Below are 57,671 nucleotides of genomic sequence, written 5' to 3' on the forward strand. Positions count from 1 at the left end.
TTCGCGCGGTGCCGATGTTCGCCCTGCTGGACACGCCGCGTCTCAAGCTGATCGCCATCACCAGCGAGCGCGTGCGATTTTCCGACGGCCAGACGCTGTTCCACCAGGACGACGAGAGCGATGCCGCCTACATCATCCTGTCCGGGGGGGTCGAAGTCTTCGCGGAACTCCCCGAAGGCCGCGAGCATCTCGCCAGCAGCGGGGCAAACTCCATTATCGGCGAGATGGGCCTGATCAGCGATGCACCGCGCTCGGCCACCGTCGTCGCGGTGGGCGATGTCGTGGCCCTGCGCCTCGCCCGCGATGTCTTCCTCAACCTCGTTGCCGAAATCCCTATGCTCGCTCTGGAGATCATGCGCAAGCAGATCGCCCGCCTCAACAAGGCCGAGCAACGCTTCCGCCATTAGAGCGTCTCACTTTCGAGTCGAGTCACCAAGAACCGCAAAATGCATTCGGTGCCAACGAGTTAATCTGGAAATCCGCTCCTGCCGGAATGCATCTTGCTCTGAGGCGTTTTGCGATTTGCCGGAATCGGCAAGGATCGCAAGGACGCGTCGAAACAAAGAGTGAGAGCAAAGCAGCGTTCACGCTTAAACGCGCCTTGCTCCAGGAAAGGCCGTCCCATGCGCGTAGTCACGGTCACGCCCGCCACGATAGGCGCCGTCATTGCAGGGGTGAAGCCTGGCGACATCGTCGAACTGGAACCCGGCCTTTACAGCAGGCCGTTTTCGCTCACGAACCTGCGGGGAGAACCAGGCAGGCCGATCACCCTGCGCGGGACCAGCTGGGCTGTCATCGATGGCGGGCGCATGGCGGAGGAATACCGGATCGAGGCAAACTATCGCGCCCGCCAGGTGCAGCTCGAGGGAAAATATCCCGGTCTGTGGCCGTATATGGGCGAGGCGATGATCGCCTTACAGGGGTGTTCGCATATCGTCCTGGAAGACCTGACGATCCGCCGCTGCTGGCCCACCGCGATCCATCTCGGCGACAGCCAGGATATCATCATCCGGCGCACGGATATCACTGACGGCACCTTCGCCATTGCGGCGAGCGGGGCCTCGACGCAGGGCATTGTCATCGACAGCGTGCGCTGGTGCCAGGATGTCACGCGCAACCGCATCTGGCGCAGTGCGGCCTGGATGTCCGTGCATGGCGATCAGGATGTCGACATCGCCAATGACTGGCGGCTCTATGATGGCGATTTCTTCCGGTCGGAAAGCATCAGGGGCGGGGTCACCATCAGCCATTGCCAGGTCGAGCATGCCTTCAACGCCGTGCATGGCTTCAACCCCGGCAAGGACGCCAGCCTCAACACGAATTTCTGCGTGCGCGACTGCAGCTTTTCCTATGTCCGCGACAATGTCTTCGAACCGGAGGACTGTGCGATCAATTGGTGGTTCCACCGCAACCGGCTCTACAATGTACACAAGTGGTGTTCCATCGAAGCCCAGTTCTCCGCCTATATCTATATCTTCGCCAATCTCTCCTGGTTCGACGAGATTCCGGGGCGGCATGGACAGGGCAACCGTACCGGCGGCATGTTCAAGCTCGGCCCCAAGCAGGACAAGGGCGCCGGCCCGCATTACATCTTCAACAATTCCTTCGCTGCCCGCAGCGACTATGCCCCGGCGGGCGTGCTGCGTGGGCTGCGCCACTGGGCCAATGCGGTGCGTTTCTGCCAGGCCGGCGAAGGAGTGTGCGACGGCAAGACAACGTTCTTCGGGGACCTGAAGAAGAAGGCCTCTGAGACCGGTGATCGCTTCACCAACAACTGGAAAGGCAATGACATCGACTTCGCCGACGACGTTATTGCCCATCCCCAGTATACGGCGGTTCTCAAAAGGAACCACTATGGTCCCTTCCGCGACTCGCTGGCCGCCGATCCCGGCTTCCGCGATGCGGGGTGGCCCGGCCAGGGGGGCGCGGGCCTGATGCTGGCCGCCGGCAGCCCCTGCCGGGGACGTGCGCCTGAACAGACCGTCATGCTGCCTGACGGCGGCATGGCGCTCCTTCCGGCCGGCCGCGATGTCGGTGCCTTCCAGGGCGAAGAGCTCATGCGCTGGCGTGAATTCGTGCCCTATGCGCCGCCGACCGTGTGAGGGCGGCTGGACCGGGCTTTGTTCTACGCTGCCCGGCACGCCACCGTTACAGCCTCGCGCATCACGATGCTGCGCGCCCGGCGTGCGGTCTTTTCGCGCAACTTTGTGGCGGTTTGATTTCCCTCGCGCCTGTCCTGCGCGCAGGATGGCGCTGTCTCGCGGAGGGAGTTTCGATGAAGTCCTTGATGAATGCCCTGTTCAACGGTCCGGCCTGGCGGACCTTCCTGCTGATGGGGATGTTCGCGGGTCTCTTCGCGATCACTTCCTACGATCTTCTGATGCTGTTCAGCGCCAATTTCAACTTCATCACGGCCTATGGCGTGATGGCGCTGATGGAAGGCGGCCTGCGCCAGTTCGTCGAACTGGTGATCTCGGGCTATCTCAGCCTCGCCTTCTACATCCTGTTCAAGGGCTGCCTGTACGGACTGCTGGCGCGGGTGGCGCCGCATTGAGGAGGGCATCGGGCTCGACACGGGAATCGGCCCGATGCCATGGAAGAGGCCGGCGGTGGGCCAGCCTCTCCCTACTTTTCAGCGCCATGCCGGGGCTCAGAGCTTGGCGAGCATGCGGCAGAGCTTGATCAGGTCGGCGTCGTAATCGTCGGAGGCGCCGAGGACCAGCGAACAGCGCTTCTTCAGCGCGATGCGCTCGCTGCGGCTCATATTGGCGAGTTGCGATGAGACATTGCCGACGTTCACGCCTGTGTTCGGCGGGCTGCCAGGGGTGCCCGGCGTCGATGGATCCGTCCCGGGGACGTTGACGCCGACATTGGCGTTGACGCCGCTCTGGTTGTTCAGGGAGGCTTTGACGTTGGCATCCGCCGCCGGTGTGTTGACATTGATGTTGGCATTGACGCCCGTCGCGCCCGTCGCCGAAGCATCCACATTGGCGTTGACGTTGCCGACATTGGCCGTGGTGTTCGAGTTCAGGCCGTTGCCGTTCAGGCTGGTGTTGCTGTTCACCCCGACCGAACCGACATTGGCGCCAATATGGGCGCCAAGGCCGCCCACGCCGCCGGTACTCTGGGCAAGAGCCGGTGCTGACATTACCAAAATACCGACGACACCAGCCGCAACGGCCAGCTTGTAGCAATCCTTGCAGGTGATCTCAAACATCTAGGGCCTCCGCCAGTTGTCGACTCCAACGACCAGATCAAAGTCCCGGCGCGGGAGTTCGTGAGCTTGCGGAACGCGCCGGATGCTGCGTGGTTCCAAAAAAATACGCATATATTTGCAAATCAGCAATAAAATTAGATAAATATTTTCTTGAATGCTTTTGAATTATTAGTTTTCATTTTAATTTTGATTTAATTTATCGAAAATTTAAAAAATAAGTCTTAAACTTATTAAGAATAGATAGATCAAACATACCAGAATATCTTGAAATTGACGCAGCGCGTTATCCGCCACGAAAGGGTTTGTTAGCACGGCAGGAGAAGTCAAACGCAAGGGCCGGGCGAAGCGAAATCCGCCTTTGCGTGCACGAATTGCAGTTTCGAAGGAGCCATATACTACCTCCGTCAATCACAATATTCCTACCTAATAAGGAGTATAATAAAGAGGTAGATTAATACTAATTTGGCCAGAAAAGCCTCCCGCACCTTGAGGTGGGGAGGCTCCGTGTCGATCGCGCCGGTCAGAACGGGGAGTCGGGGTAGTAGAAGTCCTTGGCGTTGTCCTTCGTCACCAGCGTGGCGTCGAGGATGTAATTGCCGTTCACCGGCAGCTTGTCGTAGAGGTGAGCGGCCGTGAGGTCCATGGCGATCGCCACCATCGCCGGCGGGTAGAGCACGTCCACCGGGACCATGCTGTCGCCGTCCATCACCTTCTTGACCATGTCCTTCATGCCGGCCCCGCCGACGACGAACTTGATGTCGGTGCGGTTGGCCTGCTTGATGGCTTCGAGCACGCCCACAGCCATGTCGTCATCCTGGCACCAGACGGCGTCGATCTTGGGGTGCTTGGTCAGGAAGTCCTGCATCACCTTGAAGGCGTCGTCGCGGCTCCAATTGCCGAACTGGCTGTCGATCACCTTGATGTCGGAACCCTTCAGCCCCTCGTTGAAGGCGTTGACGCGCTGTTCGTCGATGACGATGGGCAGGCCGCGGATGACCACGATATCGCCCTTGCCGCCGAGCTTGTCCTTGACATAGGCAGCCGAGACGGCGCCGAGATTGGGATTGTTGCCGGCGACATAGAGGTCCTGGATCGGCTCGCGCAAGGCGCGGTCGACCACGGTGACGAAGATGCCCTTGGCCTTCACGGCCTTGAGCGGATCGGTGAGCTCGTCGGAATTATGCGGTAGCGTGACGAGCGCGTCGATGCCCTGGGTGGTCAGGTCTTCCAGGGCGTTGGCCTGCGCGGCGCCATCGGGCGAAGTCTTGACGATGACCTTGAGGCCGGGATAGCGCGCCTCCAGGGCCTTGGCTTCCTCCTGGGCGTGATAGACGACACCGCCGGTCCAGCCATGGTCGGCGGCCGGGATCGAGACGGCGATGGTCTTGGTGTCGGCGGCCTGGGCCGCCAGGCCCGCAGCGGCGATGAAGCCCGCTGCCAGCAGGCCGGTGAGCAGTTTGCGCATATGTTCCTCCCTTGCGCCGAAGCCTTGACGTCAGGGGGCCCCATCCCTGTTCCCTGGGAGCGCGGACGTCCCGTCCGCTCTTCCTTTTTTCAACGAGCGTGACGTTTCCAAGAGGCGGACGAGACGTCCGTGCTCCCAGGGTTCAACGCCTCCTCGACAGCGAGCGCTGCACCAGCATGGCGAGGATGATGATCGCGCCCTGCACCACGCCGATCAGCTTCTCGTCGATCAGGTTGGAGAGCAGCATGATGTTGCCGATGGTCTCCAGGATCACCGCGCCGCAGATCGAGCCCCAGATGCGCCCGACGCCACCACGCAGCGCCGTGCCGCCCACCACCACGGCCGTGATCGCTTGCAACTCGTAGGTGATGCCGGTGGTGGCGGTCGAGGAGCGCAGGCGCGGCACGTAGATCGCCACCGCGATGGCGACGCAGATGCCCTGAATGATGTAGGTGAGAAGCCTGACGCGGTTGACCGAGATGCCCGAATAGCGCGCCACATCCTCGTTGGAGCCGACGGCCATCACATGCCGGCCAAACGTGGTGCGGTAGAGCAGGAAGGCGCCGATCAGCGCCACCGCGGCCACCACGATGACGGGTATGGGTATGCCCAGGAGCTTGCCGGCATAGACGGGCGCGTAGGTGCTGGAAAGCGCGCTCGAGCGCATCGAGATGGTGCCGCCGCCCGCCAGCCAGGTCTGCAGCGAGCGGAAGATCGTCATGGTGCCGAGCGTGACGATGAAGGGCTCGATGCCGCCCATGGTGACGCCGATGCCGTTGGCGGCGCCGCAGACGATGCCGAGCATCAGCGCGACGGCGATGCCGGCGGTGAGCAGGGCGTAGGTGTCCTGGAAATAGCCGCCGTTGAAGAACAGGATCATCACGCCTGAGATCAGCGCCAGCATCGAGCCGACCGAGAGATCGAGCCCGCCCGCGGTGATCACGAAGGTGGCGCCCACGGCGATGACGGCCACGAAGGAGCAGCGCGCCAGCACATTGGCGAGGTTGTCGAAGGTCAGGAATACCGGGTTGACGAGATAGCCGAGCACCATCAGCACGGCCAGCGCGGCAAAGGGCGCCGCGGCGCGCATGTCGAGCTCGCGCCACCAGTTCGCCGAACGGGTCGGGGCTGCGGAGTCACTCATGGCATCCACTCGTGGTTCGGTGCGGGTGTGAGAGAGGAGAGTCGGCGGGACCATCTCCGTCATTGCGAGCGCAGCGAAGCAACCCAGGGGTGGTAGGCGCTACCCTCTGGCCCCTGGATTGCTTCGCTGCGCTCGCAATGACGGTGTGCCAGCGTGGGAGAACAAGCCCTCTCATTGCGCGATCCTCGCCTCCTTCTCGGCGACCCCAGTGGCGTGAACCACGATCTCGGATTCCGTCATCGCATCGCCGCTGACCTCGCCGGCGATGCGGCCGTTGCGCATAACCAGGATGCGATGGCACACGCCGATCAGTTCCTGCATCTCCGAGGAGATCACGATCACCGCCTTGCCATTGGCGGCGAGGGTGGCGATGAAGCGGTAGATCTGCTCCCTGGTGCCGATGTCGATGCCGCGCGTCGGCTCGTCGATGATGACGATGCTGGGCTCCAGCAGCATCATTTTCGCCAGCAGGAGCTTTTGCTGGTTGCCGCCCGAGAGCTGGCCGGCCAGCAGCGTCTTGGCGCGGGCACGGATGTCGAATTCGGTGAAGGCCCGGTTCAGCGCCGTCCACTCCCTGACCTTGTCGATCAGCGGGCCGCGGGTGAAGCGCTCCAGCGCCGCCAGAGTGAGGTTGGTGCGCAGGTCCTTGGCAAGCAGCAGGCCCTTGCCCTTGCGATCCTCGCTCAGATAGACGATCCCGGCGTCCATGGCCTGGCGGGCATTGCGGAAATTGAGGAGCGTACCACGCACACGCACCGCACCCGAGCCCGGGCGCAGGCCGAGCAGGCCCTCGAACAGCTCCGTACGCCCGGCACCGATCAGCCCGGCAAACCCGAGGATCTCGCCTTCATGCAGCCGGAAGCTCGCGCCGGCGGCATAGCCGGGCACATCGAAATTCTCGGCCTCGAAGACGAGGCGGTCCTGCTTCGGCGCCGTCTTGGGCGGGTAGAGATGCGCCATGTCGCGGCCCACCATCAGCTGGGCCATGTCGAGCGGTTCCAGCGACGAAGCCTCGCGCGTGGCGATCCACTTGCCGTCGCGCAGCACGGTGACGCGATCGGCGATCGCCTTCACCTCGTTGAGACGGTGGGAGATGTAAAGCACGCCGATGCCCTTGGCGCGGATCACAGCGATCACCTTGAGCAGGGCCTGCGTCTCCACCGGCGTGAGGGAGGCGGTGGGCTCGTCGAAGACCACGACGCGGTGTGGCACCAGCAGGGCCCTGGCGATCTGCACGAGCTGGCGCCTTGCAATGGAAAGGCGCTCGACCACGCGGGTCGGATCGATATCGGCGCCGAGATCGTGCACCGCCCTGGCCGCGGCTTCGTTCATGGCGCGGTCGTCGACCACGAGGCCGCGGCGGATCTCGCGGCCGAGGAAGATGTTCTGGGCGACGGTGAGATGCGGCGCGAGCAGGATCTCCTGATGCACCAGCACGATGCCGCGGTGTTCGGCATCGACGGGGCCGGTGAAATGCACCTCCTGGCCGTCGATGGCAAGGCGCCCCTTGCTCGGCTGCAGATGGCCGGCCAGGATCTTCATGAGCGTGGTCTTGCCCGCACCGTTCTCGCCGATGATGGCATGGACTTCGCCAGCCTTGAGGTCGAGCGAGATATTGCTCAGCACCTCGATGGAGCCGAAGCTCTTGGACAAAGCGCTGGCGGACAGGATCGGCACGGTCCCGTCCTCTCGCGCGGCCCTGTTCTCCTCATGCTGAGACAAGATGCGTTCCCGGCTGCGTTTCCCGTCCGAGGTCTTCCCGCCTTCTCTCGCGCGGAATGAGTTACGTACCTCGAAACGCCGCCAGATTAGTCGGACCTGTGGCGCTGTCAATCCGGGCGAGCGCAACCTGTCGAAACTGTAACCCTATCTCTCGGATGGGGAGGCGGCGCCAATTGCCTCCATTCTCGACGAGCCGGTTGAGGACATTCCGGCGCTTGCCTGCCCCGGGGATTCAGCAGCGTTCCGGAACCAAGGCTTGCTGCAGGCTGGATCATCACCGGGCCAAATCCTGCGAGGACAAGCCCGGTGATGAAGACCGATACGCCAAGCCTCACCTGGCTGTCTTATCGATCCGCGTTCTTGATCAGATATTTGTTGGCGATGGCCTTGAACGAAATCTCGCCGTCAAGCCGCTTGAACACCACACCTTCCCGGTCACGCTGCGGATTGAGGGACGATCCCTCGGCATAAGCGAGGATCGTTTTCATATCCCCGCCGAACCTGTCGAGCGTGGTGACTTCCAGGAAGGGCACCTCCTCGATCGAAGCACCCCGTTCCCTGAGACCGGCGATCGCCTGGGAACGCGCCTCCCGACCGAGATAGGCCTGCCGATCGATATCGAAGATATCGTAGAGGTAGATGTGCTGCCCCTTGAGCTTCTCATTGTTGCCCTGGATGCCTTCGCCGACCAATTCGCCCTGGAGCGCCAGGTTGCGGCCATAGGCTTCCAATGCTTCGAGAACGCGATCCCGCCGCGCCACCCGCCAGAGCGTGTTGCTCGCAGTCTCGCGCAGCCACCAATTGCGTCCGCACACGCCAAGCGACTGGTCCTGTCGGAACAGCGTGATGCTAGAGCCGTCGAGCTTGACCGTTACCTCGAAGGCCTGGTCGCGCTGCTCGTGCAGGAGATGCGCCAGGTTCTGGATGCGCTCCTGGTCGGTCTTGCGGATGAAGGAAGGCATTGCGCCTTCTACCTCGCCCGCAAGCGAGGCCGGAATGGGCGCTTCCCATTTGAGAATCCCCAGCCTGTCGCTGAGATCAACCTGACGATCGCGAGGGTGCTCGAATTCCCGCAACTCCGGGAAGATCTCCCTGGAGAGCGCGAGGCCCTGCGAGATCTGGCCACGCAGTTTCACCGTCCTGAGCCGAACGCCTTCGCGTCCTTCCCAGTTGGTCTTGTTCTTCATCAGGAAGTCGTAGCGGGGATCTTCGGCGGGCAGGAAGCTGTCGATCTCGAAATAGATGCAAGCTTCGCCCGGCTGGAACTCGCCCTTCTTAATGACGATCTCCCAGCCCTCGGTGGTTGCGCATTCGATGGCGTCGGCATCGGGAATTGGCCGGATCGTGTCGATCCTGCGGATCGTAACTAGATTTCTCATGACACATGCTCGAGCTGTCTGGTGTGAAAGTGTTTGCGGCCAGACAAACGTTCGAGCAGCAAGATGCAGGATGCCGTAAGGGCATCATCTGCGGCGGCTTCCTTAATCCGACGCGGCCGTTCATGCAACGGTCAGTCCCGGCGTCGGTGCGAGTCAGGGTACCTTCACGCGGTAGCCATCGAGGAAGAGCCGCACGGCGGCCTCGGTGCGCCGGCGCATCTCGGCCGGCGTCTCGGGAATGCCGACCAGCGCGCGTCCGCGGGCGCCCTGCACCACCAGGGTGACGAAGAGCTCGGTCGCCATCACCGGATCGTCGAAATGGACCTCGCCGCGGGTCTGGTAGGTGGTCAGTACACGCGTGACGCTGCCCAGCACATTGAGTCGCATCTTGTCGACGAACAGACTGCTCAAGGCCGGAAAGCGGTGGAGTTCGGTGATGACGAGGCGATAGAGCGCCAGAGCTTCGGGCTGCGTGGCGGCGACCTCCAGCATTTCGGCGAAGGCTTGCAGGCCCTGGTCGACTGGCGCCGGGCCGACCTCGTAACTGCCGATGAAGGAGAGCCGCTCCTGGATCAGGCGCCTCAGCGTGTCGGCGAAAAGGTCGCCCTTGTCGCGGTAGCGGGCATAGACGAAGCGCTTGGCGACTCCGGCCTCTTCGGCGATCGCCTCCAGCGAAACGCCGTCAAGGCCGCGGGTGATGAAGAGCCGGGCGGCGGTATCGAGCAGCGCCCGGTGCCGCCGCTCCGCTTCCGCACGCGTCGGCCGCCCGCCGGGCCCGCGGCGGAAGGCGTTCTGCGTGGCGATGAGAGTCGAGTCGGACATGTCTAATTTATTTTATGGGGCCTAGGGGCGCAGAGACAAAACGCAAGTCGCTGACTGGAGGGCGCGAGGTGAGCCTCCCCCACGAAGCTGGGGGAGGTGGCCCGACGAAGTCGGGTCGGAGGGGGTGTGGTCCGACGATCTCGACCTCACATGGAAAGGCTCGAGTCCTATTCCAAACCAGAGCCTCGTTCTGTTGATCAGGAGCCCGTAGGGCCACACCCCCTCCGTCATTGCTTCGCAATGCCACCTCCCCCAGCTTCGTGGGGGAGGCTCTCGTGTAGCGCCCTTCCCCACACACTCTTCCCCTCTTCCGCCTTGATCTTGCCCTTAATCAGCGCATAATGCAACGAGAACGTTGCGTTGCATTTGGTGCCCCTGTGAATCGCTCCCTGGTCTTTGTCATCATTGCCCTGCTGGTGGCGGGTGCGGCCCTGTTCCGGAAGTTCGAGGCTGGCGAGGGCAGCCCCGGCTGGCAGGGCTATGCCGAAGCCGATTACGTCAAGGTCGGGCCGACGCAGCAGGGCACGCTGGTCTCGCTGTCGGTCGGGCGGGGCGACGAGGTGAAGGAAGGCCAGCCGCTGTTCTCGCAGGACGACACGCAGGACGAGGCCGCCGTCGACCAGGCGCGCCAGCAGCTTGCCCAGGTGAAGGCGCAGGTCGCCAATCTCCAGGCCGGCGGCAAGGATACCGAGATCCGCCAGGCCGAGGCCAATCTTGCCGATGCCATCGCCACGCGTGACCGTTCGCAATCGGATCTCCAGCGCGCCGAGACGCTGCTGAAGAGCGGCAACACCACTTTCCAGAACATCGACCTATTGCGTGCGGCCGCAACTTCCGCAGTGGCGCGTGTCGCGGTCGCCGAGGCGGCGCTTGCCCAGATCAAGGCGCCAATGGGACGCCCGGGCGAGATCGAGGCTGAGCAGGCGGCCGTAAGCGCTGCCGAAGCCGCGCTCGCACAGGCCCAATGGCGGTTGGACCAGCGCCATGTCGCCGCCCCGGTCGGCGGGCGCGTCGCCGACACGCTGGCGCTGCCGGGCGAAACGATGGCCGCCGGCGCGCCGGTCGTCTCGCTGCTGCCGCCTGCCAACATCTTCGTGCGCTTCTTCGTGCCGGAACCCGATCTCGCCAGGCTGCATCGCGGCGACCAGGTGAGAATCCGCTGCGACAATTGTGCGGCCGGCCTCACCGGCACCATCTCCTTCGTGGCGCCGCAGCCGCAATATACGCCGCCGATCATCTACAGCGACACGACGCGGGCCAAGCTCGTCTACCTCATCGAGGCCAGGCCGCCGCCTGAGCAGGCGATACTGCTGAAGCCCGGCCAGCCCGTCGACGTGCATCCCTCGAACGAGGCGCCGGCCAAGGCGGCTGCGCCATGAGCATGAACGGCAACACCCCGCTCGCCATCGATGTCCGCCACCTGCGCAAGAGCTTCGGCGAGCGCAAGGTGGTGGAAGACCTCACCTTGCAGGTGCCGGAAGGCGAGATCTGCGGCTTTCTCGGCGCGAACGGCTCGGGCAAGACCACCACCATCCGCATGCTCTGCGGCCTGCTCACGCCCGATGGCGGCGAGGGGACGTGCCTGGGCTTCGACGTGCTCAAGGAGCCGCTGAAGATCCGCCGCCAGGTCGGCTACATGACGCAGCGCTTCAGCTTCTACGAAGACCTCACGGTGCGGGAGAATCTCGACTTCGTCGCCAGGCTCTACGAGATCCCCAGGCGCGAAGCGGCCATCGACGACGTGATGCAGCGCATGGGCATCGCCGACCGCGCCACCCAGCTTGCCGGCCAGCTCTCGGGGGGCTGGAAGCAGCGCCTGGCGCTGTCGGCCTGCATCCTGCACCAGCCCCGGCTCCTGCTCCTCGACGAGCCGACAGCCGGCGTCGACGCCAAGGCGCGCCGCGAGTTCTGGGACATGATCCATGACCTCGCCGGCAAGGGCCTCACCGTGCTGGTCTCCACCCATTACATGGACGAGGCCGAGCGCTGCCAGCGCATCCTCTATCTTTCCAATGGCCGCATCGTGGTGCAGGGCACGGCGCCGGAGGTGGTTGAGAATGCCCATCTCGTCACCTTCGAAGGCACGGGCGAGAATATCGACGATGCCTCGCGCATCCTGCGCCAGACACCCGGCGTCGAAGCCGCCGCCGTGTTCGGCCGGTCGCTCCACGTCGCCGGATCCGACCGCGAGGCGCTGAAGAAGGCCATCGCCTCGCTGCCGGACGCTTTCACCTTGACCTGGGAGGAAGTCGAGCCGCGGCTGGAAGATGTCTTCATCCACCTCCTCAGCCAGTCGGGAGGGTGATCATGGGCTTCTCCTTCTGGCGTTTCATGGCGGTGCTGCGCAAGGAATGGACGCAGATGCGGCGCGATCCGATGACGCTGCGCCTCATCATCGTGCTGCCGCTGATGCAGCTCTTCCTGTTCGGCTACGCCATCAATTCCGACCCCAAGAATCTGCCCACCGGCCTGCTCTCGGCCGACCATTCGCAATATGAGCGCACCCTTGTGGAGGCGCTGCGCAACACCGGCTATTACGATTTCATCGAAATGAAATCGGAGCAGCAGGCCGAACAGGCGATCGCGCGGGGCGATGTGATCTTTGTGCTCAACATCCCGCCCAATTTCGGCCGCTCGATCGATCGCGGCGAAAGCCCTTCCGTATTGCTCGATGCCGATGCCACCGATCCCACCGCCATCGGCAACGCCACCGCGGCCCTTGCCTCGCTCGGCTCGATCTTCGACCGCGACCTGCCGCCGACCATGCGCTCGACCATGGGTACGCAGCCCTTCCAGTTCCAGGTGCACGCCCGCTACAATCCCGAGCAGCTCACCGTGCTCAACATCGTGCCCGGCCTGATCGGCACGGTGCTGGTGTTCTCGACGCTGATCATCACCACGCTCTCCATCACCAAGGAGCGCGAGCGCGGCACCATGGAGAACCTGCTCGCCATGCCGGTGCGGCCGGTGGAGGTGATGCTCGGCAAGATCGTGCCCTATATCGGCATCGGCTATCTGCAGATCATCCTGATCATCTCGATCTCGATCTTCGCCTTCCATCTGCCGGTGCGCGGCTCGATCTCGCTGCTCTTCCTGGCGCTCGGCCTGTTCATCGCCTGCAACCTGGCGCTCGGCTTCACCTTCTCCACCGTCTCGGCCACGCAGATGCAGGCCCAGCAGATGGCGCAGTTCACGCTGCTGCCCTCGATGATGCTGTCGGGCTTCATGTTCCCCTTCAAGGGCATGCCGGTGTGGGCGCAGTGGCTCGGCGAGATCCTGCCGCTCACCCACGCCCTGAGGATCATCCGCGGCGTGCTGCTGAAGGGTAATGGCCTTACGGAGATCTGGCCGGAACTCTGGCCGATCGCGCTGTTTGCGCTGTTTACGGGGTTTATCGCGGTGTATTTCTATCGAGAGACGCTGGATTGACCTGGAAGCGCGGACGTCCCAACGACACTCAAGAGGGGGTCGGGCGATCCGCTCTTGGGAACGATGCGGATGCCGAAAGGCGCGACGGTGGGAGCGTTCCTGGGACCGCAGGCGTCTCGCCTGCATCTTCCTTTCCTGCAGGCGACCCGGTTCCAAGAGCAGGCGAGACGCCTGCGATCCCAGGAACGCCTCGGCCGTATATGCTTTAAGCCGCGAACCTCTCCCGATACGCCTGCGGCGTCGTTGCGAGCTGCCGCGCGAAGCTCCTGCGCATCGTCTCCTCCGAGCCAAAGCCACATTGCCGCACGATCTTCTTCAGCGGCAGATCCGTATCCGTCAGCAGCAGCCGCGCCTGCTCGACGCGCAGCCGCTCCACCGCCTGGGCCGGCGGCAGGCCGGTCGCCTGGCGATAATGGCGCTGGAAGCTGCGCTCGCTCATGGCGCAGCGCGCGGCGAGGGCGGGGATGGAGAGATCCCTGGCGAGGTTCTCGCGCATCCAGCCATGCAGGGTTTCGAAGCGTTCCTCGCCATGCTGCAGCGCCAGGGCGGCGCTGTATTGCGACTGGCCGCCGGGACGCTTGAGGAAGACCACGAGGTCGCGCGCCACCGCCATCGCCACGGCGCGGCCGAGATCGCGCTCCACCAGAGCGAGCGCGAGGTCGATGCCGGCGGTGACGCCCGCCGAGGTCCAGAGCTTGCCGTCCTCGATGAAGATCGGATCGGGCTCGATCTTGGCGGCCGGGAAGGTCCGAGCCAGCAGATCGCAGGAATCCCAATGCGTAACGGCCCGGCGGCCATCGAGCAGGCCGGCCGCGCCGGCGAGAAAGGCGCCCGTGCAGATCGAGGCGATGCGGCGGGTGTTCAGCGCCTTGCGGGCGATCCACGCCACCAGGTTGGGATCCCTGAGCGCCTCATGCACCGCATCGCCGCCCGCGATCACCAGCGTGTCGCAGGGCTCGTCCGCGTCGGGCAAGGGCTCGCTCAGCAGAGTGAGGCCGGCCCAGGCCATGGTCTGACCCTGCCGGGCAATGATGCGCAGGCGGTAGACCGGAGCCTGCCCCGCATCCTCGAGGACGCGATTGGCCGTGGCGAAGACCTGCATCGGACCGGCGATATCAAGAAGCTGGAAGTTTTGAAAAGCGAGCAGGTCGACCCTGCGCTCGATCTGGTCAGGCATGGTGGTTTGGCGCAATCTGTGGGTTCAATGTCATTTGTGCCAGAGCATGAGGATGTAGAACGGGCCTGTCAACAGCATCGGAGAAAACGCCATGACCCTGCAGATCGGCTTCCTGATCTTCCCCCGCTTCCAGCTCATCGACCTTGCCGGGCCTTTCGATCTCTTTGCACAGGTTCCCGACTGCCGCCTGCATCTGATCTGGAAGGACCTCGAGCCCCTGCGTGCCACCGCAGGCTGCGATCTCAGGCCGACTGTCACGCTCGGCGCGTGCCCGGCGCTTGACCTGATCTGCATTCCCGGCGGTACGGGCGTGAACGCCCTGATGCAGGATGCCGAGATCCTCGATTTCGTGCGTACCCAGGCGGCATCGGCGCGTTTCGTCACCTCGGTCTGCACGGGAGCCCTCGTGCTGGGTGCGGCCGGATTATTGCGCGGCAAGCGCGCGACGACCCATTGGGCCTCCCATCACCTGCTGAAGGAGCTTGGCGCCATTCCGGTGGAGGAGCGCATCGTTACCGACGACAAGCTGATCACCGGTGGCGGCGCCACGGCAGGCATCGATTTCGCTTTGGCGGCCATCGCGCAACTGGTCGGGCGGGAAGCGGCAGAGGTGGCTCAGCTCGAACTCGAATATGCTCCGGCGCCGCCCTTCGATGCGGGTTCACCCCGCACGGCACCGTTAGCTGTCGTTGAGCGGGTGCGGGCCGATTCAGCCGCGACCGTCGCCGATCGGGCTCGCATCATCGCCGAACTGCATGCGGCCGCCTGAGGCGCAGGCTTTCCGGGTGCATGGGCATCTTGCCCGTTCTTGAACCACCGCGGGTCGCAAGACGGTGCTACCGGATTTTGGGCGCGTGCCAGGAACAGGCGCCGCCCTCTCCGACATCAGCTTCGTTTCAAGGACGGGCAAGATGCCCGTGCACCCGGAGCGCTGCTCCTCGGCCTTTGCCTCGTCCTCGCAAAAAACCTCTTGCAAATTGTATCTTTCGATATATCTTAAGATTCATCTTAACGATGCAACGAAAGGTATATCGCATGTTTGGACGACATCATCAGGCGCCCTGGGGGCGCGAGGGTTTCCGGGGTTGGGGCCGCGGCGAGGAACGAGATTGTGCACCGGGCGGCCGCGGCGGGCGCTGGGGCCGGGGCGGCTTCGGCGAAGGGCCGGGCGGCTTCTTCGGCCGCGGCGGTTTCGGCGAGCGGGCCGGACGGGTCTTCGGTCATGGCGACCTGCGCCTCGTCATCCTGGCGCTGATCGCGGAAAAGCCGCGCCACGGCTACGATCTCATCCGCGCCATCGAGGAGAAGTTCGGCGGCGCCTATGCGCCGAGCCCCGGCGCCGTCTATCCCACGCTCACCATGCTGGAGGAGCAGGACTATATCCGCGCCGAGGCTTCGGAGGGCACCAAGAAGCTGCACACGATCACGCCCGAGGGCGAGGCCTTCCTGGCCGAGAACCGCGACGCGGTCGATGGCGTGATGGCCCGCATGGACCTTGCCGCCAGCGCCTTCGCCAGCCATTCCACCCCGGACATGGTGCGCGAGGCCTTCCACACCCTCAGGCACGCCCTGCATATGCGCCGTGGCCCCTGGACCAAGGCCGAGGCCGAACGCGTGCGCACCATCATCGAGAAGGCCGCGCGCGACATCGTCGGCCCGGGCGAGCAGAACTGAGGGCACCCCATCCGCATCGCCCCTTCGCTGGTAGAGAAGATAATAGGATAAAACTGGATCTTCTCCGTCCTGCCGGATCGGCTATCAAGGCGTCGGCAGGGCCAGTCTTTCTTAGGCTTTTTCGCCGATATTTGTTTGAAGAATTTCCCGGCGGGCCTCGCGCCCGCCGGGGTTTCCGTGTTTGCGGGTACCCCGATGAATGCCGCCCTCGATGGCCTGCCCAATCCTCAGCGCGCCTTTGCCTTCCTGACCATCGGCATCGCCCTCACCATGGCGGTGCTGGACGGCGCCATCGTCAATGTCGCGCTGCCCTCGATCGCGACGGAACTGGTGATCACGCCCTCAGATGCGATCTGGGTGGTCACCGCCTACCAGCTCGCGGTCACCATCTCGCTGCTGCCGCTCGCCTCGCTCGGCGACATCATGGGCTACAAGCGCATCTACTGGTGCGGCCTCGGCATCTTCACGGCGGCCTCCTTCGGCTGCGCCAACGCCCACACGCTGCCCTTCCTGGCCGGCATGCGGGTGATCCAGGGCGTCGGCGCGGCCGGCATCATGAGCGTGAACATCGCGCTGGTGCGCTACATCTTCCCCAAGGCGCTGCTCGGCACAGGCGTCGGCTATACGGCGCTGGTGGTGGCGGTGTCCTCGGCCGCGGGCCCGAGCGTCGCCTCCGCCATCCTCACCATTGCGAGCTGGCAATGGCTGTTCCTAGTCAATGTGCCGCTCGGCATCATCGCCCTGATCATCGCCGCCCGCACTTTGCCGCAGACGCCCGCCTCCGGCCATGCCTTCGACTGGACCAGCGCCCTGCTCAACGCCATCACCTTCGGCCTGCTGATCGCCGGTCTCGACGCCTTCTCCGACGCTGGCGGCAACACGAGGGCCGGCCTGATGATCCTGGGCGCTGGCATCGCCGGCGCCGTGCTGGTCTGGCGCTCGCTCAAGCTCGAGGTGCCGATGCTGCCGGTGGACCTGTTGCGCCGGCCGGTCTTTGCGCTCTCGATGACGACCTCGATCTGCTCCTTCGCCGCCCAGAACATGGCCTATATCGCGCTGCCCTTCTTCTTCGAGCAGACGCTCGGCCGCTCCGAGGCCGCCACCGGCTTCCTGATGACGCCCTGGCCGCTGATGACGGCGCTGATCGCCCCCGTTGCCGGGCGGCTGTCGGACAAGTTCCCGCCCGAGCGTCTCGGCAGCATAGGGCTGGTGATTCTGTCCGTCGGGCTCGTCTGCGTCGCCACCATGGGCGCGGACCCCTCCAGTTTCGACATCGGCTGGCGGCTCGGCGTCTGCGGCTTCGGCTTCGGGCTGTTCCAGTCGCCCAACAACCGCATCATCATCGCCAGCGCCCCGCGCGAGCGTTCGGGCGGGGCGAGCGGCCTGCAGTCGACCGGTCGCCTGCTCGGCCAATCCGTGGGGGCGGCCGTGGCGGCGGTGGTGTTCGGCCTGGCGGCGAGCGGGCATACGGTGCTGATCGCCTGGATCGGCGCCGTGCTTTCGCTGACGGGCGCGCTGTCGAGCGGGTTCAGGAAGACGATATAAGCTGGGAGCGCGGGTATCGTTCCTGGGATCGCAGGCGTCTCGCCTGCTCTTGGAAACGATGCGGTTCGAGATGCAGGCGAGACGCCTGCGGTCCCAGGAGCGTCGCAGCTGCCTGCCCCTTCCAACAAAGGCCGTGTTTCCAAGAGCGGACAGGATGTCCGCGCTCCCTGGGCCTTGTCGCAGTTTGAATATCGCATGTCCCAGACGCGACAGCGTGGGGAACCCCAGTCGGGCTACCTCGCATTAAGAAGCGTTCTATAGTAATTCGTGCTCCATCCCCTGTGCAGGAACCACACCCTATGTCCGACGGCGATCTCGATCTGAACTCTCTGCCCGATGACGAGCTCGTCGAACAGATGCATGACGACCTCTATGACGGCCTCGCCGACGAGGTTATTGATGGCGTCGAGATCCTGCTGAAGCGCGGCTGGACCCCCTATGACGTGCTGACCAAGGCGCTGGTCGAGGGCATGCGCATCGTCGGAATCGACTTTCGCGACGGCATCCTGTTCGTGCCGGAAGTGCTGATGTCCGCCAATTCCATGAAGGCCGGCATGAACATCCTGCGCCCGCTGCTCGCCGAAACCGGCGCGCCGAAGGTCGGCAAGATGGTGATCGGCACCGTCAAGGGCGACATCCACGACATCGGCAAGAACCTCGTCACCATGATGATGGAAGGTGCCGGCTTCGAGGTGATCGACCTCGGCATCAACAATCCGGTCGACAACTATCTGGAAGCGCTGGCGAAGCACCAGCCGGAAATTCTCGGCATGTCTGCTCTCCTCACCACGACCATGCCCTATATGAAGGTCGTGATCGACACGATGAAGGAAAAGGGCATCCGCTCCGACTATATCGTGCTGGTCGGCGGCGCGCCGCTGAACGAGGCCTTCTCGGAGGCCGTCGGCGCCGATGCCTATTGCCGCGACGCCGCCATCGCGGTGGAAATGGCCAAGTCCCTGATCAGCAAGCGTCAGGGCATGGCCGGCGCCTAATGGAGGGGCGGTCTCCGACCGCCCATGTCAAACCGCCATTCCGAAGATGGAAATGGCGGTGAGACCGATCCTTTATTGGGCGCCGGTTCTTGGAGAGAACGATGACCGACGCCTCGACCCATAACCCCCGCAAGACACTGGTGATTGCCTGCGGGGCGCTGGCGCGCGAATTCCTGGCCGTGAAAGAGGCCAATGGCTGGGATCACATCGAGATCACCTGCCTGCCGGCGATCTGGCACAACACCCCCCAGAAGATCCCGGACGGCGTGCGCCGCAAGATCCGCGCCAACCGCGCCAACTATGACGAGATCCTCGTGCTCTACGGCGATTGCGGTTCGGGCGGCATCCTCGACGAGGTGCTGAAGGAAGAGGGCGTCGAGCGCATCGACGGCCCGCATTGCTATTCCTTCTTCGCCGGCGCCGAGGTGTTCGACAGGATGCAGGACGAGGAGGTCGGCACCTTCTACCTCACCGATTTCCTGGTGCGCCATTTCGACCGCTTCGTCATCAAGGGCCTCAAGCTCGACAAGCATCCCCAGTTGCTGCCGATCTATTTCGGCAACTACAAGCGCGTGATGTTCCTGGTGCAGGTCCCCGACGCCGCGCTGGAGAAGAAGGCGCAGGCGGCCGCCGCCCGCCTGGGCCTGCCGCTGGAGGTGCATTACACGGGGCTCGCGGGGATAGAGCCGTTCCTCGGATCTCGCAAGGCATTAGCCTGAAGGGCGCCGTGGCTGGGACCGCGGACGTCCCCGTCCGCTCTTCCCTTGTCGTAGAACGGATCGTTTCCAAGAGCGGACGAGGACGTCCGCGGTCCCAGCCACGGCGTTTCCTGCGGCATTTCTGCGATGCCTTTTTTAGGGGTGTTCCCCCATGTCCTTTTGCTGTAAGGCAGCCCGCCAATTCCCTTTCCCTCTTCCAGGTATGACGACGTGAGCACGAACGCCCTTTCTTCTTTTCTCTCCGGCCTGCGCTGGCGCTATGTGCTGGCCCATGCGGTGATCGTCGCCGCGGCGAACTGGGCGGTGCAATATGTCGTGCCCGGCACGGCCGATTTCCTCACCTGGGGCGCCTTCGTGTTCCCCTTCGCCTTCTTCGTCACGGATCTGTGCAACCGCCGCCATGGCGTCGAAATGACGCGCAGGGTGGTGCTGGCCTCCTTCGTGATCGCGGTGATCGTTTCCTTCGTCGCGGCCGATCCGCGCATCGCCATCGCCAGCGGCGTCGCCTTCATCTCCGGCCAGCTGGTGGATGCCCAGGTCTTCAACCGCTTCCGGAAGCATGTCTGGTGGGTGCCGCCGTCCATCTCGAATATCCTGGCTTCGACAGTGGACTCGACGCTGTTCTGGGTGCTCGCCTTCGCCGGCACGGATGTGCCCTGGGTGTCGCTGGGCCTGGCCGACTATGCCATCAAGATCGCCATGGTGTTCCTCGTGATGCCGGTCTACGGCTATCTGGTGTTCAGGGATCGGATGGCAACGGCCTGACGCTGGGAGCGCGGACTTCCAGTCCGCTCTTGAACCGCTACGACATCAAAAAGGGCGCAACCGTCGAGGTCAGCGCCCTTTTCCATGAACTCGACGTTTCCAAGAGCGGACTGGAAGTCCGCGCTCCCAGCCTACGGACAGCCCTTCGCAATCGCGTCCAGCGCCTGCGGCAGGCCGTCGAGCGAGTAGCGGTCGGTGGTCTTGTTGCCGCGCTTGGAGGCGCCCTCGAACACGGCGTCCTTGCTCTTGCGCATGGTGCCGACCACCGTGCCCTCCTCGGCGGCGTTCTTCACCCAGGCGTTGGAGCCCTTGGTGTAGAGCGTGAAGGAGGAGCGGCCGACCTTGAGGGTGGCGTCGCCCCCATCCTTCATGGTGAAGCCGGTGATCATGCTGATCTCGTTGCGCACGCCCTCGCCCGGGCGGCGGGTGATGAAGAGGGTGGCCGGGTCGCGCTTCAGCTTGGCGGGCTTGCGGTCCTTCGGGCTGGCGATGGCAAAGCAGGACTTGCTCTTGCCGTTGCCGTTCTGGAAGGCCTGCCAGTCGCCGAACTGGCCGAGCGCGGCGGGCTGCTGGCCCGCAGCCGGCGCGGCCGGGGCAGGCGCCTCCGGCTTCGGTTTGCGGGGGGCAGCCAGGGCCGAACCGGACAAAGCGACGGCAGTGGCGATGAGCGCGATGCGGAGGAGGGGAGACATCATGCTGGCTCGATCGATCCGAATGAGAGGGCAGAAAGCGGTGGCGTCCGATCTTCCTGAATCGGCCGCCTCACGCGACTGCGACGAAAGACAGGGATTCCGGCGAAAGTTCGACCGGAATGGGATTCAACCTAATCCCTCGCGGTGAGCAAATGGTTAAATCTGATCGTTTTGCACTCACGTTGCCGTTCCCCCTGCTCCGCGTCCTGCAACCAGCCAGTACACCGTGCCCGCTACCACACCTATGGCGAGAAGGCCGAGCAAGGCATGGTAGAGCAGCGCGATGGTGAGGATGCTGAGGCTCATCACCATCGGCGCCAGCACGAAGGCGAGCGCCATGCCGACGGCATAGAACATCCAGCCCGACTTGCCCATCGCCTCGCCGATCACCGCGACGAGGGCGATCGGCGCGAGCCAGATCGCCAGCGCCGCCGTGAAGCCTTGCCTGATCATCGCGCCGATATCGCCGATGCGCTCGCCCGTCAGCACCTCCGCCAGCGTGCGCAGGCCGATCGCCTCGGCGAAGGAGGCGAGGTCCTGGCCGAAATCATGGCTGGCAAGACCCAACACGCCGAAGATGAGCGCGGCGATGGCGGCCAGCACGACGGCGAACACCACCAGGATGATGCGGTCGAAGAAGCCGATCACGCGCGGCGGTCGATAGGGGGTGGGGGAGGAGGGCATGGCTCAGAGTATAGCGGGGAGCGGGGAAGCGCAAACGGGCCAGCCCCTGAAAGGCGGAGCCGGCTGGGTTGTTCCCGGGTGCGCGGACATCTTGTCCGCATCCTGGAAACGGGGCGCTCTGGGGAAAGGAAGATGCGGACAAGATGTCCGCGCTCCCGGGATTACTCCTCGGCCCCATGCACGTAGAACGCCTCCACCGCGAGCTTCTTCATGGCGTCCGCCTCGATCGCCAGCCTGTCCTTGGCCCGCATCTTCTGGCTTTCGCTCTTGAGCTGGCCGCAGGCGGCGAGGATGTCGCGGCCGCGCGGGGTGCGGATGGGCGAGGCGTAGCCGGCGTTGAACACCACGTCGGAGAAGGCCTCGATCTGCTCCCAGTCGGAGCATTCGTAGAAGGTGCCGGGCCAGGGATTGAAGGGGATCAGGTTGATCTTGGCCGGAATGCCCTTGAGCAGCTTCACCAGCGCCTTCGCTTCGGCCAGACTGTCATTCACGCCCCTCAGCATCACATATTCGAAGGTGATACGGCGGGCGTTGGAGAGGCCCGCATAGTTGCGGCAGGCGTCGAGCAGCTCGGCGATCGGGTATTTCTTGTTCAGCGGCACCAGCGTGTCGCGCAGGTTGTCGTTGGTAGCATGCAGCGAGATGGCGAGCGCGGGGTTGATGCCCTCGCCCAGCGGGCCGAGCATCGGCACCACGCCGGAGGTCGAGAGCGTGATGCGCCGGCGCGACAGGCAGAGGCCGTCCTGGTCCGACATCACCTTCAAGGCGGTGACGACGTTGTCGTAATTGTAGAGCGGCTCGCCCATGCCCATCAGCACGACATTGGAGACGTAGCGCCCGCCGTCGCGCGGCACGATGGCGCCCTCGGGCGGCTCCTGGCCCGGCCAGTCGCCGAGGCGGTCGCGCGCTACCAGGAGCTGCGCCACGATCTCGGCCGAGGTGAGGTTGCGCACCAGCTTCTGGGTGCCGGTGTGGCAGAAGGTGCAGTTGAGCGTGCAGCCGACCTGGGAGGAAACGCACAGCGTGCCGCGGCTCTCGTCCGGGATGTAGACGGTCTCGATCTCCGCGCCCTTGTCGGCCGGGCCGGTGGAGGGCATGCGCATCAGCCATTTGCGCGTGCCGTCGGCCGAGATCTGCTCGGCGATGATCTCCGGGCGGTCCAGCGTGTAATGCTCGGCGAGCAGGGCGCGCAGATGCTTGGAGACGTTGGTCATGGCGTCGAAGGAGGCGGCGCCGCGGACATAGAGCCAGTGCGCGATCTGGTTGACGCGCATCCTGGCTTCGGAAGCGGGCACACCGACGGCGGTGAGCGCGCCGGCGAGCTCGGCGCGGTCCATCCCGGCGAGGGAGGGCTTGGCAAGGGGGGCAAACACAACGGGCAAAGGGCTCGCTGCCTGTTCGAGCGAAAGGGCCGACATATGAAAATCCTGATGTTGGCCGGGGCTATAGCATAAAGAAGGCTTGCGCGGGAAGCTTGCTGGGAGCGCGGACATCCTGTCCGCCTCTGCTTCTCCCGCAAACGCTGCGCTTCCAAGAGGCGGACGGGGACGTCCGCGGTCCCAGCCATTGCGTCACCTGCGTGATTTCTGGCAGGTCGCACCCTCTGTAGTCTTGCACTGGAAGCGCAGTGGCTGGGACCGCGGACGTCCTCGTCCGCCTCTTCCTATCCTGCACGCTCGGCGCTTCCAAGAGCGGACGGGACGTCCGCGCTCCCAGCGAAAACGGCGCGGGTGTTGCCACCCGCGCCGCAAAACGCACGAAACGCACGATACGCTTACGCAGCCACGGACTTTGCTTCCGTGGAGACCGAGGCAATCGTCTTCAGCACCTGGGAGGCGATCTGGTATGGGTCGCCCTGGGAGTTCGGGCGGCGGTCTTCCAAATAGCCCTTGTAGTCGTTGCGCACGAAGGAGTGCGGCACGCGGATGGAGGCGCCGCGGTCGGCCACGCCGTAGGAGAACTTGTTCCACGGCGCGGTCTCATGCTTGCCGGTCAGGCGCATGTGGTTGTCGGGGCCGTAGACGGCGATGTGGTCGTCGATATTCGTCTCGAAGGCGCCCATCAGCGCCTCGAAATAGGCCTTGCCGCCGACTTCGCGCATGAACTTGGTCGAGAAGTTGCAATGCATGCCCGAGCCGTTCCAGTCGGTGTCGCCGAGCGGCTTGCAGTGCCATTCGATGTCGATGCCGTATTTCTCGGTCAGGCGCAGCAGGAGGTAGCGGGCCATCCAGACCTCGTCGGCGGCCTTCTTGGAGCCCTTGCCGAAAACCTGGAATTCCCACTGGCCCTTGGCGACTTCCGCGTTGATGCCTTCATGGTTGACGCCGGCCTCGAGGCAGAGCTCAAGGTGCTCTTCCACGATCTGGCGGGCGACGTCGCCGACATTCTTGAAGCCGACGCCGGTGTAGTAGGGGCCCTGCGGCGCGGGATAGCCGTGCTCGGGGAAGCCGAGCGGGCGGCCGTCCTTGTAGAAGAAATATTCCTGCTCGAAGCCGAACCAGGCGCCGTCATCGTCGAGGATGGTGGCGCGGGCGTTGGACGAATGCGGGGTGACACCGTCGGGCATCATCACTTCGCACATCACCAGGGCGCCGTTCTTGCGGGCGGGATCCGGATAGACGGCGACGGGCTTCAGCACGCAATCGGAGCTGCGGCCTTCGGCCTGGTTGGTCGAGGAGCCATCGAATCCCCACAGCGGAAGCTCTTCCAGCGACGGGAAGTGATCGAATTCCTTGATCTGCGTCTTGCCGCGCAGGTTCGGCACCGGAGTGTAGCCGTCGAGCCAGATATACTCGAGCTTGTACTTCGTCATTCTGGGGTTCTCTCAGTTGAAGCCACGCAACGGGGCCGGTTTGCCCGACCTCCGCAGGTCGAGAGGGCATAAGCAGGATGCGTGCCAGATGGGGCTGTGGGGCGCTTTTGCCGCAGGGGGAGGGGGAGGAAGCGTTTCCGGGCTGAGACGAGCAAACGGAAACGCATAAGACGCGGGCCCTCCCCAGCTTCGTGGGGAGGGCCCGCGCCTCATTTGGTTTTGGTGATGTATGCAATCCGCGGATGCCAGCCCGGAAGAATCGTCGCGGCTCCCTATCGCCCGCGCCACGCTCCGCTTGATCACCAACCTCCCTCGCCACCCCACTCCCGCCCAATCCCGCGCCAATTTGCCCATCACTTTGCCCAAAATCGCGCCAGCCCCTGACTCCCCTGAGTCAAACCGCCGAAAAACCCGGCAAACCTCGAAATTGCCGCAACGCACCATGCCGGGTAAAAATGCGGAAACTTGTGTGCTCATAATATAGGCAAGGACTGCATTAAATCTGTGCAATCTGTGTAAATCGAGGGCAAGTTATGCTAAGACTCTCTCAAGTTTGGTGCCGCCTCCGGGTTTTGCATCAACGTTAAGGAGACGAGCATGACCACGAGCACTTATCGGGAGTCAGCCAAGATCTACGCCTTTACCCCGCGGCCGCGGACGGGCCTCATTGTTCACCGCGACGAAGCGAGGTCGGTGACGGAGCTGAAGAACGTGCGCCCGCCGGTGGTCGATTACAATTGCTGGTACCACGCCGAGGCGATCCAGGAATTGCCGGACCCGCGCAAGCGCTGATTCCCGGGAGCGCGGACGTCCCGTCCGCTCTTGGAAGCGGGACATCGCCGGATGAGGCGCCTTGGTGTGCCGGTCTTCAGACCGGCATCTTGCGACCGAGGTCCAGGGCATGCCGGTCTGAAGACCGGCACACCGAGGCGCCGTTTCCAACAGCGGACGGGACGTCCGCGCTCCCAGCGATCCTCCATTCCCACGCGAAACTCCTGCGCCCCCATCCCCCTTGCCTCAGCCTTCTTCCGCCTCGATACTCGCGCCGGTTCGCCACCAGCCGGGCGGCCCGGTGCTTTTCCTGTGCCGCCGCCGCCATCATCCATTGTTTTTACGCACCACCTGCGCCAAAAGGGCAGCACCTTTTGGTGTGGTGTTCCAGGGAGAAAAGAAGATGGCCGACGCGAAGATGACGTCACAGATGACCAGCAAGGGCGGCTTCATCGCCGCGCTCGACCAGAGCGGCGGCTCGACGCCCGGCGCGCTGCGTCTCTATGGCATCGCCGACAGCACCTATAGCGGCGACGAGGAAATGTACCGCCTCATGCACGAGATGCGCGTGCGCATCATGTCGGCTCCGGCCTTCACGGGCGACAAGGTGATCGGCGCCATCCTGTTCGAGCGCACCATGGACGGCGACGCGAACGGCAAGCCGGTGCCCACCTTCCTGTGGGAAGAGCGCGGCGTGGTGCCCTTCCTCAAGGTCGACAAGGGCCTGGCCGCCGAGGAGAACGGCGCACAGGTGATGAAGCCGATGCCCGAACTCGACACGCTCCTCGCCCGCGCCGTGAAGAAGGGCGTCTACGGCACCAAGATGCGCTCGGTGATCGGCCAGGCCAACGCCGCCGGCATCGCCGCCGTGGTCAACCAGCAGTTCGAAGTGGGCAAGCAGATCATCGGCCACGGCCTGATGCCGATCATCGAGCCGGAAGTCTCGATCAAGAGCGCCGACAAGCAGGCCTCCGAGGCCATCCTGCGCGACGAGATCGCCAAGCACCTCGACGCCCTGCCCGCCGGCACCAAGGTGATGCTCAAGCTCACCATCCCCACCGTCCCCGATTTCTACAAGCCGCTGGTCGACCACAAGGCGGTGGAACGCGTCGTCGCCCTCTCGGGCGGCTACACGCGCGCGGACGCCTGCGAGAAGCTCAGCCACAACCACGGCATGATCGCTTCGTTCTCGCGCGCCCTGACGGAAGACCTGCGCGTGAGCATGAGCGACGCCGACTTTGATGCGAGCCTCGGGAAGACGATCGGCGAGATCTACAAGGCGAGCGTCGAGAAGGTTTGAGGTCCACGAGACCGGTCCTTATCGAAAGGGCGCGGGTGCTTCGGCATCCGCGCCTTTTTCATTTTGAGGCGCGATACCCGAAGCCGGCTGTATAATTCACACAATTCAGTATTGAGCAGATTACTCTCGGCAGTCGGGCGAGAAGAGTCAGTTTGAGAAAAGGACGAGGCGGTTGCGCCCCCTCGCCCCGTTCTTACGGGGAGAGGATAGAGGTGAGGGGCCACGCGACCTTGGTAGGACTATTTTCTTAAATAAATCAGATACATACAATGAGGACGAGGCGTCACCCCAGACGATCGCACCGTGCAGAAAGCTAATCTCAGAATGTCGCGTAGCCCCTCACCTCTATCCTCTCCCCGTAAGAACGGGGCGAGGGGACATCGACGGCGCGTTCTATCCTCAACCGTCTCATCTCGCTCAGCCGAATTACTTGTGCCTCTTCTTGCCAAGATCACTCGTGTGAGTTCAGCAACCGCAGCCGGGGAAGGATTATCGCGCCCTTACAGCAAGGCTGAGTCATGCGCATGCCATGGCCCCGCTCCGTGGGGGAGGCTTCCCCGGGCTTGTTCTGTCAAACAACGGGTGTTTCATTGCGCCCAAACAGCCGCGTTCTCACGCCCTCTCGGGCTGAGTCATGCGGCCGGCGCGGTTCCGGTGACGGCGGCTTTCCGCAGGAAAGCCGTGTCGTGGTCATGGGTGCATGGCAGGCTTGTTGGGGAAAGCCGCCGTCACCTTCGTCCGGCGGGTCGCCCCGCACCGATTGCAGCATGCCAACAAGACGCATGCCGAACCGGCCTCTTCCTGTCAGAGCCAACCACGCGCCAAGGCACAACCTCGGCTCGTCGGCCCGGCCCTGGCCGGACAGGAAGTCATCGCCCCTCTTGCCATCTGGAGATCACGTCGCTCTCCTGGCCTTCGCGGCGATGCTGGAGGTCACAGGCTCCAGGAGCATTCCGCAGCCATGCGGAAAGAGCCCGGATTATCCTGCGGTCTCACCCACGAAGCGTCCAAGTCAGAGCCGGTATGGCTGGCACACGAGCAAGAACTCGTGCGGGCCATCCGAGTGGGCCGGCTGGATAAGGCCAGCGTCTCTCTGCTTGCGCGGACGCATACACGGCCCATGGCCGCAGGCAGTCCTTCCGCTTCTCATCAAGCCCCCTGTCCGGCCCGGCCAGCCCGATAGGCTTTCGCCCATGGACCAGCCCGAAGCCGCCGGACGATGTCGCCGCCCATGATCCCATCCCGCGAGGTTCCATTCTCGCGAGGAAGCCGGATCCCAGGCAGCGCGGCTGGCAAGGCCGCAGGACATCGGGGTGGGTGGAAGGGGCGCGGTTACCGGTCATGATCCGGAATTACGAGCCACGCCTGCCTTCGCTCCTGTGAGAAGTAGAGCAGAGAGTGGGCATTATGTCAATATTGGTTCTTTATATGTTTTCATTTCCGTGGGAGTACGGGGGACAATCTAGACGTCAAAGTCCCGCGGGACAGTGGGGCGGCTGACGATAGGCCCACTCCTAAGCAGTCGAAGTTAGCGGGATCCCCCGTCAATTGCCCCACCTCTCCCACCTGAGTCGGCGACCTTGATTGGCCTTGTCCGGTCCACGAGCCGCTGGTCGACCACGAGGCGGCGGAAAGCATCGTCGCCCCCTCGGGCGGTTATACACGCGCGGTTGCATACGAGAAGCTCAGCCACGACCACAGCATGATCGCCTCCTTCTCGCGCGCCCTGACGGAAGACCTGCGCGTGAGCATGAGCGACGCGGAGTTCGACGCAAGCCTCGGGAAGACGATCGGGGAGAATTTACAAGGCGAGCGTGGATAAGGTTTGAGGATTGGTCTATCTATCGGTGGCGGGGCTGCCACTAGCCGCCACCGAACTTCCGTTTTGTAAATTGTGAAATCAGGCTGAATAAAATGGCGTTGAAACTCGAAATCGAGCAGGCCAGAAAGACAGTAAAGACTGACAGGCTTCAGCTTTCGGTAGGAGAGATAATCTCCATGTATGAAAACGAAGAATTGAATATTCAGCCCGAATTCCAACGCCTGTTTCGTTGGTCGAATGAAAAAAGGCTAATCTTATTGAATCTATATTGATCGACATTCCCATACCGTCAATCTTTACCTATGAAAATGAGGACGGGACATGGGAGTTAATTGATGGTCTGCAACGGATTTCAACTATCTTTGAATTTTTCGGTATCTTGAGAAATCCCCAAACTGGGGAAGTTTTGCCACCCTCGGCTCTATCTAAGACGGCATATCTTCCGTCGCTGGAGAACGCAGTTTGGGAAAATTCTAGCAAGATTAGCGGCGTTCCTGTCGCGGCGCAGGTGGCCTTGGAGAAGCCGCAACAATTAGCTATTCGAAGGGCCCGGCTAGATGTGCAGGTATTAAAGCAGCCAAGCGATAGTGAGACAAAGTTCCATTTGTTTCAAAGATTGAATAGAGGTGGTGCCTACGCCAATGAACAAGAAGTCCGTACTTGCGCGATGGTGATGGTTAACGCGGACTTTGTTAAAGGAATAAAAAGATTAGCTGCTAACACTAAATTCGCCGAGATTTGCTCAATCAAGCCACAATCTTCACAAAGACAAAAAGATGTGGAGTATGTATCTAGGCTATTGGTGCATGCGTACTACGACTATGATAACGAAAGCGATGTGGAAGAGTTTCTGGATGCAAGGATCATTGATGCTTTAAAGGAAGTTGATTTTAAGGAGTTTGAAGAGAGATTCGAATTCACAGTTTCAATTTTATATGAACTGTTTGGCGCGAAAGCACTATTCCCGAATGCCGGAACTGTTGCTTCTCAAGGAGAGCGGTTCTCCCTGCGGTCTCTTGAGACTGTTTTTGTCGGCATCTTGCGAAACGCGGGTTCAATCGAAAAATTACAGGATCCAGGAGCATTTATAAAGGAAAAGGTGCTCACTTTTTGGAAGCAACCGGAGGTAGAGTCAATGTCAGCCTCGGGTCTGCGGGGTACACAAAGACTTCAAAGAACGATTCCGTTTGGTGCAATGTGGTTCAAGCCATCGGGAAACTGATACTTGCCACGCCTGACCTACCTGAAAAGATTGGATTCGGATCGAATTTGGCGCGTTCGTGAGCTTTCTGATTTGCGGCTGCAGTTTGAGAATTCTGTCGGCGAAAGAGAGCGAAATGTTACTTCCAGATCGATAGTTGTAATGTGCTATGCTCATTGGGAGGGCTATTTCGCTAACTGTGTACATATTTTTTTAGACTATCTAGAAGCATTAAATCTGACTTACGGCGCATTGCCTATGGATTTTTTTCTTGGAGCCTGCTCGCCGGCGTTTAATCAATACAGAGACAAGGTCGATAATTCTAAATCGAGGCTTGCGCTAATACACGCAATTAACGCCGTCAATAAGACCCCCTTTAAAGGATTTGATCGCAAAGTTCTGTTACCTCGCTCGAACCTAAATTTTGAGCGACTAGAGTTCATATTTTCGATGGTGGGGTTAAGTCTGGCACCCTTTCAACCGTATCGCATCAAACTCGATAAAGAGTTGGTGGCCTGGCGCCATCAAGTGGCCCATGGGCAAATGTTTACACTTGATATAGCTAGGGTAATTTCTCATACGAAATTTTCGGAAGAGCTTATGTTTTCAGTGAGAGAGGCATTCGAGGACGCTCTTCATATGTATTGATCTGGCTATATAAGTGAGAGTGGCAGGAAGTTAAACATTATTATGCCGGATAGGAATAGAGATTCGTGTGTTGTGTTGAGGGTTACGTTATTTCTTTATTTTAGTAGGAGAAACAGGCATTCTTTTCAATCGGGCTGTTCCGAAAATCTAATGAACTTATCGCGCGTGGCAGAAGGCGCTAAGAGAAAATGCAAACGTTCGCCACTGCATAGGTGAGACCATAGGAAATGCTGGCCAGAGCAGAGGCGACCTTGATGCTGACGGGACACCAGCCAAAGGCATAATTGGACAGAGGATTCCGCTTTTCCATCCCCTCAATAATAGAACCCCGGCCCCCACACCATCCCCAGTTGCAGGTTGGACTCCTGGTTCAGCTCCGCCGCCAGGACTTCTTCCCGAGCCACGTTCTGCTGGATCCTAAGGGCCTGGTACTGCTGGTAGGCCGCCTCGTTGCCGACATAGACGCATTGGCAGCCCGCGACGTCGGCGTAGACGTAGTAGTTCTTGCTGCCCTTGGTGACGATGAACATGTGGTTCTGGGGCAGGGCCTGCGCCTTGGCGAGCTTGGCCGGCGTGTTGGCCTGGTTGCGCACGAATTGGGCTGCCGAGAGCCTGGCTTCCTTCTCGTCGACCTTCTCGGCGGTGATGGCGGCGCAGGCCGAGAGTGCCATGGCCAGGGTGGTGACGGAAAACACAGATGATGCTCGCATGGAAGTCGTGCTCCTCGCTTGGTTATAAGCTCGATCCTGAAATCAGGCTGCCGCGTAGCGTCCGCCTGCCGAGGGCCGGAACTTCACCACGGTGGCGAGGCCCAGCAGAATGAAGATGAGCAGCGTGACGCCCTGGGTGATGGCGAAGGGCTGTTCCGAGCCGGTGGGGGCGACGGCGTGCAGCACGCCGACCTTGAGGAAGGATTGCGCGATGGCGACGAAGACCAGCAGATAAAGGCTCGCCACGATGCCGCCGGCATAGATCCAGCGCCAGAGCGCGCCGTCGAAGAGACGGGTCCTGGCGTAGAGCACGGCCGCCAGGATGATCAGGGCGATGATGGCGACGATCACGGCGGGCGTTATGCCGGACAGCGGCAGGATGAAGCCGGTGGCGCTGGTGAGGATGGCGGTGATCAGGAACACCCAGATCGAGCCCGAGCTGGCGCGCGAGTGGAAGAGGTCGATCACGGCCGGCACGCCGAAGAGAATGCCGGCGATGCTGATCAGGGTGTGGATGACGATCAGGGAGATGGTAAGCGTGCTCATGGCCGGTCCTCCAGGCTGTGACGTCGAGGCGAAGTCAGCTCTCGAGAGGATAGGGTGACGCATGGGCAAGACCCGCAACGGGTTTGGTCCGGCGCCAAGGCTCCGGATGACCCCTCACTGCAATGATCGCCCCCGCAACATCGATATCCGCAAGTAGAGCCGTCGGTCTTTTACTGTCCCTGTTCTCGACGGAATCGGGAAGGGAGCAGTCTGGAACGACTATAAAACCGACCTGTGACTTTGTTCAAACGAAATAAGGATGGGTGGGTATTTTGGGGGGCGCAACGCGAGCGCACACAAGTTGTGTGCGCGGCCTCCCCCGCAGCGACTAAGGGATTCACACATTGCAGGAAAGGGCGCGGGTCATCCTTCCCCGGTTCCGGGGAAGGTGGACCGGCGCAGCCGGGCCGGAAGGGGTAGGGTGGCGCTGCCTATCCAAAAAATCAGCTCTGTCGCGCCACTCTCCCCCTTCCGTCATTGCTTCGCAATGCCACCTTCCCCGCAGTCGGGGAAGGATGACCCGCGCCTCTTCTTGCGATGTGTGAATCCCACCAAGCGCACGGGGCTTTTGCGCCTTCGCCCCTCACTCTTTCCCCGAATCCCGCCAGGCGCGCTCGAAGGGCAGCCGCCAGGCATGGGGTGCAATCAACTGGTGGATCGACTTCGGGCCCCAGCCGCCCTGGTCATACAGCCGCACGGGCGGCGGGTTTTCCAGAAGCGGGTTCGAGACCTCCCACAGGCGCTCGATGCCCTCGGCGGTGGTGAACAGCGTGTGGTCGCCGCGCATGGCGTCGAGGATCAGGCGCTCGTAGGCCTCCAGCACCTCGCCGAGCAGATTGGTTTCGCTCATTGCGAATTGCAGGCTGAGCTTGTCGAGGCGGAAGCCTGGGCCGGGGCGCTTGCCATAGAAGGAGAGCGAGACCTTGGAGGAGTCGGCGAGGTCGAAGGTGAGATGGTCGGGGCCCTGCGCGCCCACGCCGGAGCCGGCGGGGAACATGCTCTTGGGCGGCTCGCGGAAGGCGATGGAGATGATGCGCTGGCCCTCGGCCAGGCGCTTGCCGGTGCGCAGGAAAAAGGGCACGCCGGCCCAGCGCCAATTGTCGATGGCGCATTTGAGGGCGATGAAGGTCTCGGTGTCGCTTTCGGGATCGACGCCCGGCTCGGAGCGGTAGCCGATATACTGGCCGCGCACCACGTCGCGCGGCTCGATCGGCAGCATGGAGCGGAACACCTTGTTCTTCTCCTCCGAGATCGGCGCCGGCTCCAGGGCGGTGGGCGGCTCCATCGCCATGAAGGCGAGGATCTGCAGGAGATGGGTCACCACCATGTCCCTGTAGGCGCCGGTGGTCTCGTAGAAGGCGGCGCGGGTGGAGAGCCCCAGCGTCTCCGGCACGTCGATCTGCACGTGGTCGATGAAGTTGCGGTTCCAGATCGGCTCGAACAGGCCGTTGGCGAAGCGGAAGGCCAGGATGTTCTGCGCCGGCTCCTTGCCGAGGAAGTGGTCGATGCGGAAGATCTGCTTCTCGGAGAACACCTCATGCAGCTTCTTGTTCAGCGCCACCGCGCTGGTGAGATCGATGCCGAAGGGCTTTTCCATGATGATGCGGCAGCGCTCCACCAGCCCGGCCTGGGCGAGGAGCTGCACGGCCGAGAGCGCGGCGTTCGGCGGCACGGAGAGGTAGTGCACGCGGCGGCATTCGGCGCCCAGCGCCTCCTCGGCCCGGTCGACCGCCTCCTTCAGCACGCCGGCGCCGGCGGCCAGCGGCACATAGTCGAGCGAGGCGGCGAAGGCCTCCCACTCGGCCTGCGTGAACTTGCGGCTGGAGAACTTGTCGAGGGACTCGCGCGCGATGGCGCGGAAACCGTCCGCGTCGATGTCGTCGAGCGAGACGCCGATGATGCGGCAGCCGGGAATGAAGCCCGCCTTGGTGAGATGGAACAGCCCCGGCAGCAGCTTGCGGCGGGAAAGGTCGCCCGTAGCGCCGAAGAGCACGACGACCTGCGGAAAGCCGGGTCCGACCCGCATGGAATTCTTCTGCAAAATACCCGTCCCCAAGTCTTTTGTTGCGCCCTGCGGCTGAGGCTGAGCCACCCCAGGCTTCTTCAGCCGCCGGACGGCGGGTTTCTTGCCTGGACCAGTCACCTGCGAGCCCTACACCGGATTACGAAGCGATAGGTGCATGGATGGCAGTCGTGATCAAGAGGGGCGGCGAAAAAGTGAGGGCCGGATAGTTAAGGGGGACGGGCGAGGGGTGGGGGGAGCACAACTTGTCATCCTGGACGCGCCGCAGCACGTAGTGATGCGACGCAGATCCGGGATCGTCTGCCAGAAAGGGCGTTCTTCTTGTAATGCGGTCCCGGATCTGCGTTGCATCACTGCGTGCTGCACCGCGTCCGGGATGACGGATGTGGCTTCACCCGATAGCCCTCGGCGTCGAGCACCTTTCCGTTGCGCCGCAGCCGCCACCCCCGAAAGCCTCAGGGCACAGCGGAAACAAGCAGGAAGACGGCGAAGATCACCACGTGGATTGCACCCTGCAGGACGGTCGTCCGTCCCGTGCCCAGGGTGAGCGTGCCCACGAACAAGGTGAGGGTGAGCAGCGTCATGTTTGCCGGCGAAATTCCGAGCACCAGGTTCTGGTTGAGCGCCAACGAAACGATGGCAACCGTCGGTATGGTCAGCCCGATGCTGGCTATCGCCGATCCAAGCGCCAGGTTGATGCTGTTCTGCAGTTGGTTTTTGACCGCCGACTTCGCAGCGGCAATACCCTCCGGCAGCAGGACGATTGCGGCGATGACCACACCCACGAAGGCGTGCGGCAGGCCGGCGGCGGCGATGCCCATGTCCAGGGGGTAGGACAGGATCTTCGCCAGCAGCACGACGGCAACGAGCGAAACCAGCAGGAGCCCCAGGCAGATCATCGCCTCCCGGTTGCTCGGCTTTTCCGACGAAGGCTCATCCTCCTCGCTTTCCGGCTCGGCAGAAACCGGAGCGTCCAGGAAGTAGGCGCGATGCTTGACGGTCTGGACGAAAACGAAGACCCCCCAGAGCACCAGCGAGGCCGCGCCGACGACGGTGATCTGCGCTGCGGAGAAGGAAGGGCCCGATACCGTGAGCGTGAAGTTCGGCAGGATCAGCGTGAGGGCCGCCAGTGTGCCGAGCACGGCAAGGGCCGAAGCCGCGCCCTGCAACTGGAACCTCTGCTCGAAATGGCGCCTTCCGCCCATGAGGAGGCAAAGGCCGATCACGCCGTTGAGGACGATCATCACGGCGGCAAAGACGGTGTCCCGCGCCACCACTTCGCTGCCCTTGGCGCCGGAGAGCATGATGGAGACGATCAGGGCGACCTCGATCACCGTTACCGCGATGGCCAGGAGGATGGAGCCGAAGGGCTCGCCCAATTTGAGCGCCAGCACCTCCGCATGGTGCACGGCGGCAAAGACGGCCGCTCCCAGCAGCACGCCGGCCATGACCAGCACCCACACGGCGTCCGATGGCACGAGATGCGCGAATTTGAGGGCCAGCAGCACCGCGGCCAGCAGCGGCGCGATCCATGTCCAGGCAGGCAGGGAAGCGTGAGCGTGGCCCGACATGATCGGCCTTTCTCCTGAAGGTTCAGACCCGCGAACCGGCGCTGGGTCTGCTCATATATGCAGTCAGACCGACTCGCGTCATCTCATTTTGGCTGCGATCCGGGGCGCGAGAGCAGAGCATCTTCTGTCTCACTCGGCCGGCGAATATATGGGCGTCATTCCGGCTGGAGCGAAGCGGAACGCCGGAATCCATGAACACAGACTTGCGAGAACTGTGTTCATGGATTCCGGAGCTCCCTTCGGTCGTCCGGAATGACGGCCCCTGCGATCCGACCTGATGCCATTACGCTCCAGATCAGCAATCGCTTCGTCAATGCACGGGACGCCCGCCATGATCAACAGCGGGAACGGCAGCAGAATTTCGTCTCGCATGGCATGCCGGAAGAAATGCCTCGAACGCGCCTAGAATTTGTAGACGAACCCGCCGCTGAAGATGTTCAAGCCGGCTCCCACCTTGGTCTGGCCGGGGGGAAGGGTCTGGAAATTGTGCTCCGAGAACTCGCTGCGCCTGTATTCCACACGCAGCGTCGCATGCTCGCCCCACAAATATTCCGCTCCCAAGCCGGCGGTCCAACCACTCAGGGTGGCGCTGTCCGAACCGGCGACCGCGTTCTTGATCTCCAGATTGGCGAAGGCGTAGCCACCCGTCCCATAGATCAGGATGCGATCGAAAGCGTAGCCCAGGCGCCCCCTGACCGAACCGACCATATCGACATTGCTCCGGGTGCGGGGCAGGGCTCCGGGCGTGCCCTTGCCATCCATGAACGAGTAGGACAGGTCTGCCGTAGGGCCGAACACGATATTGCCCATCTGGAAATTATAGCCCGCCTCGGCCCCCAGGGTGACGCCGTCATCGTCCTTGAGGTAATGGCTGCCGCGTCCGCTGAAGGACATGGTCTGGTAGGTCAGGATCGGCTTGGCCCAGAAACCGCTCCAATCATAGGGCGCGGCCAATTCGCTGTAGTGGGGAATGATGAGCGAGAGCGGCATCGGCAGATTGCCGATCGGCCGCAAGGCGTCCGGCAAGCTTTGCGCCCCCGCCGTGCCCGACCACCCCAAAGCGGCGACGGCGAGCACCATGGCAATCTTCATTTTCATTCGCAAAGGCTCCAACCGAACCGGCACTCCAATGGGCGCACAAATTCAGTGTTGTAGGTTCAAAGCAGGATTTTAAGAAGTCTCGATTTCGCCACAGGTGTAAAAATTTAATTTACCGTTAACGGGTGTGTTTTTTACATGCCACATCGCATGGATATAATATTTCTGAGCTTTTTGGCTATTCGTGCTTTAATTTTTCTGCGAAATACTCGTATTTCGCCACCGCGACGAGCGGATCGGCCAAGCAACCTCGATCGTCATCGAGGGGGTCAGGAAGTCGGCCGGTCATGCTCCTGGCGAGACGACTGGCCCAGTCATGCGTTTCAAGTCGGACTCTGAGGCGTTTCCGATGACCCATGGGCAGGCATAATAGTCTTCGATGCGGTCGATGACGCCGCCGGCGACATGGACACGAACCGGCCACGCGACCTGCCACTGGCCGCCTCGCTGGAAGAGCACGAGCAGGACAGGCTCTGCGTCGATCGCCCCGAACTCCAGGGTCCACGCCTCCGGGTTTCGCTCGTATTCGGCGAAATAGGGAGAGCTTCTGAGCAGGCCGTCGAAGCAATCGGCGACCCGCAACCGCGCATCGGCGCTGGTGAGGCCTCGCACGCCATCCCAGTCATGGCGGTTGAAGAGGTCGACATAGCGCTGCAGCAGCCGCGCGGTGTCGGGATCAAGCGGACGGCTCGGTTCGCCGGTCGGTTCAGCGGGCAAGCCGGCGAGCTTCGCCCGTCCACGGGAGAGCGCGGATTTGACGCCGCCAACCGTCGAGTCCACGAGGTCCGCAGTCTCCTCCAGCGAATAGTCGAACACGTCCTTCAGGAGGACGCAGGCGCGCTCCTTGGGCGGCAGGTGGCCAACCAGCCGTTCGATGGCGCGATGTGCATCGGTCGTCGCCGGCTCTGCGGCGACGGCGCCGATGTCGTCCGAATAGGCGCTCTCCGCGTGCTCGCGCGCATCGCGCCGCCTCAGAAAGTCAATGCAGCGATTGTGAGCGATGCGAAACAGCCAGGGTTTCAAACTGCGGGCATCATCGAGGGTCTCGATCTTCGTGTAGGCCTCGAACAGCGTCTCCTGCATGAGATCCTCACCGTCGAGCCGCGAGCCGGTCATGCGGGCGCAGTAGCGATGCAGTTGGGCGCGGACGTCCGACACCGTCTCGAGGAAGGCTCGATACCGCGCATCGAAGAGGCCGGTCGGTCGCTCAGGCATGTCCTTCACCTGCCACATCTTGGCGTCATCGAGGAACATGGGTGAGGGCAATGATGCCATTCTTGGAGCGATGCGCGAGTCATGCGACCTCCTGACTCTCGCTGCGTGCTGCCGCGGTTCCAGTCAGGCCGAGCTTGGGGCGAACCCATTGTGCAAACCGCTCTATCGCATCGTCGGCTTCGGGAGCGCGGCCAGCCATCATCTGGAACGAGTGCAGCATCCCCGGAAATACCTCCAGGCGCACCTCGACGCCGGCGGCCTTCGCACGGTCGGCGAGCGCCCGGCTGTCGTCGAGCAGGGTTTCGTCTTCGCCCGCTTGCAGACAGATCGGCGGCAGGCCCCTGAGATCGGCAAAGATTGGGCTGGCGAATGGATGTCGGGCATCGGCCCCTCCGAGTACTTGCGATGCCAGCATATCCACGGTCGCCTTCTGGAAGAAGACGTCCTTCTCGCGGTTGGCTTCGTAAGAGAGGCCGCTCGCCGACAGATCGTGCCAGCCAGAGATACTGAGGATCGCGGCCGGCAGCGGACGTCCCGCATCGCGGAGTTTCATCGCGGCCGCAATGATCAGGCCGGCGCCGGCCGAATCGCCTGCACCTATGGTGTGCTTCGGCCCGATACCCTGCTCGGCCAGCCACTCGAACGCGGTCACGGCCTGCTCGATTTGGCGCGGGAACTTGCTCTGGAACGAGTAGTCGTAAGTGGCGAGCAAAGCGTAACAGCCAATCGCCTTGGCGAGGTGTCCGACCATCTTGCGATGGGTCCAGATCGATCCGCCGACATAGCCACCGCCGTGCAGGTAAAGCATGACCCGATCTTTGGCCGCCAGTTTTGGCCGAACCCACAGCGCGGTCTTGTCGCCGAGGTTCGTCTCGACGTAATCGACGCCGCCCGGTTCCGTCGTCAAGACAGACCACTCGGAGACCTCCGGCGGCAATTCCCGGCCGCTGCGCCAAGCCTCCGCGAGCGTTTCGTAGTGTATCTTGTTTGCCAGGCTCTGCTTGCTGTCCATTGTCACGCTCCAATTCGTTTAGGAGGGCGATGGTAAGGTCGACCGCCCATCAACAGCTAAGACGGACGACTCCAGCGAAAGGATACGTCGCCGGCAGATTTAGCGCTTCAACGGTGACAGTTATCTCGGACCTCGGTGCCAGGCCCGACAAGGCCAGGCTGCTCCACCCTGCGCCGTGGGATCCTTCGTTCCGGACATTCGCCGATCGGCGGGATGCTTCGCCTATGCCGCCGCCGGGTGGCCTGGGTCCACATCTGGTCTCCCAGGCTGACTTCGACGACCGCTTGGAACCACATCGAAACCCGGCCATCCGCCCACAGCCCCGGCGACACATCCGTTGTGAGAAGCATGGCCGCGCGCTGGTTGTGGAAAAAATGGTTGTTTTCGACCAGCCAGTCGGGCGATCGCTCCGTGGGGCGCGATCACCGCGATGGCTTGGCCGTCGACCTCATGGATGATGTCCGTCGGTCCCTTGCCGGCTATCCGCCACGAGCGGCAGGCCGCTATCTGCCGCGGGAGCGGCTTCGAGCCCGGGTTTGGCCAAGGCCCATTGACTTAGCCAATTCGGAGCGCTGCTTGGCGTAATTGGGCGCGACCATCGGGTAGTCATCGGGCAAGCCCCACTTTTCCCGGTATTCCGCCGGCGACATGCCGTATTGAGACGACAGATGACGCTTCAGCGACTTGTATTTCTTGCCATCCTCCAGCGAGATCAGGAAATCAGGTGTCACCGACTTGCGGATGGGTACGGCCGGAACCAGCTTGGGGGCTTCGACGGCGACCGCCGTCTCGCCACGGGCAAGCCGATCGAGAGCTCTGTGCGTTTGTGCGATCAGCTCAGGCAAATCGGCGGATGCGACGGAATTGTGGGCGACATAGGCAGCAACAATGTCTGATGTCAGTTCAGCGATAGAGGTGTCCATAATGGCTCTTTCATGCAATGAGTGCAAAAGACCGCCAGCAATGACCGGGGTACGATAACAACGGCATTGGCCACGCAGTCCATGCCGTCAACATGCCGAATAGAGTTTGGCTAATTTAAGTCCGCGTATCCGAGTTTCGTCTTGATCAACACCAATCCTGCGGCGTAACGGTATGATTATCCCGCTCCGGTCGGCGGAAAGCAGGCGTCTTCACCTTGATACTGTCGACGAGAAGGTGCGGATCATCGAAGAGACGCCGGCGCCTGGCGCGTGGCGGCGGCAGGCTCGGGGCGCGGCCGGCGTTTTGACGGAGCCGCGCCTGGGTCCAGTCCGAATTGTCCCGCTTCTCAGCGAAAATCAGCATTCAGGGCCACACCCTCGGCAATTTATCGACCAGAGAGAGGCTCCAATTGTGCGCGGAATCAAATGCATCCGCACCACGCCGCTTCGTATCTTCCACAGCGGAAGCAAGAATGCCGCTCGTGTTAGCAGCACTCTCCTGGTGTGGCTGAACAAAGTCTGGTGGATAGTGCAGATCTGTCGACGAAAATGCCGTTTTTTCCGATCCTGCGGCGATTGGAGAACTGGCCGATATTGGAAGGGGTGCCGCTGCTGCTTTAAGACCTGCCCTGATAGATGATGCGCGCACGAGAGAAGTTTTGATCTTTGGGCGCTTCGGCGGCGATGGCACCAGGGCCATCCCGTCGGATAGCTTCGCCGCGTTCGGTTCGGACGTCCTGGATGGATTGTCAGGGGGTGAGGAGGGTTGGATCGCCACAGGCACTGGTGCCGATTGGAGGGGAGTCATCCCTCCCGATTCCGGCGGAGTAATAGGCGCTGGTGTACCAGGAATCTTGGCTGTCGTTCCCGCCGCGATGCAAGCTGCGACTAGAACGATCGCCGCGACCGGGGAGAAGAACTTCCGTCCGAAAATAGCAACGCCCTTGGGCCGGAAGGGGTGTCTTTGCTGCATACTTGCCTCATCCACTCGATTTGCTCCGCACAGCCTCGGCGAGCGGAGCGCTGGGAGCATGATTGATCGCTCGAGTGTTGATCTGGATTTCTAGTTGTTGGAAAATGTTGCTGGTCGAGAAGCAAACTCAGACCAGATTACGGTATTGAGAATACTGCGGCCCTCGACCTCAATATCACCGTCAACGGTCATTACAATTCGAACCGGTCCAGTTGTGACCAAATCGATAGTTATAGCACCAGTTTTACAATTGATTGTAACGGTTGATTCATCGTAACCTTTGTATTTCACCACCATACCCCTCCGCTGATTGATTTGAGATACCCACTTCTGAAGATCAGCGCAAAGCGTTATTGCGCTCGACGCCTTCGGTATCTTCCAGAAGATCGATCATGCATTGAGCAAGAGCGCCGCTCAGAAGGCATCTCCCATCAGCAGCGGAGCCTGCATAGTCGGACTTCTGGAAAGTAAACGCTTCAATATTGAGGACGGGCAGCGTAGAGGCTTCTCGGATGCGATCGATCATGGCGGTCGCCGTGACGACGGCCCTATAGCGGTCCAGGGTCGCTGCTTCCACAAATTGGCTGAATTCATACGTGGTTGTTACGGCGAAGCCACACGTTGTAAGGATCTGGTTGACTGCCGCCACCGCATCGGGGTTCGTCAGGCAGACCAAGATGTGATGACGAACATTATTGTCGAACTCGGTCTGAGGCATAGTATAATTCCATGATAAGAAACCTTATGTTCAGATGGAAACAATATTGCGATCCTTCGTTAGACAATGTGAAGATATGTTGAGTTATGTTTCCGAGGTCTTATGTTGATATTTTTCATATTGGGTGATTGATTTCCTGCCACGACCGGCATGGTGCTTGAATTTTCAGCGAGTGCCAGCGTCTGTGGAGAAGATCGCTCAAACCGAACGCTGGGATTGAGGCGTGGAGTCGGCTTGAGCCGGCAACAGGAGACGTACTGTCAGGCCATGGGGGCTACGGTCAACGAAAGACAGCCGACCGTGATGATCGCGGACAATATCGTGGACGATCGAAAGGCCCAGTCCAAATCCGGCGTCGCCGTCCGTCGCCCTGGCGGAGTCGCCTTTGAAAAAGGGTTCCAGCGCCCTTGTCTTGAGCTCGTCCGGCAGGCCGGGGCCATCGTCGCTGACATCGATCTGCAACGCGCCGCCCGGCACGATCTCCAGGCTGACAACGACATCGGTCGCGAATTTGGTGCCGTTGTCGACGAGGTTCGCCACGGCGCGGTAAACCCCGTGCGGCTTGCAAAAGTAGGTCAGACGCGTCGGTCCCCGATAGGAGACGGAGAAGCCGGCATTCGAAAAGTCGGCGCAAACCGTCTCCAGCAGGCTTGGAAGATCCGCCCGCAACAGACGTTCCGTCGCAACGTCCTTACGCAGATATGTCAGGGTCTCTTCGATCATGTCGTTGATGCGGGAAATGTCGCTCAACATGCCGTCTCGCAGCTCGGGTTGCGACGACCGTTCTGCGCGGAGCCGGAGCCGTGTCAACGGTGTGCGCAGATCGTGGCTGATGGCTCGCAGCATCCGCGTTCGATCATTGATCATGGTGTGGATGCGGCTGCGCATGTCGTTCAGGGCACGCGCCAGCATGCTGATCTCGCGGGCACCCTTCTCGCTGAAGGGTCTTTCGGGGCCATCATCCGGGGCGAGGGACTGGGCGGCCGCCGCGAACCGCATCAATGGCGCCGTAATCATGAAGCCGGCATAGATCGTCAGCAGGATAATAACCGGGGCGATCGCAACGACGGCCCAGAGCACAACAGGCATCAGCACCCGCAGATCGAGCGCTCCGGCATCGGGTCCAAGAGTGAAGGCCAATGTTCTCGTGTCGTCGAGCCCGACAATCACAATGTCATGCGCCGCATCCGGGGAGGCGATGTGGCGAAGCTGGACATCGGGCAGGTCCGGGAGGCGTTTTGCGACAAGATTTCGGATATCGCCATCTGAAGTCAGCGCCTGCGTGTCGCGGTCGATCTCTTGTCGCGACATCTCCTTCACCGGCACACCGGCTTTGTTCAGCGCACGCACAATGTCCTGAGCCTGCGCGGGGCTGTCCGCGGCACGGATGGTCTTTACGGCCATTTCGATATTCACCGCTGTCACGTCGGCATTGCTGATGACGCGCCGTGTGCCTCCCATCAGTTCGGTACCAGCCGCGAAGATGACCACCAGAAGAACCGGCGCCACGGCCAGGGCGATGATGGGCTCGCGCACCGAACCCGACCTGAACCTATCCAGCAAGGACATCAGACGCGCTCGACCGTGGGCGTGAAGAGGTAGCCACCCAGCCTGACGGTCTTGATCATCACGGGTTCTTTTGGCTCGGGCTCGATCTTCTGCCGGACGCGGCTGATGTGGACGTCGACGCTTCGCTCCACCGGACCGGCAAGGCCCGCATGGGTAAGGCTCAGAAGCTGCTCGCGCGAGAGAACACGACCCGGGTTCTCGCAGAACGCCAGTAACAGATCGAACTCGGCCGTGGTCATCGATATGTGGACGCCATCCGGATCCGTGAGCTGGCGGGCGACGGGATTGATCCGCCAACCGGCGAAGGTCAGTATTTCGGGGCGTGGTACGCTGGGTGTCGCGTAGGCGGCCCGCCTGAGGAGGCCCCGAATCCGGGCGATCAATTCGCGGGAATTGAAGGGCTTGGCGACATAGTCGTCGGCCCCGAATTCGAGCCCGATAATCCGGTCCGTGTCGCCACCCATCGCGGTCAGCATGATGATGGGCATCTGCGTTTCGAGCCGAAGCCGCCGGCAGATGGCGAAACCGTTTTCGCCGGGAAGCATCACATCCAGTATCACGAGATCGAAATCCTGTTTGCGCAACACCCTGTCCATCTCAAGCCCGGACTGGGTGACCACAGCGTCGAAGCCATGCTCGGACAAACTATCCCTGAGCATTCCCGCGATTTCGCGGTCATCCTCGACCAGGAGTATGCGGGCTCTCGAAGGATGCGCTCTGACATGGGTGAAGTCGGTCATAGGTACAGGCCTGTCGTCGACGGACGCACAAGATGACATAGGACCCCTGCCATCGCCATCTGTCGGGCAAGGTCGAGGGGATAGCAGCAATCCGTCATGGAGCATGAACATTCATCCAGACGATCATGGCGAGAAGGCTGACGACGATCGCGATTGGAAGGATGTTTCTTGCCATGAGGATCATCGAGTGGCGAGGTTATTGTGGCCGCGAAAGCGCTCAGCAAGTCCGCAGCCCTGGCTTCCGGAAGCAGCAGCGATGCAGCCAGCCCGTTTTGCCGGTTTCCGCATGAGGAAGCGCCAGGGCGCGTCCTCACATGGTGCGGTGCTGCTGCGTCCCGGGATCGGCGTCACCTCAATTGCGCCATCAGTGCATCCGCACCCTTGTCGATCCCGGCCTGCGCGGCGGCCAACTTTCCGATACTCGCTCCAATGTTGTAGGCGCTCGGATATTGCTTGCTCACGAACGCGGTAAGCAGGCGGGAGGTCGGCGCATCGAAGATCTCGACGGTGTAGATGACCGAGCCGGTGAGCAATCCCTCACGATCGCGGGCGGTCTGCACCCCGTTATAGACAGCGCCGGCGATGTCGAACCGCGACAGGGTGCCGATAACCGGCGTGGTGGTTGCTGCTCCTGTCAGGGTCAATCTGATCCGCAATGTGTTGGGTGCGGGACGAGTTGCCAGTGTGAAGCGGCTGAGCAGCTTCTCGGTGAAACGCGTCTGCATATAGCGGGCGAGCGATACCTTATCCTCTTCAGCCATGTCGCCGAATTGCTGATCCGCGCCCCGATAGACTACGACGGGTTCAACGACGACCTTGTTGTAGGCGCGCCAGTCGACCGCTGAGGTATAGCGATAAGGCATGCGGCCGGATGTGTCGGAGGGGTTCGGTGCCAGATAGGATGACGACGCAACTCCCGAATAGGAAACCGGCGTCACGCTTGCGCATCCCGCCAAGGCGGGAAAGAGCGCCAGGACCGCCAGACGACTCGCCCGCGTGAGTGTGTGCATTTCAAACTCCTGTCTAAACATTAGGAAGCGCGTGAATGAGGCAGGGCCAAAACGACGGCAGTCGAATCGGCGGCTTAACGGTGTTGATTCGGGGGTTTGCGCAGTGCTGCGAAAAACACTGGAGCTTCAATAATGGCTCGGCGGTTGCCGTGGATTTAGAGTTGTTTAGAAATATTGCTGGCGGGGTCGAAAGCCGTTCGACCGCAAGTTCTTGACGCCCCAGAAAGCCTGTCTTTCGCTTGGGTTTGCTTGGCTGCTGCTCAAGGCCATAGCCCGCCCTTCAAGCGGCAGGCTGTCTCTTGGCGCCGACAATGGGGCCAGCGATCGCACCTGAAATCATCGCAACGCTCACACCCATCTTCGGCTGTTGCGACCGGAGCGCCCGTATGGGCGCAGAACGCAAGCCTTCAGTGAGGGGAGAGGTGCGAGCGACTGTCCCATCTGCCGGTTGGATGTGAATCGGCATCATGAAATGACCGTGCAGCGAATATAGGCGACCGCGGTCACAAAAGTCGCTAAAGCCATCGACATGGCAAATCATAGATTCAAAGTCGGACAACTTGTCGAGCCTGCCGCTGGCGCCGGAAAGCCAACGGGCAGGCCCACTTACGAAATCGTCAGCCTTCTGCCCAGCGAGGGGCAGGAGCCGCGCTATCGCGTCAGGCGCTCCGGTTCTCCGGAGCGGGTGGTGGTCGAGTCACAGCTTGTATTTGTGGCCGACGCCCCGGCGAAATCGGCGCGGCCCAGCATCTCGATTTCAAAGAAATAATCGCGTCTAGAGCGCTTTATTTTCAGATCGAATCACCAAGAATCGCAAAATACGTTTGATGCCAACGAGTTAATTTGCGGGTCCGCTCCTATCTGAACGCATTTTGCTCTAGCGATACGCTGCCGGATCGGGGATCGGCACCGCGGCGATCAGGTCGCGGGTATAGTCTTCGCGGGGGCTGGTGAAGATGGCATTGCGCGGACCTGCTTCGACGATTCTGCCATGGCGCATCACCGCGACATGGTGGCTCATGCGCTCCACCACAGCCATGTCGTGCGAGATGAACAGATAGGCCAGGCCCAGGGTTTCCTGCAGTTCCAGCATGAGGTCGAGCACGCGCCCGCGTACGGAGACATCGAGAGCCGCCACGCTTTCATCCGCGACGATCAGGCTTGGCCGCAGGGACAGCGCGCGAGCAATACAGATGCGCTGGCGCTGGCCACCGGAAAACTCGTGGGGATAGCGTGTGGCAAGATCGGGAGACAGGCCGACGCGGCGCAGCAGCTCCGCGACCCTGTCCTTGCGTTCGGCCGGCGTGGCGAGGCTATGGATCACCATCGGCTCGGCAATCGCGGCGCCCACGGTCATGCGCGGATCGAGCGAAGCGTAGGGGTCCTGGAAAATCATCTGGGCCTTGCGGCGCACCGGGCGCATCGCCCTGGCGCCGAGACCCTGGATGGGTTCGCCGCCGATGCTCACCTCGCCTGAAAAGGGCACCAGGCCGAGCACGGCCTTGCCCGTGGTCGATTTGCCCGAGCCGCTTTCGCCGACCAGGCCCAGGGTCTGGCCGGGCTGGATCTCGAAGCTCACATCCTTCACCGCGGCTGCCTGCTCCCTGACGCGCCGGAACAGGCCGGACGGCTTGCCATAGCTGACTTCGAGGTCGCGCACGAACAGGATCGGCCCAGCGCCGGCGGGGCTTTCGACCGGGGGCGTGCTGGTGATGCGCGGTGGCGCAGCGGTGCCGGCCAGGGCGCCGAGCCGGGGCACGGCGGCCAGCAATTCCCGGGTGTAGGGCTGGCTTGGGTTGCGGAAGATCGTTCGCACCGGCCCGCTTTCCACCAGCCTGCCATGCTGCATCACCGCCACGCGGTCGGCCATCTGCGCCACCACGCCCATGTCATGGGTGATCAGGATGATGGCGGTGCCGAATTCGCGCTTGAGTTCGCGCATAAGCGAGAGGATCTGCGCCTGCACGGTGACATCGAGCGCCGTGGTCGGCTCGTCGGCGAGCAGGAGCTTGGGCCGGCAGGAAAGGGCCATGGCGATCATCACGCGCTGGCGCATGCCCCCGGAAAGCTCATGGGGATATTGCTGCAGGCGCCGCGCTGGCTCGGATATGTGCACGACATCAAGCATCGCCATGGCGCGGGCGCGCACGCTGGCGCCTTCCGCCGCCTGGTGCTGGCGGATAGCCTCACAAAGCTGGGCGCCGATGCTCATCACCGGATTGAGCGAGGTCATCGGCTCCTGGAAGATCATGGCGATCTCGCCGCCGCGCACGTCGCGCATGGCCCGCTCGGAAAGCCGGGCGAGATCGCGTCCATCGAGGCGAATGGTGCCCGAGGCGATGCGCAGGGAGGTGGCCGGCAGAAGACGCATGGCGGAGAGCGCCGTCACCGATTTGCCCGAACCGGATTCCCCCGCGATGCACAGGGTCTCGCCGGGCGCCACGCTCAGGCTGACATCGTTGATGACGCGCCGCGCCCCTTCGGGCGTCAGGGCGTCGACGCACAGGTTCTCGATGGCCAGGATCGGCCTGTCGTTCATCGCCACGGGCTGGTCCGCCAACAGAGCGGTCATGCAAATACGATCCGGGGGAAGTAGAACGTAACCACCCAATTGGGCATGTCGACGATCTCGCTGATCCTGAGGTCCCCGCAGACGGAGCAGAGCATATAGGCGTCCACGGGCGAAAGCCCGTGCTCGGCCGTGAGCAGGTCGATCATGCGCATCACGCTCTCTCTCGCGCCCGTCATCAGGTCGGGGCCGACGCCGGTGGTGACTTCATAACCGGCGGCATCGAGATGATGCGTCACAGGTCCGGGCGTGGTGAAGCGGGGAGAAGCGAGTTTGGTGTCTTTGATGAGATCGAGCGTGATCTCGACATCCATCTGGCTTTCGATGGCGGTGCCACAGACTTCGCCATCGCCCTGCGCGGCATGGGTGTCGCCGATCGAGAACAGGGCGCCGGGCACCTCGATCGGCAGATAGAGCGTCACGCCGGCGGTGAGGTCGCGAATGTCGAGATTGCCCCCGACGCGGCGGGGGGGCACGACCGAATGCAGGCCGGGCTCCGCCATGGCGACACCGACGGTGCCGGCGAAGGGTTTCAGGGGAACCTTGCCGCCGGGGCCGAACAGGGAGGGCGCCATGGTGGAAGGCTCGTACTTCCAGATATGGATGGCCGGGTCGGTGAACTGGTCGGCCAGCAGCCCGAAGCCTGGAATATTCGCTGTCCAGCCGAGCCCCGATGGCGCGAAATGCCGGATTGAGACCTTGAGCACATCGCCGGGCTCGGCACCCTCGACAAAGACGGGGCCGGTGACGGGATTGACCCTGGAGAAATCCATGGTCGTGACATCTTGCGCGGTAGACCCGGCATCGAACTGGCCCCCGGAGGAGTCGAGGCACTTGAAATGAATGGTCGAACCGGGCTCTGCCCGCAGAACCGGCACAAAGTCGCGGTTCCAGCCGAGATGATGATCCTTGCGGTGAATGGTGTAGTCACATGCCACGCACATGTTGTGGCCTTTCCTGCCTGGCAGTTTTCTTGAATGTGAGGCGCCGCCTGCCTCCTCCACGAAGTGGCGAAGGAGGCCTGGCGCCCTGGGATCGGGAGGGGCATGGGCCGGAGATGGCGCTCAGAGCTTCGAGCGTCAGATTCCGCAACGCCCCAACGGCATCCGGTGAAGAGGGCTCGAGAAGTCTATTGCTTCACGGAAATGCCGTCGTAATCGATCACCCGGGTCGGATCGATATAGACCTCGTCCGGGCCTCCCATGCGCTTTGATTTGGCCACCACGCGGCGCTCGTTGAACACGGGGATCCAGGGCGCATCCTTGGTCTGGATCTCGGTGAAGATCTGCTTCCAGACCTCGGCCCTTTCAGCAGCCTTGGCCGGCACGGGCATGGCGTCGGCCGCTGCCGCGCGGGGCTCCATGTCCTTGTTGCAGTACCAGGACCAGTTCCAGCCGCCCTGGACTGCGCTGCCGCAAGCCAGGATCGGGCCATAGAAGTCGGAGGGATCCGGGAAGTCGGCGATCCAGCCCAGACCCCCCGACCACGCCATGGCGGCCTGGCCCTGCGTGCCGCCGGCGGCGATCACATTGGGATTGGCCAATGCCTTGATCTCGGCCTTGACGCCGATGGCGGCGAGATCCTGTTGGATCGCCGCGGTGATGCGTGGCTGTGGATCCGTGTTGGACGTATAGATCTCGGTGGAGAAGCCGTCGGGCAGGCCGGCCTCGGCCAGGAGCGCCTTGGCCTTGGCGACGTCGTAGGGGTAGCCCTTGTAATCCTTGTCGTAGCCCGGCATCAGCGGCGGCAGCACCTGATTGGCAGGCGTGGCGCGGCCATTGATGATGCGCACGATGCGTTCCTTGTTGATGGCCATGTTGAGGGCCTGGCGCACCTTGGGATTGTCGAGCGGCTTGACCTGCGTGTTCAGGGTGACGTAGCTGGTCTCCAACTGGTCGCGGTCGACGATCATGCCGGCAAAATCGGGCGAATTCTTCATTTCCAGATATTTGGCTGGCGGAATGCCGTCACCGGCAATATCGACCTCGCCCTTCTGCAGGCGCAGCAGCGCGACAAGCGGCTCCTGGCCGACTTCCACCGTGAAGCCGTCGATATAGGGGCGGCCCTTGACGAAATAATCGGGGTTGCGGGCAAAGACCAGATGCTGGCCCACCGTCCAATCCTTCAGGATGAAGGCGCCGGAGCCGACGGGCTTCTTGCCGAAATCGCCATTGGCGGCGTCCACGGCCTCCTTGGGTACGACCGAGGCAAAGTTGAGCGCCAGCACGTTCAGGAAGGTGGCGTCCGGCTGAACGAGATCGAAGCGCACGGTGTGATCGTCGACCACCACGATGCCGTCCATGGTCTGGCTCGTGCCGGCGGTCATCTTGTCGGCGCCGACGATGGAGTGGAAGAAGCCGGCGCCCGGGCCCTGCGTCTTGGGATTGACGGCGCGTTCGATCGAATATTTCACGTCCGCCGCCGTGACTTCGCGGCCATTGGTGAACTTCACCCCGGGATGGAGCTTGAAGGTGTAGCTCTTGCCATCCGCCGAAACCTCGTAGGAATCGGCCAGAGACGGGCCGAGTTCCGTGGTGCCGGCCTTGTAGTCGACCAAGCGCGAGAACAGGCCGTTGATCATCGACCAGTTCTGCCAGTCATAGCCGATGGCCGGATCGAGCGTGGCGATATCATCCTTGAAGGTCACGGTGATATTGCCGCCCATCGCCGGCGTATCCGCCGCACGGGCCGCCAACGGCGCGGCGGCGAGCACCGCGGCGAGGGCCGTACATTTCAAAAACTGCTTCAACATCAAAATTCTCCTCAGTCTGGCCGTCTTGCTATTGCGCGCGGATGCGCGGGTCGATGAAGGGAGCGATGAAATCGGCGACGAGATTGCCGAGCACGATGGCGAGCGCCGAAACCAGGGTCACGCCCATGATGATCGGGACATCGAGGGTCTGGATGGCCTGCCAGGCGAGCTGGCCGATACCGGGCCAGCCATAGACCGACTCGACCACCACGACCCCGCCCATGAACTGGCCGATATCGATGCCGATCATGGCGATGATGGGCAAAAGCGCATTGGGCAAGGCATGGCGCATCACCACCCGCCAGGCCGAAACCCCCTTGGCGCGGGCAGTGCGGACATAATCCTGGCGCAGCACCTCGATCATCGCGGAGCGCACCATGCGGGCATACCAGCCGGCGCCAAGGACGCCGAGCGTCGTGGCCGGCAGCACGACATGGGAAAAGCTGCCGAAGCCCGACATCGGAAACCAGCCAAGCTTGGCGGCGAAGACGAAGAGCAGCAGCAAGGCCACCACGAATTGGGGTGACGACACGCCAACGAAGGAGAGCATCATCACCACGCGGTCGACGATGCCATCGCGGCGCACGGCGGCGATGATGCCGAAGGTCAAGCCAAGCGCGACTTCCACCACGATGCCGGCCGCCATCAGCGCCAGCGTTGCGGGCAGGCGGGCCAGGATCAGCGGCATCACCTGCGTCTTCTGCGTATAGGACCGGCCAAGATCGCCTCGCGCGAGCCCTTCGAGGTAATGCCAGAACTGGACGATCAGCGGCTGGTCGAGGCCGAGCTCGTGCCGGATGGCCACCACCATCTGCGGGGTGGCGCTGCGTCCCGCGATCAGCACCGCCGGATCGGCCGGCAGGCAGTAGAGCAGCAGGAAGGTGATTGCGGCGACGCCAAGCAGGATCAGGATCGACTGCAGCAGGCGCTGGCCCAGAAAGAGCACCATGTCAGCCCCTCCCGCGCTGGGTCGGGTCGAGGATGTCGCGGAGCGCATCCCCGATCAGATTGAAGGAAAGGGCGGTGGCCAGGATGATCGCGCCGGGAATGAAGACCAGCCAGGGCGAGGTCTGGAAGTAGCTCTGGTTGTCATTGATGATGTTGCCCCAGGAGGCTTCCGGCGGCTGCACGCCGATGCCCAGGAAGCTCAGCGTCGCCTCCAGCAGCACGGTGGTGGCGACGCCGAGCGTGCCCCATACCACGGCCGTCGGGACGAGATGCGGCAGGATATGCAAGAGCAGGATGCGGCCATGCCCGGCGCCGAGCGATCTTTCGGCGGTGATGAAGTCGCGCTCCACCAGCCCCCGTGTCTCGGTATAGGCGATGCGGGCGACCTGCACCCAGTTCACCATGGCGATCACCATCACGACGATCCACAGGCTCGGCTTGAGCAAGGCAGCCAGTGCGATGGCAAGCAGGAGGGCGGGAAAGGCCATCATCAGGTCGGTGAAGCGCATCAGGAGATTGCCGAAAAAGCCCCTGAGATAGCCAGCACTGATGCCGACGATCAGGCCGATCGCGACCGCAATGCCATTGGCCACGAGACCGATAACCAGGGAGGTGCGGGCGCCGAAAAGCAGGCGGGACAGGAGGTCACGGCCAAGGGGATCGGTGCCCAGCAGGAAGCGCGTGCCGGGCGGCAGGGGCATGCCCTCGTCCGTGGCGCCGTCGGGCAATTGCACATCGGGCGAGAACGGCGCCAGCCAGGGTGCGAAGAGGGCGCCAAACACCACGAGGCCGACGATGACAAGCCCGATCAACGCGGCGGGGCGGCGAACCAGTTCGGAGAGCACCCGCATCAGCCGGCCTCCGGCACGGGCTGGAGCCCGGTGAGGATCTCCGCGGCGACATGTTCGATCGTCAGCCGCCGGCGCATTGCGCAGCTCCTGAGCAGCGTATAGGCAGCGCTTTCGTCGATCGCCCGCGCCGTCATGATGGCTTGCACGGCGCTATGGACAAGAGGCCGAAGGCGCATGCGTTCTTCCAGGTCCGCCATGCGCCTGGCTGTCGCGAGACGCTGGGCGTGCATATGCTCGGCCATGACCAGGGCCGGATAGACGGCGGAGGCGGTGATAGGCTTGGAGATGATGGCGCCGGCGCCGTGATCCATCGCCCAGGCGATGCGGCCAGGCGCTTCTGATCCCAAGACCGCGATCAGGGGCATCGGCGCCTCGCCGGCCGCCCAGGGCAGCAGGCCGTTCCAGCCCTGATCGGCGTCCACGAAGACGATATCGGGCCTGGCTCGCGAGAGATCGAGGGCCTCCCATTGCGTCGTCGCCGTCAGGCCAAGCCGTTCGAGCTGGCGCATCAGCCGCTCGATGCCCTCGTCGACCCGGTGCAGCACCAGGGCAGTCCGGCCTCTGAAGCTCGGCGTTCCCGTCATCGCACCACCCTCAGATGCGTGGAGGTGCGGTGGGTGCGGCCGCCCACCAGATAGGGATCGGCGGCGATGGCGGGTCTCGAGGCCAGAATGTCGAAGCCGCCCTCCTGCTTGATGCGGCCGAGATGGAAGGGCAGGGCGGCGTGGTTGGTCTGCGGATCGATCGACAACGGCCCCAGCACGGTATCGACAGGACCCGCATGCAAGGTCTGCCGCACCAGGGCCGGATCGTCATTGCCGGCCTTCAGGATCGTCTCGACGCAGAGGCGAGTTGCGGTATAGGCGCCGGCGAAGAAGCTCGACACCAGCCGGCTCTCGCCAAGACGGGCAGCGACCCGGCGCTTGAAGGCGAGGTTGTGGGGGGTTTCCAGACTGTCGAAATAGGAAGCCGCCGAGAGCTGGCCGACCGCCGCTCCGCCGGCGATCTCACCGAGCTCGCATTCGGTGAGATCGCAGCTCACCACAGGACAATGGCTGGGCTCGAAGTGCGGATCGCGGTCGGCGAGAGCGCGCATCGCCGCCAGGAAGGCATAGCTTGCCGGGCCGATCAGATTGTTGAGGATGAAATCGGGCCGGCGCAGCTCGATATCGGCGATCAGGCGGTCGACATTGGTCTCCTCGAACGGCAGATAGCGTTCGCCCAGCACCTCGCCGCCCGCCTGCATGATCAGTTCACGGGCGAGGCGGTTCATCTCCCAGCCCCAGACATAGTTGGCGCCGGCCAGATAGGCCCGCAAGCCATAGCGCGGCAGGAGATGATCGAAGAGCGGCAGCAGATGCTGGTTGGGGCAGGCACCCGTATAGATCACGTTCTCATTGGCCTCGAAGCCCTCATAGGGGCACATGTACCAGAGCAGGCCGTCATGCTTTTCGATGAGCGGAATGACGTCCTTGCGCGACAGCGAGGTGATGGTGCCGACGATGTGGCGGCAACCTTGGTCGCGCAGCATCGAGCGCGCCTGGTCTAGATAAAGCCCGGCTTCGCCCGCGGGATCGCCGAACACCGGTTCGATAGCAGCAGCGGGGATCTCGGCCTTGAGCTCCTCGATGGCAAGCTCGGCACCGTCGCGGCAGTCGCGTCCGAGGGCAGCGTAGGGGCCCTGTGTCGAATAGAGGATGCCAATCCGGACGGCGCTCATGCGGCCCCAAAAAACGAAAAGCCCCACGCGATCCCATGGTGGCATGAGACGACGTGGGGCGAAACTGCCCGATGGCCCTTTGGCCGATGTGGCGGAGGTATTGCCTGCCGCTTGTGCACGATTAAAACACGAGCAGATCGGGGTCTGTCAATAGCTTTGTCGCGGTGCTTCGGGAGCGAGAGCACCCCGGTCAAGGAGTGAATTCGATCCGTGAGCCGATGTTGTCGGCCCACCTCCGCGACTTCGCGCGGGAGGCGGTCATGGCTCCGAACGCGGGCTAATAAAGGCGGGGAACGTCATTCCGGCGTGTCGCTACGCTCCAGCCGGAATGACGAACCGGTCCAGCCTCGACTCTTGTTAACCCGAGTTCAGAGCCCCAGGAGGCGGGTCACGCCCTTTGATCTCTGTCAAAGCCTTTCATATCTTTCACCCCTAAAACTCTCCTGGCCTCCCCTTGCGCCGCACCCAACTCGCACCACATTTTCTCCAGCGGGCGCCTTCGGGGCTCGCAAATCATATGGCGCTTGGGCGATGCTACGGGTCCCTGGGCGTGCAGGAAGGAAGAACCCATGAATTTCGAACGCTACACGGAACGGGCGCGTGGTTTTGTGCAGTCGGCGCAGTCGCTTGCCTTGCGCGAAGGCCATCAGCAATTCGCCCCGGAACACCTCCTCAAGGTGCTGCTCGACGACCCGGAAGGGCTCGCGGCCGGTCTGATCGACCGGGCCGGCGGCAATTCGCGCCAGGCGCTGATGGCCGTCGAGGCCGCCATCAAGAAATTGCCGAAGGTGCAGGGCTCGGGCGCCGGCCAGGTCTATCTGACGCCGCAGCTTGCCCGTGTCTTCGAAGCCGCCGAGAAGGCGGCCGACAAGGCTTCCGACAGTTTCGTCACGGTCGAGCGGCTGCTGCTGGCGCTCGCCATCGAGAAGGATTCGGAAGCCGGCAAGGCGCTGGCCAATGCCGGCGCGACGCCGCAGAACCTCAACAAGGCCATTGAAGCCCTGCGCAAGGGCCGCACGGCCGACAGCGCCACGGCCGAGAACGCCTATGACGCCTTGAAGAAATATGCCCGCGACCTCACCGAGGCCGCGCGCGAAGGCAAGCTCGACCCGGTGATCGGCCGCGACGAGGAAATCCGCCGCACCATCCAGGTGCTCTCCCGCCGCACCAAGAACAATCCGGTGCTGATCGGCGAGCCGGGTGTTGGCAAGACGGCGATCGTCGAGGGCCTGGCGCTGCGCATCATCAATGGCGACGTGCCGGAGTCCCTCAAGGACAAGGCGCTGCTCGCCCTCGATATGGGCTCGCTCATCGCCGGCGCGAAATATCGCGGCGAGTTCGAGGAGCGGCTGAAATCCGTGCTCAACGAGGTGATGTCGGCCGAAGGGCAGATCATCCTCTTCATCGACGAGATGCACACGCTGGTCGGCGCGGGCAAGGGCGAGGGCGCCATGGACGCCTCGAACCTGCTCAAGCCTGCGCTGGCGCGCGGCGAACTGCATTGCGTCGGCGCCACCACGCTCGACGAGTACCGCAAGCATGTCGAGAAAGACGCGGCGCTGGCGCGGCGCTTCCAGCCGGTCTTCGTCGAGGAGCCGACGGTGGAGGACACCATTTCCATCCTGCGCGGCCTCAAGGAGAAATATGAGCAGCATCACAAGGTGCGGGTGACCGACAGCGCCATCGTGGCCGCCGCCACGCTCTCGAACCGCTACATCACCGACCGCTTCCTGCCCGACAAGGCCATCGACCTCGTCGACGAGGCGGGCGCGCGGCTGCGCATGCAGGTGGATTCCAAGCCTGAGGAGCTCGACGAGCTCGACCGGCGCATCGTCCAGCTCAAGATCGAGCAGGAAGCGCTGAAGCGCGAGAACGACGATGCTTCCAGAGACCGGCTCGCCCGGCTCGAAAAGGAGCTGGCCGATCTCGAGGAGCGTTCGTCCGAGCTCACCCAGCGCTGGAAGAGCGAGAAGGACAAGCTCGGCCGCGCCGCCGATCTCAAGGGCCAGCTCGACAAGGCCAAGAACGAGCTCGCGGACGCCCAGCGCCGCGGCGAGTATCAGCGTGCCGGCGAGCTGACCTATGCCGTGATCCCGAAGCTCGAAAAGGATCTGGCCGAGACCGAGGCAAGCGAGGGCAAGGTCAGCATGGTCGAGGAGGCCGTGACGGCCGACCACGTGGCGCAGGTCGTCTCGCGCTGGACGGGCGTGCCCGTCGACAAGATGCTGGAGGGCGAGAAGGACAAGCTCCTGCGCATGGAAGACGTGCTGGGCGCCCGCGTGGTCGGCCAGGGTGAGGCCGTGCAGGCTGTCTCGACTGCCGTGCGGCGCGCCCGCGCCGGCTTGCAGGATCCCAACCGTCCCATCGGCTCCTTCATCTTCCTCGGCCCGACGGGCGTGGGCAAGACGGAGCTGACCAAGGCCTTGGCCGCCTTCATGTTCGACGACGATACGGCGATGGTCCGGCTCGACATGTCCGAATATATGGAGAAGCACTCGGTGAGCAGGCTCATCGGTGCGCCTCCGGGCTATGTCGGCTATGACGAGGGCGGTGCCCTCACCGAAGCCGTACGGCGCCGGCCCTACCAGGTCGTGCTGTTCGACGAGATCGAGAAGGCGCATCCGGATGTCTTCAACGTCCTGCTGCAGGTGCTCGACGACGGGCGCCTGACGGACGGGCAGGGGCGCACGGTCGACTTCCGCAACACGCTGATCATCATGACCTCGAATCTGGGAGCCGAATATCTGGTCAACCAGAAGGAGGGCGAGGACTCCTCAGCCGTGCGCGAGGAAGTCATGTCGGTGGTGCGCTCGCATTTCCGGCCTGAGTTCCTCAACCGCGTGGACGAGATCATCCTGTTCCACCGCCTGAAGAAGGCACAGATGGGCGCGATCGTCGACATCCAGATGGCCCGGCTGCAGAAGCTCCTCGACGAGCGCAAGATCACGCTGGAGCTCGACGATGCGGCCAGGAACTACCTGGCCGACAAGGGCTACGACCCGGCCTATGGCGCGCGCCCGCTGAAGCGCACGATCCAGAAGCTGGTGCAGGACCCGCTCGCCGAGATGATCCTCTCCGGCAAGGTCAGGGATGGCAGCCAGATCCCGGTCAGCGCCACGGGCTCCGGCCTGATCATCGGCGGCCGCGCGGTCAACGCCGTGGCGGCCTAACCCTGGGAGCGCGGACGTCCCGTCCGCCTCTTGAACCTCGACAATCAAAAGAAAAGGCGGGTCCGAACAGGCCCGCCTTTTTTGTTTCCTATCGGTTTGCCGAGCCTCTCAAACATAGGCGCGCGACCCCCTGGGACCGCAGGCGTCTCGCCTGCTCTTGGAAACGATGCGGTTCAAGGTGCAGGCGAGACGCCTGCGCTCCCAGGGGATCCCGCGTTCATTTCCGGTAAAGACGCCACTCGCCGATAGGAAGAGCGGACGGGACGTCCGCGCTCCCAGTCAATCCCGCGAGCCCGGCGTGCCCAGCCGGATGCCTTCCAGGTTCACCCACAGCGCCATCAGCGTGCACACTGCGCCGGACAGCAGGTACACCCCCGAAGCCGCCAGGCCGAAAAACGAGGCCAGGCCCAGCGCCACGAAGGGGGCGAAGCCGGCGCCGAACAACCAGGCGAGGTCGGAAGTCATCGCCGCGCCGGTGTAGCGGTACTGGATCGGGAAGGCCGAGTTCACCGCGCCGGAAACCTGGCCGAAAGTGAGGCCCAGCAGAACGAAGCCGGCGATCATATAGGCGATCTCGCCGGTGTTGCCGGCATTCAGCAATTGCGGGGCATAACCGCTGTAGACCGCGATGCCCATGGCGCAGACGGCGATCAAATTGCGCCGGCCGAAGCGGTCGGCGATCGGGCCGGAGGCCGCGATGGCGACGACGCCGAACAGGGCACTGACGATCTCGATGAACAGGAACTGCGCCGGACTCTCCTTGGTCTCCAGCACCACCCAGGCCAGCGGAAACACCGTCACCATGTGAAAGAGGGCGAAGCTCGCCAGCGGAGCGAAGGCGCCGATGATGATGTTGCGGCCCTGCTCCTTCACGGTCTCCATGATCGGGGTGGGCTGCAGTTCCTGGGTCTGGAACAGCTCGGCATATTCGGGCGTGGCGACGATGCGCAGGCGCGAGAACAGGGCCACCACATTGATGGCGAGCGCCACGAAGAAGGGATAGCGCCAGCCCCATTCGAGGAAATCGGCCGGGCTGAGCGTGGTGTAGAAGAAGGCGAACAGGCCGCTGGCGACGATCAGTCCGAGCGGGGCGCCGAGCTGCGGGATCATCGCATACCAGCCGCGCTGGCCGGCGGGGGCGTTGAGGCTGAGCAGGGAGGGCAGGCCGTCCCAGGTGCCGCCGAGCGCAATGCCCTGGCCGAAGCGCAGGATGCAGAGCAACGTGCCCGACCAGGCGCCGACGGTGGCGTAGTCGGGCAGGAGGGCGATCGAAACCGTCGAGCCGCCAAGCATGAAGAGGGCGATGGTCAGCTTGATCTCGCGGCCATAGCGCCGATCGAACAGGGTGAACAGGGCGAGGCCGATGGGTCGGGCGATGAAGGCGAGGGCGAAGATGGCGAAGGACCACAGCGTGCCGGCCAGCGCATCATGGTTCGGAAAGGCGAGCTTGGGAAACACCAGCACCGAAGCGATGGCATAAACGAAGAAGTCGAAATATTCCGAGGTGCGGCCGATGATCACGCCGATGGCGATCTCGCCCGGGGCGATCGTGTGATGCCGCGAGGCGGGT

The 57,671-nt window shown here is 62.9% G+C and carries 50 protein-coding genes (2 of these 50 cut by a window edge); 18 read left to right on the forward strand and 32 right to left on the reverse strand.

Annotation, left to right across the window (positions count from 1 at the left end; all coding sequences use genetic code 11):
• From QQL24_RS18880 to QQL24_RS18890, 3 genes are all read left to right on the forward strand, one after another.
• Positions 1–407 carry the final stretch of a cyclic nucleotide-binding domain-containing protein gene (locus QQL24_RS18880; protein WP_284313846.1) on the forward strand. It extends 2,728 nt beyond the left edge of the window, so only the last 407 of its 3,135 coding nucleotides appear in the window; the start codon falls outside the window, past its left edge; it ends in the stop codon at positions 405–407.
• A 216-nt stretch (positions 408–623) separates the two neighbouring features.
• A complete protein-coding gene (locus tag QQL24_RS18885) occupies positions 624–2,102 on the forward strand; it encodes a right-handed parallel beta-helix repeat-containing protein (protein ID WP_284313847.1) in 1,479 nt (492 codons plus the stop codon).
• 173 nt (positions 2,103–2,275) lie between these two features.
• Positions 2,276–2,554: a hypothetical protein gene (locus tag QQL24_RS18890; protein ID WP_284313848.1), complete on the forward strand. Its 279-nt coding sequence runs from the start codon at positions 2,276–2,278 to the stop codon at positions 2,552–2,554.
• Positions 2,555–2,650: 96 nt separating this feature from the next.
• Here QQL24_RS18890 and QQL24_RS18895 read toward each other — a convergent pair whose 3' ends face one another.
• From QQL24_RS18895 to QQL24_RS18920, 6 genes are all read right to left on the reverse strand, one after another.
• Positions 2,651–3,217 (reverse strand): hypothetical protein, encoded by a 567-nt coding sequence (locus QQL24_RS18895; protein WP_284313849.1) that lies wholly within the window; start codon positions 3,215–3,217, stop codon positions 2,651–2,653.
• Between the two features lie 520 nt (positions 3,218–3,737).
• Positions 3,738–4,682, reverse strand: coding sequence for an ABC transporter substrate-binding protein (locus tag QQL24_RS18900; RefSeq protein ID WP_284313850.1), 945 nt, complete (start codon positions 4,680–4,682; stop codon positions 3,738–3,740).
• Between the two features lie 142 nt (positions 4,683–4,824).
• Positions 4,825–5,826: an ABC transporter permease gene (locus QQL24_RS18905; RefSeq protein WP_284313851.1), complete on the reverse strand. Its 1,002-nt coding sequence runs from the start codon at positions 5,824–5,826 to the stop codon at positions 4,825–4,827.
• Between the two features lie 171 nt (positions 5,827–5,997).
• Positions 5,998–7,548, reverse strand: a complete 1,551-nt coding sequence (locus tag QQL24_RS18910; RefSeq protein WP_431310714.1) for a sugar ABC transporter ATP-binding protein — start codon at positions 7,546–7,548, stop codon at positions 5,998–6,000.
• Between the two features lie 344 nt (positions 7,549–7,892).
• Positions 7,893–8,927, reverse strand: a complete 1,035-nt coding sequence (locus tag QQL24_RS18915) for an RNA ligase (ATP) (RefSeq protein ID WP_284313852.1) — start codon at positions 8,925–8,927, stop codon at positions 7,893–7,895.
• A 153-nt stretch (positions 8,928–9,080) separates the two neighbouring features.
• Complete coding sequence (locus tag QQL24_RS18920) at positions 9,081–9,749, reverse strand: TetR/AcrR family transcriptional regulator (RefSeq protein WP_284313853.1); 669 nt, start codon at positions 9,747–9,749, stop codon at positions 9,081–9,083.
• A gap of 377 nt (positions 9,750–10,126) precedes the next feature.
• Between QQL24_RS18920 and QQL24_RS18925 the strand changes: the two genes are divergently transcribed.
• The 3 genes from QQL24_RS18925 to QQL24_RS18935 are packed head-to-tail and all read left to right on the forward strand — an operon-like array spanning position 10,127 to position 13,178.
• A complete protein-coding gene (locus QQL24_RS18925; protein ID WP_284313854.1) occupies positions 10,127–11,128 on the forward strand; it encodes an HlyD family secretion protein in 1,002 nt (333 codons plus the stop codon).
• Positions 11,129–11,130: 2 nt separating this feature from the next.
• Positions 11,131–12,054, forward strand: a complete 924-nt coding sequence (locus QQL24_RS18930) for an ABC transporter ATP-binding protein (protein ID WP_284313901.1) — start codon at positions 11,131–11,133, stop codon at positions 12,052–12,054.
• 2 nt (positions 12,055–12,056) lie between these two features.
• Complete coding sequence (locus QQL24_RS18935) at positions 12,057–13,178, forward strand: ABC transporter permease (protein WP_284313855.1); 1,122 nt, start codon at positions 12,057–12,059, stop codon at positions 13,176–13,178.
• A 205-nt stretch (positions 13,179–13,383) separates the two neighbouring features.
• On the opposite strand, the gene QQL24_RS18940 is transcribed toward QQL24_RS18935, so the two are convergent.
• A complete protein-coding gene (locus QQL24_RS18940) occupies positions 13,384–14,355 on the reverse strand; it encodes a GlxA family transcriptional regulator (protein WP_284313856.1) in 972 nt (323 codons plus the stop codon).
• A 91-nt stretch (positions 14,356–14,446) separates the two neighbouring features.
• Here QQL24_RS18940 and QQL24_RS18945 point away from each other — a divergent pair, with 91 nt between their 5' ends.
• From QQL24_RS18945 to QQL24_RS18970, 6 genes are all read left to right on the forward strand, one after another.
• Entirely contained in the window at positions 14,447–15,124 is a 678-nt protein-coding gene (locus QQL24_RS18945; protein ID WP_284313857.1) for a DJ-1/PfpI family protein, read from the forward strand.
• Positions 15,125–15,390: 266 nt separating this feature from the next.
• Positions 15,391–16,029, forward strand: coding sequence for a PadR family transcriptional regulator (locus QQL24_RS18950; protein ID WP_284313858.1), 639 nt, complete (start codon positions 15,391–15,393; stop codon positions 16,027–16,029).
• 195 nt (positions 16,030–16,224) lie between these two features.
• A complete protein-coding gene (locus tag QQL24_RS18955; protein ID WP_284313902.1) occupies positions 16,225–17,574 on the forward strand; it encodes an MFS transporter in 1,350 nt (449 codons plus the stop codon).
• A 299-nt stretch (positions 17,575–17,873) separates the two neighbouring features.
• Positions 17,874–18,569, forward strand: coding sequence for a corrinoid protein (locus QQL24_RS18960; protein WP_284313859.1), 696 nt, complete (start codon positions 17,874–17,876; stop codon positions 18,567–18,569).
• A gap of 89 nt (positions 18,570–18,658) precedes the next feature.
• On the forward strand, positions 18,659–19,288 hold the full coding sequence (locus QQL24_RS18965; protein WP_431310715.1) for a DUF1638 domain-containing protein: 630 nt from the start codon (positions 18,659–18,661) through the stop codon (positions 19,286–19,288).
• Between the two features lie 210 nt (positions 19,289–19,498).
• Positions 19,499–20,053: a queuosine precursor transporter gene (locus tag QQL24_RS18970; RefSeq protein ID WP_284313861.1), complete on the forward strand. Its 555-nt coding sequence runs from the start codon at positions 19,499–19,501 to the stop codon at positions 20,051–20,053.
• Positions 20,054–20,184: 131 nt separating this feature from the next.
• Here the strand turns inward: QQL24_RS18970 and QQL24_RS18975 are convergent, their stop codons facing one another.
• The 4 genes from QQL24_RS18975 to QQL24_RS18990 all read right to left on the reverse strand — a co-directional run bounded on the left by QQL24_RS18975 (position 20,185) and on the right by QQL24_RS18990 (position 24,241).
• Positions 20,185–20,748 (reverse strand): invasion associated locus B family protein, encoded by a 564-nt coding sequence (locus tag QQL24_RS18975; RefSeq protein ID WP_284313862.1) that lies wholly within the window; start codon positions 20,746–20,748, stop codon positions 20,185–20,187.
• A 174-nt stretch (positions 20,749–20,922) separates the two neighbouring features.
• Positions 20,923–21,429, reverse strand: a complete 507-nt coding sequence (locus tag QQL24_RS18980; protein ID WP_284313863.1) for a hypothetical protein — start codon at positions 21,427–21,429, stop codon at positions 20,923–20,925.
• Positions 21,430–21,590: 161 nt separating this feature from the next.
• Positions 21,591–22,847 carry a dual-specificity RNA methyltransferase RlmN gene (gene rlmN / locus QQL24_RS18985; protein ID WP_284313864.1) on the reverse strand — a complete coding sequence of 419 codons (1,257 nt, stop codon included), beginning with the start codon at positions 22,845–22,847 and terminating at the stop codon, positions 21,591–21,593.
• 356 nt (positions 22,848–23,203) lie between these two features.
• Complete coding sequence (locus QQL24_RS18990) at positions 23,204–24,241, reverse strand: glutamine synthetase beta-grasp domain-containing protein (RefSeq protein WP_284313865.1); 1,038 nt, start codon at positions 24,239–24,241, stop codon at positions 23,204–23,206.
• Between the two features lie 597 nt (positions 24,242–24,838).
• On the opposite strand from QQL24_RS18990, the gene QQL24_RS18995 reads away from it, so the two are divergent.
• The 4 genes from QQL24_RS18995 (at position 24,839) to QQL24_RS19015 (ending at position 29,983) form a co-directional block, all read left to right on the forward strand.
• Entirely contained in the window at positions 24,839–25,033 is a 195-nt protein-coding gene (locus QQL24_RS18995; RefSeq protein ID WP_284313866.1) for a DUF2735 domain-containing protein, read from the forward strand.
• Between the two features lie 382 nt (positions 25,034–25,415).
• Positions 25,416–26,312 carry a fructose bisphosphate aldolase gene (locus tag QQL24_RS19000; protein WP_284313867.1) on the forward strand — a complete coding sequence of 299 codons (897 nt, stop codon included), beginning with the start codon at positions 25,416–25,418 and terminating at the stop codon, positions 26,310–26,312.
• A 2,078-nt stretch (positions 26,313–28,390) separates the two neighbouring features.
• Positions 28,391–29,356, forward strand: coding sequence for a DUF262 domain-containing protein (locus QQL24_RS19010; RefSeq protein WP_284313903.1), 966 nt, complete (start codon positions 28,391–28,393; stop codon positions 29,354–29,356).
• Between the two features lie 3 nt (positions 29,357–29,359).
• Positions 29,360–29,983, forward strand: a complete 624-nt coding sequence (locus QQL24_RS19015) for an MAE_28990/MAE_18760 family HEPN-like nuclease (protein WP_284313868.1) — start codon at positions 29,360–29,362, stop codon at positions 29,981–29,983.
• Between the two features lie 314 nt (positions 29,984–30,297).
• Here QQL24_RS19015 and QQL24_RS19020 read toward each other — a convergent pair whose 3' ends face one another.
• The 13 genes from QQL24_RS19020 to QQL24_RS19080 form a co-directional block, all read right to left on the reverse strand.
• The gene (locus tag QQL24_RS19020) at positions 30,298–30,693 is read right to left on the reverse strand and encodes a hypothetical protein (protein ID WP_284313869.1); all 396 of its coding nucleotides are present in this window, start codon (positions 30,691–30,693) and stop codon (positions 30,298–30,300) included.
• Between the two features lie 42 nt (positions 30,694–30,735).
• A complete protein-coding gene (locus QQL24_RS19025; RefSeq protein WP_284313870.1) occupies positions 30,736–31,239 on the reverse strand; it encodes a hypothetical protein in 504 nt (167 codons plus the stop codon).
• 583 nt (positions 31,240–31,822) lie between these two features.
• Positions 31,823–33,265, reverse strand: coding sequence for a glucose-6-phosphate dehydrogenase (gene zwf / locus QQL24_RS19030; protein ID WP_284313871.1), 1,443 nt, complete (start codon positions 33,263–33,265; stop codon positions 31,823–31,825).
• Between the two features lie 452 nt (positions 33,266–33,717).
• A complete protein-coding gene (locus QQL24_RS19035; protein WP_284313872.1) occupies positions 33,718–34,833 on the reverse strand; it encodes a calcium:cation antiporter in 1,116 nt (371 codons plus the stop codon).
• A gap of 402 nt (positions 34,834–35,235) precedes the next feature.
• A complete protein-coding gene (locus QQL24_RS19040) occupies positions 35,236–35,931 on the reverse strand; it encodes an outer membrane protein (RefSeq protein WP_284313873.1) in 696 nt (231 codons plus the stop codon).
• A gap of 285 nt (positions 35,932–36,216) precedes the next feature.
• Entirely contained in the window at positions 36,217–37,146 is a 930-nt protein-coding gene (locus tag QQL24_RS19045) for a sigma-70 family RNA polymerase sigma factor (protein ID WP_284313874.1), read from the reverse strand.
• A gap of 79 nt (positions 37,147–37,225) precedes the next feature.
• On the reverse strand, positions 37,226–38,158 hold the full coding sequence (locus QQL24_RS19050; RefSeq protein ID WP_284313875.1) for an alpha/beta hydrolase: 933 nt from the start codon (positions 38,156–38,158) through the stop codon (positions 37,226–37,228).
• 503 nt (positions 38,159–38,661) lie between these two features.
• Complete coding sequence (locus QQL24_RS19055) at positions 38,662–39,081, reverse strand: Ros/MucR family transcriptional regulator (protein ID WP_284313876.1); 420 nt, start codon at positions 39,079–39,081, stop codon at positions 38,662–38,664.
• A gap of 145 nt (positions 39,082–39,226) precedes the next feature.
• On the reverse strand, positions 39,227–39,445 hold the full coding sequence (locus QQL24_RS19060; RefSeq protein ID WP_284313877.1) for a hypothetical protein: 219 nt from the start codon (positions 39,443–39,445) through the stop codon (positions 39,227–39,229).
• Between the two features lie 946 nt (positions 39,446–40,391).
• Positions 40,392–40,772 carry a hypothetical protein gene (locus QQL24_RS19065; RefSeq protein ID WP_284313878.1) on the reverse strand — a complete coding sequence of 127 codons (381 nt, stop codon included), beginning with the start codon at positions 40,770–40,772 and terminating at the stop codon, positions 40,392–40,394.
• Positions 40,773–40,970: 198 nt separating this feature from the next.
• A complete protein-coding gene (locus tag QQL24_RS19070; protein WP_284313879.1) occupies positions 40,971–42,308 on the reverse strand; it encodes an ATP-binding protein in 1,338 nt (445 codons plus the stop codon).
• A 32-nt stretch (positions 42,309–42,340) separates the two neighbouring features.
• The gene (locus QQL24_RS19075) at positions 42,341–43,081 is read right to left on the reverse strand and encodes a response regulator (protein ID WP_284313880.1); all 741 of its coding nucleotides are present in this window, start codon (positions 43,079–43,081) and stop codon (positions 42,341–42,343) included.
• A 347-nt stretch (positions 43,082–43,428) separates the two neighbouring features.
• On the reverse strand, positions 43,429–44,091 hold the full coding sequence (locus tag QQL24_RS19080; RefSeq protein WP_284313881.1) for a DUF3313 domain-containing protein: 663 nt from the start codon (positions 44,089–44,091) through the stop codon (positions 43,429–43,431).
• Between the two features lie 35 nt (positions 44,092–44,126).
• Between QQL24_RS19080 and QQL24_RS19085 the strand changes: the two genes are divergently transcribed.
• The gene (locus QQL24_RS19085) at positions 44,127–44,306 is read left to right on the forward strand and encodes a hypothetical protein (protein WP_284313882.1); all 180 of its coding nucleotides are present in this window, start codon (positions 44,127–44,129) and stop codon (positions 44,304–44,306) included.
• A 662-nt stretch (positions 44,307–44,968) separates the two neighbouring features.
• Here the strand turns inward: QQL24_RS19085 and QQL24_RS19090 are convergent.
• The 7 genes from QQL24_RS19090 to QQL24_RS19120 all read right to left on the reverse strand — a co-directional run bounded on the left by QQL24_RS19090 (position 44,969) and on the right by QQL24_RS19120 (position 52,931).
• On the reverse strand, positions 44,969–46,663 hold the full coding sequence (locus QQL24_RS19090; protein ID WP_284313883.1) for an ABC transporter ATP-binding protein: 1,695 nt from the start codon (positions 46,661–46,663) through the stop codon (positions 44,969–44,971).
• On the reverse strand, positions 46,660–47,604 hold the full coding sequence (locus tag QQL24_RS19095) for an acetamidase/formamidase family protein (protein WP_284313884.1): 945 nt from the start codon (positions 47,602–47,604) through the stop codon (positions 46,660–46,662). The genes QQL24_RS19090 and QQL24_RS19095 overlap by 4 nt, the downstream gene beginning before the upstream one ends.
• A 185-nt stretch (positions 47,605–47,789) precedes the next feature.
• A complete protein-coding gene (locus tag QQL24_RS19100) occupies positions 47,790–49,412 on the reverse strand; it encodes an ABC transporter substrate-binding protein (protein ID WP_284313885.1) in 1,623 nt (540 codons plus the stop codon).
• Positions 49,413–49,440: 28 nt separating this feature from the next.
• Positions 49,441–50,361 carry an ABC transporter permease gene (locus tag QQL24_RS19105; RefSeq protein WP_284313886.1) on the reverse strand — a complete coding sequence of 307 codons (921 nt, stop codon included), beginning with the start codon at positions 50,359–50,361 and terminating at the stop codon, positions 49,441–49,443.
• A 1-nt stretch (position 50,362) separates the two neighbouring features.
• Positions 50,363–51,211, reverse strand: coding sequence for an ABC transporter permease (locus tag QQL24_RS19110; protein WP_284313887.1), 849 nt, complete (start codon positions 51,209–51,211; stop codon positions 50,363–50,365).
• On the reverse strand, positions 51,211–51,795 hold the full coding sequence (locus tag QQL24_RS19115) for an ANTAR domain-containing response regulator (protein WP_284313888.1): 585 nt from the start codon (positions 51,793–51,795) through the stop codon (positions 51,211–51,213). Before QQL24_RS19115 ends, QQL24_RS19110 begins: the two co-directional genes overlap by 1 nt.
• Positions 51,792–52,931 (reverse strand): transporter substrate-binding domain-containing protein, encoded by a 1,140-nt coding sequence (locus tag QQL24_RS19120; RefSeq protein ID WP_284313889.1) that lies wholly within the window; start codon positions 52,929–52,931, stop codon positions 51,792–51,794. The genes QQL24_RS19115 and QQL24_RS19120 overlap by 4 nt, the downstream gene beginning before the upstream one ends.
• Positions 52,932–53,500: 569 nt before the next feature.
• On the opposite strand from QQL24_RS19120, the gene clpB reads away from it, so the two are divergent.
• Positions 53,501–56,101: an ATP-dependent chaperone ClpB gene (gene clpB, locus QQL24_RS19125; RefSeq protein WP_284313890.1), complete on the forward strand. Its 2,601-nt coding sequence runs from the start codon at positions 53,501–53,503 to the stop codon at positions 56,099–56,101.
• Between the two features lie 279 nt (positions 56,102–56,380).
• On the opposite strand, the gene QQL24_RS19130 is transcribed toward clpB, so the two are convergent.
• Positions 56,381–57,671, reverse strand: partial view of an MFS transporter gene (locus tag QQL24_RS19130; RefSeq protein ID WP_284313904.1) — the 3' portion only. It continues 32 nt past the right edge of the window; 1,291 of the gene's 1,323 nt are visible here — the last part of the coding sequence; its start codon lies beyond the right edge, outside the window; it ends in the stop codon at positions 56,381–56,383.

This window comes from Labrys miyagiensis (genome assembly GCF_030160835.1).
Taxonomy (GTDB): domain Bacteria; phylum Pseudomonadota; class Alphaproteobacteria; order Rhizobiales; family Labraceae; genus Labrys; species Labrys miyagiensis.

What these genes read in the sequence shown, in the direction of transcription:
- QQL24_RS18885 (WP_284313847.1), top strand. Translation starts at nt 624, where the DNA reads ATGCGCGTAGTCACGGTCACGCCCGCCACGATAGGCGCCGTCATTGCA.
- QQL24_RS18890 (WP_284313848.1), top strand. Translation starts at nt 2,276, where the DNA reads ATGAAGTCCTTGATGAATGCCCTGTTCAACGGTCCGGCCTGGCGGACC.
- QQL24_RS18895 (WP_284313849.1), bottom strand. Translation starts at nt 3,217, where the DNA reads ATGTTTGAGATCACCTGCAAGGATTGCTACAAGCTGGCCGTTGCGGCT.
- QQL24_RS18900 (WP_284313850.1), bottom strand. Translation starts at nt 4,682, where the DNA reads ATGCGCAAACTGCTCACCGGCCTGCTGGCAGCGGGCTTCATCGCCGCT.
- QQL24_RS18905 (WP_284313851.1), bottom strand. Translation starts at nt 5,826, where the DNA reads ATGAGTGACTCCGCAGCCCCGACCCGTTCGGCGAACTGGTGGCGCGAG.
- QQL24_RS18915 (WP_284313852.1), bottom strand. Translation starts at nt 8,927, where the DNA reads ATGAGAAATCTAGTTACGATCCGCAGGATCGACACGATCCGGCCAATT.
- QQL24_RS18920 (WP_284313853.1), bottom strand. Translation starts at nt 9,749, where the DNA reads ATGTCCGACTCGACTCTCATCGCCACGCAGAACGCCTTCCGCCGCGGG.
- QQL24_RS18930 (WP_284313901.1), top strand. Translation starts at nt 11,131, where the DNA reads ATGAACGGCAACACCCCGCTCGCCATCGATGTCCGCCACCTGCGCAAG.
- QQL24_RS18935 (WP_284313855.1), top strand. Translation starts at nt 12,057, where the DNA reads ATGGGCTTCTCCTTCTGGCGTTTCATGGCGGTGCTGCGCAAGGAATGG.
- QQL24_RS18940 (WP_284313856.1), bottom strand. Translation starts at nt 14,355, where the DNA reads ATGCCTGACCAGATCGAGCGCAGGGTCGACCTGCTCGCTTTTCAAAAC.
- QQL24_RS18945 (WP_284313857.1), top strand. Translation starts at nt 14,447, where the DNA reads ATGACCCTGCAGATCGGCTTCCTGATCTTCCCCCGCTTCCAGCTCATC.
- QQL24_RS18950 (WP_284313858.1), top strand. Translation starts at nt 15,391, where the DNA reads ATGTTTGGACGACATCATCAGGCGCCCTGGGGGCGCGAGGGTTTCCGG.
- QQL24_RS18955 (WP_284313902.1), top strand. Translation starts at nt 16,225, where the DNA reads ATGAATGCCGCCCTCGATGGCCTGCCCAATCCTCAGCGCGCCTTTGCC.
- QQL24_RS18960 (WP_284313859.1), top strand. Translation starts at nt 17,874, where the DNA reads ATGTCCGACGGCGATCTCGATCTGAACTCTCTGCCCGATGACGAGCTC.
- QQL24_RS18975 (WP_284313862.1), bottom strand. Translation starts at nt 20,748, where the DNA reads ATGATGTCTCCCCTCCTCCGCATCGCGCTCATCGCCACTGCCGTCGCT.
- QQL24_RS18980 (WP_284313863.1), bottom strand. Translation starts at nt 21,429, where the DNA reads ATGCCCTCCTCCCCCACCCCCTATCGACCGCCGCGCGTGATCGGCTTC.
- rlmN (WP_284313864.1), bottom strand. Translation starts at nt 22,847, where the DNA reads ATGTCGGCCCTTTCGCTCGAACAGGCAGCGAGCCCTTTGCCCGTTGTG.
- QQL24_RS18990 (WP_284313865.1), bottom strand. Translation starts at nt 24,241, where the DNA reads ATGACGAAGTACAAGCTCGAGTATATCTGGCTCGACGGCTACACTCCG.
- QQL24_RS18995 (WP_284313866.1), top strand. Translation starts at nt 24,839, where the DNA reads ATGACCACGAGCACTTATCGGGAGTCAGCCAAGATCTACGCCTTTACC.
- QQL24_RS19000 (WP_284313867.1), top strand. Translation starts at nt 25,416, where the DNA reads ATGGCCGACGCGAAGATGACGTCACAGATGACCAGCAAGGGCGGCTTC.
- QQL24_RS19020 (WP_284313869.1), bottom strand. Translation starts at nt 30,693, where the DNA reads ATGCGAGCATCATCTGTGTTTTCCGTCACCACCCTGGCCATGGCACTC.
- QQL24_RS19025 (WP_284313870.1), bottom strand. Translation starts at nt 31,239, where the DNA reads ATGAGCACGCTTACCATCTCCCTGATCGTCATCCACACCCTGATCAGC.
- zwf (WP_284313871.1), bottom strand. Translation starts at nt 33,265, where the DNA reads ATGCGGGTCGGACCCGGCTTTCCGCAGGTCGTCGTGCTCTTCGGCGCT.
- QQL24_RS19035 (WP_284313872.1), bottom strand. Translation starts at nt 34,833, where the DNA reads ATGTCGGGCCACGCTCACGCTTCCCTGCCTGCCTGGACATGGATCGCG.
- QQL24_RS19040 (WP_284313873.1), bottom strand. Translation starts at nt 35,931, where the DNA reads ATGAAAATGAAGATTGCCATGGTGCTCGCCGTCGCCGCTTTGGGGTGG.
- QQL24_RS19045 (WP_284313874.1), bottom strand. Translation starts at nt 37,146, where the DNA reads ATGCCTGAGCGACCGACCGGCCTCTTCGATGCGCGGTATCGAGCCTTC.
- QQL24_RS19050 (WP_284313875.1), bottom strand. Translation starts at nt 38,158, where the DNA reads ATGGACAGCAAGCAGAGCCTGGCAAACAAGATACACTACGAAACGCTC.
- QQL24_RS19055 (WP_284313876.1), bottom strand. Translation starts at nt 39,081, where the DNA reads ATGGACACCTCTATCGCTGAACTGACATCAGACATTGTTGCTGCCTAT.
- QQL24_RS19060 (WP_284313877.1), bottom strand. Translation starts at nt 39,445, where the DNA reads ATGCTGATTTTCGCTGAGAAGCGGGACAATTCGGACTGGACCCAGGCG.
- QQL24_RS19065 (WP_284313878.1), bottom strand. Translation starts at nt 40,772, where the DNA reads ATGCCTCAGACCGAGTTCGACAATAATGTTCGTCATCACATCTTGGTC.
- QQL24_RS19075 (WP_284313880.1), bottom strand. Translation starts at nt 43,081, where the DNA reads ATGACCGACTTCACCCATGTCAGAGCGCATCCTTCGAGAGCCCGCATA.
- QQL24_RS19080 (WP_284313881.1), bottom strand. Translation starts at nt 44,091, where the DNA reads ATGCACACACTCACGCGGGCGAGTCGTCTGGCGGTCCTGGCGCTCTTT.
- QQL24_RS19085 (WP_284313882.1), top strand. Translation starts at nt 44,127, where the DNA reads ATGAGGCAGGGCCAAAACGACGGCAGTCGAATCGGCGGCTTAACGGTG.
- QQL24_RS19090 (WP_284313883.1), bottom strand. Translation starts at nt 46,663, where the DNA reads ATGACCGCTCTGTTGGCGGACCAGCCCGTGGCGATGAACGACAGGCCG.
- QQL24_RS19095 (WP_284313884.1), bottom strand. Translation starts at nt 47,604, where the DNA reads ATGTGCGTGGCATGTGACTACACCATTCACCGCAAGGATCATCATCTC.
- QQL24_RS19100 (WP_284313885.1), bottom strand. Translation starts at nt 49,412, where the DNA reads ATGTTGAAGCAGTTTTTGAAATGTACGGCCCTCGCCGCGGTGCTCGCC.
- QQL24_RS19105 (WP_284313886.1), bottom strand. Translation starts at nt 50,361, where the DNA reads ATGGTGCTCTTTCTGGGCCAGCGCCTGCTGCAGTCGATCCTGATCCTG.
- QQL24_RS19110 (WP_284313887.1), bottom strand. Translation starts at nt 51,211, where the DNA reads ATGCGGGTGCTCTCCGAACTGGTTCGCCGCCCCGCCGCGTTGATCGGG.
- QQL24_RS19115 (WP_284313888.1), bottom strand. Translation starts at nt 51,795, where the DNA reads ATGACGGGAACGCCGAGCTTCAGAGGCCGGACTGCCCTGGTGCTGCAC.
- QQL24_RS19120 (WP_284313889.1), bottom strand. Translation starts at nt 52,931, where the DNA reads ATGAGCGCCGTCCGGATTGGCATCCTCTATTCGACACAGGGCCCCTAC.
- clpB (WP_284313890.1), top strand. Translation starts at nt 53,501, where the DNA reads ATGAATTTCGAACGCTACACGGAACGGGCGCGTGGTTTTGTGCAGTCG.